This is a genomic window from Pseudomonas viciae (genome assembly GCF_004786035.1).
In the GTDB taxonomy this organism is placed as follows: Bacteria; Pseudomonadota; Gammaproteobacteria; order Pseudomonadales; family Pseudomonadaceae; genus Aquipseudomonas; species Aquipseudomonas viciae.
On the sequence record NZ_CP035088.1, the window covers coordinates 6,007,090 to 6,063,506 of the forward strand.

The following is a 56,417-nucleotide window of genomic DNA, read 5'->3' on the forward strand; positions in this document are numbered from 1 at the left end:
TGCCAATGGCCTGAACGAGAGCGAGGACGACAGTGCCGTAGCGGGTGTACTGGCTGATCTTGCGACGGCCAGCTTCACCTTCCTTCTTCAACTGCTCCAGCTGCGGGCTGACGGCGGTCATCAGTTGCATGATGATCGATGCCGAAATGTACGGCATGATCCCCAGTGCAAAGATGCTCATCCGTTCCAGCGCGCCGCCGGAAAACATGTTGAACAAGCTAAGAATGGTCCCCTCATTCTGTCGAAACAGGTCCGCGAGTCGGTCCGGGTTGATACCTGGAACCGGGATGTGTGCGCCTATTCGGTAGACGATAATCGCCAGGAACAGAAAACGCAGACGAGCCCAGAGTTCAGACATACCGCCTTTGCCGAGCGCAGAGAGAGCACCTTGCTTAGCCATTTATTCCTCGAACTTGCCGCCAGCTGCTTCGATAGCCGCACGCGCACCTTTGGTGGCGCCGATTCCCTTTCCGATGGTGACAGCACGAGCAACTTCGCCCGACAGCATGATTTTCACACGCTGTACGTTCTGGTTGATCACGTTGGCATCCTTCAGGGACTGCACGGTGACGATGTCGCCATCCACTTTAGCCAGCTCGGACAGACGCACTTCTGCGCGATCCATGGCCTTCAGGGAAACGAAACCGAACTTCGGCAGGCGACGATGCAGCGGCTGTTGACCGCCTTCAAAGCCTGGAGCAATGGTGCCACCGGAGCGGGAGGTCTGACCTTTGTGGCCACGGCCACCGGTCTTGCCCAAACCACTACCGATACCACGGCCCGGACGATGCTTTTCGCGACGGGAACCCGGCGCTGGACTCAGATCATTGAGTTTCATCGATTAACCCTCGACACGCAGCATGTAGTAAGCCTTGTTGATCATCCCGCGATTCTCGGGAGTATCCAGGACTTCTACAGTGTGACCGATGCGACGCAGACCCAGACCCTTAACGCACAATTTGTGGTTAGGGATGCGGCCGGTCATGCTTTTGATCAGCGTAACTTTTACGGTAGCCATGATCAGAAGATCTCCTTGACGCTTTTGCCGCGCTTGGCGGCAATGGATTCAGGAGACTGCATTGCTTTCAAACCCTTGAAAGTGGCGTGAACCACGTTTACCGGGTTAGTCGAGCCGTAGCACTTGGCCAGAACGTTCTGAACGCCAGCAACTTCGAGGACAGCACGCATAGCGCCGCCAGCGATGATACCGGTACCTTCAGAAGCAGGCTGCATGTACACCTTCGAAGCGCCATGGGCAGACTTCATTGCGTACTGCAGAGTGGTGCCGTTCAGATCAACCTGGATCATGTTGCGGCGAGCAGCTTCCATTGCCTTCTGGATCGCAGCAGGCACTTCACGCGACTTGCCACGGCCGAAGCCAACACGGCCCTTACCATCACCTACCACGGTCAACGCGGTGAAAGTGAAGATACGGCCGCCTTTAACGGTTTTGGCTACGCGGTTAACTTGAACCAGCTTCTCGATGTAGCCTTCGTCGCGCTTTTGGTCGTTATTTGACATAACTTAGAACTCCAGCCCAGCTTCACGAGCAGCATCAGCCAGCGCCTTGACGCGACCGTGGTACTTGAAGCCAGAGCGGTCGAAAGCCACCTGCGAGACGCCAGCGGCTTTTGCACGCGTAGCGACCAGCTGGCCAACCTTAGTGGCCGCGTCGATGTTGCCAGTGGCGCCATCACGCAGTTCTTTATCCAAAGTCGAGGCACTTGCCAGGACTTTGTTGCCGTCGGCCGAAATGACCTGGGCGTAGATGTGCTGCGACGAGCGGAACACGCAGAGACGCACGACTTCGAGTTCGTGCATTTTCAGGCGTGCTTTGCGAGCGCGACGCAGTCGAGTAACTTTTTTGTCGGTCATTTGCTATGCCCTACTTCTTCTTGGCTTCTTTACGACGGACGACTTCGTCCGCGTAGCGCACACCTTTGCCTTTGTACGGCTCTGGTGGACGGAAGTCGCGGATCTCGGCGGCCACTTGACCTACCAGCTGCTTGTCGATGCCCTTGATCAGGATATCGGTCTGGCTAGGAGTCTCAGCGGTGATGCCTTCCGGCAGTTCATAATCCACTGGGTGCGAGAAGCCAAGAGCCAGGTTCAGCACTGTGCCTTTTGCTTGCGCTTTGTAACCAACACCGACCAGCTGGAGCTTGCGCTCGAAGCCTTGGCTTACGCCTTGGACCATGTTGTTTACCAACGCACGAGTGGTACCAGCCATTGCGCGAGTCTGTTGATCGCCATTGCGAGCAGCGAAACGCAGCTCACCAGCTTCTTCAACGATCTCAACGGACGAATGGATGTTCAGTTGCAGAGTGCCCTTGGCACCCTTCACCGAAAGCTGTTGGCCTGCGAATTTGACTTCGACACCGGCTGGCAGCTTAACGGGGTTCTTAGCGACGCGTGACATGCTTATCCCCCCTTAGAACACAGTGCAAAGAACTTCGCCGCCGACACCGGCAGCGCGCGCAGCACGATCCGTCATCACACCTTTGTTGGTGGAGACGATAGACACACCGAGACCGCCACGAACTTTTGGCAGATCATCGACGGACTTGTACTGACGCAGGCCTGGACGGCTAACGCGCTTCACTTCCTCGATGACCGGACGGCCTTCGAAGTACTTCAGCTCGATGGACAGCAGTGGCTTGATTTCGCTGCTGATCTGATAACCCGCAATGTAACCTTCGTCCTTCAGGACTTTGGCAACAGCTACCTTCAAAGTAGAAGATGGCATGCTTACGACGGACTTTTCAGCCATCTGGGCATTACGGATACGAGTTAGCATGTCCGCTAACGGGTCCTGCATACTCATGGGCTAGACGCTCCTAATACACAAAAAATTAGCCTTTCGGCTACTACGTGTCGCCGAGTACATCCGCGCAATAAAAGCACGGGCTCAGGCGAGCCGGGTATTCTAGACACACCCCACAAATGAATCAAGCCCCAAAAGGGGCTTGATTCAAGTTCAAGGTCACCGGTGGTCAGGATCTTGCGACCCCGGACACCGAGACTTTGACAGTGCTTACCAGCTGGCTTTAACCAGACCTGGAACGTCACCACGCATTGCAGCTTGACGCAGCATGTTACGGCCGAGGCCGAACTTGCGGTACACGCCGTGCGGACGACCAGTCAGGCGGCAGCGGTTACGCATGCGCGAAGCGCTTGCGTCACGTGGCTGCTTCTGCAGTGCTACGGTAGCTTCCCAACGCGCTTCTGGACTTGCGTTCAGATCAACGATGATAGCTTTCAGCGCTGCACGCTTGGTGGCGTACTTGGCAACGGTGAGCTGACGCTTCAGCTCACGGTTTTTCATGCTCTTCTTGGCCATTTTCCTACTCCAATCAGTTGCGGAACGGGAATTTGAAAGCGCGCAGCAGTGCGCGACCTTCGTCATCCGTCCGAGCAGTGGTGGTCAGGGTAATGTCCAGACCGCGGAGAGCATCGATCTTGTCGTAATCGATTTCCGGGAAAATGATCTGCTCTTTAACGCCCATGCTGTAGTTACCACGACCATCGAAGGACTTGGCATTCAGGCCGCGGAAGTCGCGAACCCGAGGCAGGGAGATCGACAGCAGACGATCCAGGAACTCGTACATACGCTCACGGCGCAGGGTCACTTTGACGCCGATCGGCCAACCTTCACGGACTTTAAAGCCAGCGATGGATTTCCGAGCGTAAGTCACAACGACTTTCTGACCGGTGATCTTTTCCAGGTCGGCAACAGCGTGCTCGATGACTTTTTTGTCGCCGATCGCTTCGCCCAGACCCATGTTCAGGGTGATTTTGGTAACGCGCGGAACTTCCATCACGTTCGAAAGCTTAAGTTCTTCCTTAAGTTTCGGTGCGATTTCCTTCCGGTAAATCTCTTTTAGTCGTGCCATGGTCTTCTACCTAGCAGTGTTCAAGCATCAACCGCTTTTTGGGTCGACTTGAAGACACGAATTTTCTTACCGTCTTCTACTTTGAAACCAACGCGGTCAGCCTTGTTGGTTTCGCCGTTGAAAATGGCGACGTTGGAAGCGTGCAGTGGCGCTTCTTTCTCGACGATACCGCCCTGTACGCCCGACATCGGGTTAGGCTTGGTATGACGCTTGACCAGGTTCAGACCACCAACAACCAGACGGTTGTCAGCAAGAACCTTCAGCACCTTACCGCGCTTACCTTTGTCTTTGCCGGCGATCACGATGATCTCGTCGTCACGACGAATCTTTTGCATGTCGGATCTCCTTACAGCACTTCTGGGGCGAGCGAGACGATCTTCATGAACTTCTCAGTACGAAGTTCACGGGTCACTGGCCCAAAGATACGGGTGCCGATCGGCTCTTGCTTGTTGTTCAGAAGAACAGCAGCGTTGCCATCAAAGCGGATAATGGAGCCATCTGCACGGCGAACACCGTGACGAGTGCGGACTACAACAGCAGTCATCACTTGGCCTTTTTTCACCTTACCGCGAGGAATTGCTTCCTTGACGGTAACTTTGATGATGTCACCAATACCAGCGTAACGACGATGGGAGCCACCCAGCACCTTGATGCACATAACGCGGCGAGCGCCGCTGTTATCGGCCACATCGAGCATGGATTGAGTCTGAATCATATAATTTCTCCGACCCCTAGTCCTTAGACTTCCACAGCGCGTTCGAGAACATCAACCAGCGCCCAAGACTTGGTCTTGGCCAAAGGACGAGTTTCACGAATAGTGACTTTGTCGCCGATGTGGCACTGATTGGTTTCGTCGTGCGCGTGCAGCTTAGTCGAACGCTTAACGTATTTACCGTAGATCGGGTGCTTAACGCGACGCTCGATCAGAACGGTGATGGTTTTGTCCATCTTGTCGCTGACAACACGGCCAGTCAGCGTACGGACAGTTTTTTCGGCTTCAGCCATGATTACTTACCTGCCTGCTGGTTGAGCACAGTTTTCACGCGAGCGATGTCACGCTTAACTTGCGAGAGCAGATGAGACTGCCCCAACTGGCCAGTTGCTTTCTGCATACGCAGATTGAACTGGTCGCGCAGCAGGCCGAGCAGTTGCTCGTTCAGCTGCTGTGCTGATTTTTCACGAAGTTCATTCGCTTTCATCACATCACCGTCCGTTTAACAAAGGAGGTGGCGAGCGGCAGCTTTGCAGCAGCCAGGGCGAAAGCCTCACGCGCCAGCTCTTCAGAAACACCCTCGATTTCATACAGGACTTTGCCTGGCTGAATCTGGGCAACCCAGTACTCCACGTTACCCTTACCTTTACCCATCCGAACTTCGAGTGGCTTCTTGGTGACAGGCTTGTCCGGGAATACACGGATCCAGATCTTGCCGCCACGTTTTACGTGACGGGTCAGAGCACGACGCGCTGACTCGATCTGACGAGCGGTGAGACGACCACGAGCAACAGACTTCAGCGCGAACTCGCCGAAGCTGACTTTGCTACCGCGCAATGCCAGGCCACGGTTGTGACCGGTCATCTGCTTGCGGAACTTCGTACGCTTTGGTTGCAACATTTGGCGTACCCCTTACTTAGCAGCTTTTTTACGAGGCGCTGGTGCTTGTGGCTTCAGCTCTTCTTGGCGACCACCAATTACTTCGCCTTTGAAGATCCAAACCTTTACACCGATCACACCATAAGTGGTGTGAGCTTCGTAGTTGGCATAGTCGATGTCGGCACGCAGGGTGTGCAGTGGCACACGACCTTCGCGATACCATTCAGTACGTGCGATTTCAGCACCGCCGAGACGACCGCTCACTTGGATTTTGATGCCTTTGGCACCAATGCGCATTGCGTTCTGTACAGCGCGCTTCATAGCGCGACGGAACATTACGCGACGCTCCAGCTGCTGAGCTACGCTCTGCGCAACCAACATACCGTCGAGCTCCGGCTTGCGGATCTCTTCGATATTGATGTGCACAGGCACACCCATTTGCTTGGTCAGGTCCTGACGCAGTTTCTCAACATCTTCACCTTTCTTCCCGATAACGATACCTGGACGAGCAGTGTGGATGGTGATACGTGCAGTCTGCGCCGGACGATGGATATCGATACGGCTTACGGACGCGCTTTTTAGTTTGTCTTGGAGATACTCACGCACCTTCAGATCAGCGAACAAGTAGTCCGCATAAGTCCGACCGTCTGCGTACCAGACGGAGGTGTGCTCCTTGACGATTCCCAGGCGAATGCCAATGGGATGTACTTTCTGACCCATCTCTTCGACTCCGTTACTTGTCAGCAACCTTGACAGTGATATGGCAAGACCGCTTGACGATGCGATCAGCACGGCCTTTGGCACGTGGCATGATGCGCTTCAGCGAACGCCCTTCGTTGACGAAAACGGTGCTGACCTTCAGGTCATCAACGTCTGCGCCTTCGTTATGCTCGGCGTTGGCTACGGCCGACTCCAGCACTTTCTTCATGATCTCGGCGGCTTTCTTACTGCTGAAAGCCAACAGGTTGAGCGCTTCGCCCACCTTCTTCCCGCGGATCTGGTCGGCGACCAAGCGGGCTTTCTGGGCGGAGATTCGAGCGCCCGACAACTTAGCGGCTACTTCCATTTCCTAACCCCTTAACGCTTGGCTTTCTTGTCAGCCACGTGCCCACGGTATGTGCGGGTACCGGCAAACTCGCCCAGTTTGTGGCCGACCATGTCTTCGTTCACGAGAACTGGGACGTGTTGACGACCGTTGTGTACTGCGATGGTCAGACCGACCATTTGTGGCAGGATCATCGAACGACGCGACCAGGTCTTAACTGGTTTGCGATCGTTCTTTTCCGCCGCCACTTCGATCTTCTTCAGTAGGTGAAGATCAATAAAAGGACCTTTTTTCAGAGAACGTGGCACTGTCGTATCCCTCTATTTACTTGCGACGACGGACGATCATTTTGTCGGTACGCTTATTACCACGAGTCTTCGCGCCCTTAGTCGGGAAGCCCCATGGCGATACCGGATGACGACCACCAGAGGTACGACCTTCACCACCACCATGTGGGTGGTCAACCGGGTTCATGGCAACACCACGAACGGTTGGGCGAACGCCACGCCAGCGCTTGGCACCAGCTTTACCCAACGAACGCAGGCTGTGCTCGGAGTTCGAGACTTCGCCCAGGGTCGCACGGCATTCAGCCAGTACTTTACGCATCTCACCAGAACGCAGACGCAGGGTCACGTAGACACCTTCACGAGCGATCAGCTGAGCCGAAGCACCAGCGGAACGAGCGATTTGCGCGCCTTTACCTGGCTTCAATTCGATGCCGTGTACGGTGCTACCAACTGGAATGTTACGCAGTTGCAGAGCGTTGCCCGGCTTGATCGGTGCCAGGGCACCTGCGATCAGCTGGTCGCCAGCGCTCACGCCTTTAGGGGCGATGATGTAGCGACGCTCGCCATCTGCGTACAGCAGCAGAGCGATGTGAGCAGTACGGTTTGGATCGTATTCGATACGCTCGACGGTGGCAGCGATGCCATCCTTGTCGTTGCGACGGAAGTCGACCAGACGATAATGCTGCTTATGACCACCACCGATGTGACGAGTGGTAATACGGCCATTGTTGTTACGACCACCAGACTTCGATTTTTTCTCGAGCAGCGGTGCGTGAGGAGCGCCTTTATGCAGCTCCTGGTTGACCACCTTGACCACAAAACGGCGGCCAGGGGAAGTCGGTTTGCATTTAACGATTGCCATGATGCACCCCTTCCTTACTCAGCACTGCTGCTGAAATCGAGATCTTGGCCTGGCTGAAGGGAGATAACTGCCTTCTTCCAGTCATTACGCTTGCCCAGACCGCGAGCAGTGCGCTTGCTTTTACCCAGAACATTCAGGGTAGTCACGCGCTCTACTTTCACGCTGAACAGGCTTTCGACGGCCTTCTTGATTTCCAGCTTGGTTGCGTCGGTCGCAACCTTGAAAACGAACTGGCCTTTCTTGTCTGCCAGAACCGTAGCCTTCTCGGAAACGTGCGGGCCAAGCAGAACTTTAAATACGCGTTCCTGGTTCATCCCAGCAGCTCCTCGAATTTCTTCACGGCCGACACGGTGATCAACACCTTGTCGTATGCGATCAGACTGACCGGATCGGAACCTTGCACGTCACGAACATCAACGTGTGGCAGGTTACGAGCAGCCAGGTACAGGTTCTGATCAACAGCGTCAGACACGATCAGGACGTCAGTCAGGCCCATGCCGTTCAGCTTATTCAGCAGATCTTTGGTTTTCGGTGCTTCAACAGCGAAGTCCTGAACCACGACCAGACGATCAGTACGCACCAGCTCAGCAAGGATGGAACGCATTGCTGCGCGGTACATCTTCTTGTTCAGCTTCTGGGAGTGATCCTGAGGACGAGCTGCGAAAGTGGTACCGCCGCCACGCCAGATTGGGCTACGGATAGTACCGGCACGAGCACGGCCAGTACCTTTCTGACGCCATGGGCGCTTACCGCCACCAGAAACGTCGGAACGGGTCTTTTGCTGCTTGCTACCTTGACGGCCGCCGGCCATGTAGGCCACGACTGCTTGGTGAACCAGCGTCTCGTTGAATTCGCCGCCAAATGTCAGTTCGGAAACTTCGATCGCTTGAGCGTCATTTACATTTAATTGCATGTCAGCTTCCCCTTAACCGCGAGCCTTGGCTGCTGGACGTACAACCAAGTTGCCGCCAGTAGCGCCAGGAACAGCGCCCTTGACCAACAACAGATTGCGTTCAGCGTCCACGCGCACTACTTCGAGGGACTGCACGGTCACGCGCTCAGCGCCCATATGACCGGACATTTTTTTGCCCTTGAATACACGACCAGGAGTCTGGCACTGGCCGATAGAGCCTGGAACGCGGTGGGATACGGAGTTACCGTGGGTGTTATCTTGCCCGCGGAAGTTCCAACGCTTGATCGTACCCTGGAAGCCTTTACCCTTGGACTGACCGGTTACATCAACCAGTTGACCAGCAGCGAAGATTTCAGCGTTGATCAGATCGCCGGCCTGGTACTCGCCTTCTTCAAGACGGAATTCCATTACGGTACGACCAGCGGCAACGTTCGCCTTAGCGAAGTGGCCAGCCTGAGCAGCTGTTACACGCGAAGCACGACGCTCGCCGACAGTGACTTGCACTGCACGATAGCCATCGGTCTCTTCAGTTTTGAACTGGGTGACGCGATTCGGCTCGATCTCAATGACCGTGACCGGAATGGAGACACCTTCTTCGGTGAAAATACGGGTCATACCGCATTTACGACCGACTACACCAATAGTCATGTTGTAAACCTCATGAGTGTACGGGGCTTTCACCCGCTATGGCCGCCCATTTCAGAGCGTTACACGACTAAGACCGAGTCTTAGCCGAGGCTGATCTGCACTTCCACACCGGCCGCAAGATCAAGCTTCATAAGAGCATCAACGGTTTTATCCGTTGGCTGGACGATGTCCAGAACGCGCTTATGAGTACGGATCTCGTACTGGTCACGCGCGTCTTTGTTGACGTGCGGGGAGACCAGAACGGTGAACCGCTCTTTACGGGTAGGCAGTGGAATTGGACCACGCACTTGAGCACCAGTACGTTTCGCGGTTTCCACGATTTCCTGGGTGGATTGGTCGATCAGGCGATGGTCAAAAGCCTTCAACCTGATACGGATTTGCTGATTTTGCATTGGATTTCAGACTCCGGCTGCTATTCCCACCGAGCGCAATACGCCCGTTAAAAGGAGGCGCAATTCTATAGACGCCCCATATAGGTGTCAACCCAATAAAAAAGCCCCCGCTAAGCGGGGGCTTTTTCAACTCATCAAAGCTGACTCAAAAAAGAGCTTACTCGATGATTTTGGCTACGACGCCAGCGCCGACGGTACGACCGCCTTCACGGATAGCGAAACGCAGACCGTCTTCCATTGCGATGGTCTTGATCAGGGTGACAACCATTTTGATGTTGTCGCCTGGCATTACCATTTCAACGCCTTCCGGCAGTTCGCAGTTACCGGTCACGTCAGTGGTCCGGAAGTAGAACTGTGGACGGTAGCCTTTGAAGAACGGAGTGTGACGACCGCCTTCTTCTTTGCTCAGAACGTACACTTCAGCTTCGAACTTGGTGTGCGGCTTAACCGAACCTGGCTTGACCAGAACCTGGCCACGCTCAACGTCGTCACGCTTGGTACCACGCAGCAGAACGCCGCAGTTCTCGCCAGCACGACCTTCGTCGAGCAGCTTACGGAACATTTCAACACCGGTGCAGGTGGTGACGGTGGTGTCACGCAGACCAACGATTTCCAGTGGATCCTGAACCTTGACGATACCGCGCTCGATACGGCCAGTTACAACAGTACCGCGACCCGAGATCGAGAATACGTCTTCGATTGGCATCAGGAACGGCTTGTCGATAACACGAACTGGCTCTGGGATGTAGCTGTCCAGAGTTTCTACCAGGCGCTTAACAGCGGTGGTACCCATTTCGTTGTCATCTTGGCCGTTCAGAGCCATCAGAGCCGAACCGATGATGATTGGAGTGTCATCACCTGGGAAGTCGTAAGTGCTCAGCAGGTCGCGCACTTCCATCTCAACCAGTTCCAGCAGCTCAGCGTCGTCAACCATGTCAGCCTTGTTCAGGAAGACAACGATGTACGGAACGCCTACTTGACGGGACAGCAGGATGTGCTCACGAGTTTGCGGCATCGGACCATCAGCGGCCGAGCAAACCAGGATCGCGCCGTCCATCTGGGCAGCACCGGTGATCATGTTCTTCACGTAGTCAGCGTGACCTGGGCAGTCAACGTGAGCGTAGTGACGAATCGAAGAGTTGTACTCAACGTGCGCGGTGTTGATGGTGATACCACGAGCCTTTTCTTCCGGAGCGCTGTCGATTTTATCGAAAGCAACAACGGCCGAACCGAAAACTTCGGAGCAGACGCGAGTCAGAGCAGCAGTCAGAGTGGTTTTACCGTGGTCAACGTGACCAATGGTGCCAACGTTGACGTGCGGTAGGGAACGATCAAATTTTTCTTTAGCCACGACAATTAACTCCTAGCCTAAAGGGGCTGAATCAGCCTTGTTTTTTGGTAACAGTTTCGACGATATGCGACGGAGCTGTATTGTATTTTTTGAATTCCATAGAGTAGCTTGCGCGACCCTGAGACATGGAACGAACGTCGGTTGCGTAACCGAACATTTCACCCAACGGAACCTCAGCACGAATAACCTTGCCGGAAACCGTATCTTCCATACCCAGAATCATGCCACGACGACGGTTAAGGTCGCCCATGACATCACCCATGTAGTCTTCAGGCGTTACGACTTCTACCGCCATGATCGGCTCAAGCAACTCACCACCGCCCTTCTGGGCCAGTTGCTTGGTTGCCATGGAAGCAGCCACCTTGAACGCCATCTCGTTGGAGTCGACGTCGTGGTAAGAACCATCGAACACAGTTGCCTTCAGGCCGATCAGCGGATAGCCGGCAACAACGCCGTTCTTCATCTGCTCTTCGATACCCTTCTGGATCGCCGGGATGTATTCCTTAGGAACCACACCACCTACGACTTCGTTCACGAATTGCAGACCTTCCTGACCTTCGTCAGCCGGTGCAAAACGAATCCAGCAGTGACCGAATTGACCACGGCCGCCGGACTGGCGAACAAACTTACCTTCGATTTCACAGTTCTTCGTGATGCGCTCACGATAGGAAACCTGAGGCTTACCGATGTTGGCTTCGACGTTGAACTCACGGCGCATCCGGTCAACCAGGATGTCCAGGTGCAACTCGCCCATGCCAGAGATGATCGTTTGACCGGTCTCTTCATCAGTCTTGACGCGGAAAGACGGGTCTTCCTGAGCAAGCTTGCCCAGAGCGATACCCATTTTTTCCTGGTCATCCTTGGTTTTTGGCTCAACGGCAACCGAAATAACCGGCTCCGGGAAGTCCATACGAACCAGGATGATTGGCTTGTCAGCGTTGCACAAGGTTTCACCGGTGGTGACGTCCTTCATGCCAATCAAGGCCGCGATGTCGCCAGCGCGCACTTCCTTGATCTCTTCACGGGCGTTTGCGTGCATTTGCACCATACGACCCACACGCTCTTTCTTGCCTTTTACAGAGTTGATCACGCCGTCGCCGGAGTTCAACACGCCCGAGTAAACCCGAACAAAGGTCAAGGTACCCACGAATGGGTCGGTAGCGATCTTGAACGCCAGAGCCGCGAAAGGCTCGTCGTCGCTTGCATGACGCTCCATTTCCTCTTCCTCGTTATCAGGGTTGGAGCCCTTGATAGCAGGAATGTCGGTTGGAGCAGGCAGGAAGTCGATCACAGCATCGAGAACCAGGGGAACACCCTTGTTCTTGAAGGAAGAACCGCAAACAGCCAGGACGATCTCACCAGCGATGGTACGCTGGCGCAGAGCAGCCTTGATTTCCTCGTTGGTGAGCTCTTCACCCTCAAGGTACTTGTTCATCAGCTCTTCGTTGGCTTCGGCCGCAGCCTCAACCATGTTGCCGCGCCACTTCTCGGCTTCTTCCAGCAACTCTGCCGGGATGTCCTTGCGAACAGGAACCATACCCTTGTCAGCATCGTTCCAGTAGACAGCTTGCATGTTGATCAGATCGATCTGACCCTGGAAGTTGTCTTCGGAACCGATAGCCAGCTGGATCGGCACCGGAGTGTGACCCAGACGCTGCTTGATCTGACCGATCACGCGCAGGAAGTTGGCACCAGCACGGTCCATCTTGTTTACGTAAACAAGACGTGGAACACCGTATTTGTTGGCCTGACGCCATACGGTTTCCGACTGAGGCTCAACACCCGAAGTACCGCAGAACACGACGACAGCGCCGTCGAGTACACGCAGGGAACGTTCAACTTCGATGGTGAAGTCTACGTGGCCCGGGGTATCGATAACGTTGAAGCGATGCTCGTGCGGGTACTGCTTCTCGGAACCCTTCCAGAAGGCGGTAATGGCAGCAGAAGTAATGGTAATACCACGCTCCTGCTCCTGCACCATCCAGTCGGTGGTCGCGGCGCCATCATGCACCTCGCCCATCTTGTGACTTTTGCCGGTGTAAAAAAGGACGCGCTCGGTGGTGGTGGTTTTACCAGCATCCACGTGAGCAACGATACCGATGTTACGGTAGCGGTTAATCGGTGTAGTACGAGCCATAAAGCCCTCGCAAATTGAGTGACGCTAAAATTAGAAGCGGTAGTGCGAGAAAGCCTTGTTGGCTTCAGCCATACGGTGCACGTCTTCACGCTTCTTAACTGCAGCACCTTTACCTTCAGCAGCGTCCAACAGTTCGCCAGCCAAACGCAGAGCCATGGACTTCTCACCGCGCTTGCGGGCGAAGTCTACCAACCAGCGCATTGCCAGGGCGTTACGACGGGACGGACGAACTTCGACCGGAACCTGGTAAGTAGCACCGCCTACACGGCGCGACTTCACTTCGACCAGCGGAGCGATGGCGTCGAGAGCTTTCTCGAAGATTTCCAGGGGATCGCTGTTCTTGCGTTCCTTAACTTTGTCCAGTGCGCCATAAACGATACGCTCGGCAACGGCTTTCTTGCCGCTTTCCATTACGTGGTTCATGAACTTGGCGAGAATCTGGCTTCCGTATTTCGGATCGTCCAGAATCTCACGTTTGGCTGCTACGCGACGTCTTGGCATTGATAAGCCCTCAAACGGTCTTCAGGTTAGCCCGGGACAGCTATTGCGTGCCCGACCTTACTCTTATCGACTCAATAAAATGAAAAACTGTAAAACGGCCGATTATTTCGGACGCTTGGTACCGTACTTCGAACGACCCTGGTTACGACCTTTAACGCCGGAAGTATCCAAAGAACCGCGAACGGTGTGGTAACGAACACCTGGCAAGTCTTTTACACGACCGCCGCGGATCAGTACCACGCTGTGCTCCTGCAGGTTGTGGCCTTCACCGCCGATGTACGAGGAAACCTCGAAACCGTTGGTCAGACGCACACGGCATACTTTACGCAGTGCCGAGTTAGGTTTTTTCGGCGTGGTGGTATACACACGGGTGCATACGCCACGACGTTGCGGGCAGTTCTGCAGCGCAGGCACGTCGGATTTCTCGACGATACGCTTACGCGGCTGACGTACCAGCTGGTTGATAGTTGCCATCTACTAGCTCCACTGTTGTCTTGCGACGCTATTGTCTTACAAGAAAAGCAAAATGGCAGGAACGAATTCCCGCCAAATTTAGGGGATCAAGAGTCTAAAGAGGATCTTGCTCCCAGTCAAGGCAAGGCCCCGACCTCCCCGCCCGCCGGATCTCGACAATTTGTCTCGATCCGGCGGGCGGGACGACCAGGGCCAGGCACTCAATTGCTACAGAACTCAGTTACCGCTCGAGTTCAGTGCTTCGGTCAGTGCAGCTTCCACTTCACTGGCGCTTACGCGCAACGGCTTGTCTGCATCACGGCGGCGTTTGCGCTCGCTGTGATAGGCCAAACCGGTACCGGCCGGGATCAGACGACCCACGACCACGTTTTCTTTCAGGCCGCGCAGGTAATCGCGCTTGCCGGTTACCGCCGCTTCGGTCAGTACGCGGGTGGTTTCCTGGAAGGAAGCCGCCGAGATGAACGATTCGGTGGACAACGACGCCTTGGTGATACCCAGCAGCACGCGAGTGAACTTGGATACGAACTTGTCGTCCGCAGCCAGGCGCTCGTTTTCTACCAGTACGTGAGTCAGTTCCATCTGGTCGCCCTTGATGAAACTCGAATCGCCGGATTCAGCGATTTCAACTTTACGCAGCATCTGACGCAGGATGGTCTCGATGTGCTTGTCGTTGATCTTCACGCCTTGCAGACGATAAACGTCCTGGATCTCGTTCACGATGTACTTGGCCAGCGCACTCACACCCAGCAGACGCAGGATGTCGTGTGGATCGCTCGGACCGTCGGAGATAACTTCGCCGCGGTTTACCTGTTCGCCTTCGAAGACGTTCAGGTGACGCCACTTCGGAATCAGCTCTTCGTACGGATCGCTACCGTCGTTCGGCGTGATGACCAGACGGCGCTTGCCTTTGGTCTCTTTACCGAACGCGATGGTGCCGCTGACTTCAGCCAGAATCGAGGCTTCTTTCGGACGACGGGCTTCGAACAAGTCGGCAACACGCGGCAGACCACCGGTGATGTCGCGGGTTTTCGAAGTTTCCTGCGGGATACGAGCGATAACATCACCGATCGCGATCCGCGCACCATCCGCAACACCGACCAGGGCGTTGGCTGGCAGGAAGTACTGAGCGATTACGTCAGTGCCTGGCAGCAACAGATCCTTGCCGTTGTCGTCGACCATCTTCACGGCCGGACGGATGTCCTTGCCAGCAGCTGGACGATCTTTCGCGTCAAGTACTTCAATGTTGGTCATACCGGTCAATTCGTCAGTCTGACGCTTGATCGTGATGCCTTCTTCCATGCCCACGTAGGTCACGGTACCTTTCATTTCGGTCACGATCGGGTGGGTGTGCGGATCCCACTTGGCCACGATAGCACCAGCGTCGACCTTGTCACCTTCCTTGACCGAAATCACAGCACCGTACGGCAGCTTGTAGCGCTCGCGCTCGCGACCGAAGTCGTCAGCGATCGCCAGCTCACCGGAACGGGATACAGCCACCAGGTGACCGTCCACGCGCTCTACGTGCTTGAGGTTGTGCAGACGGACAGTACCGCCATTCTTCACCTGAACGCTATCAGCTGCGGAGGTCCGGCTTGCCGCACCACCGATGTGGAACGTACGCATCGTCAGCTGGGTACCCGGCTCACCGATGGACTGGGCAGCGATAACGCCGACCGCTTCACCGATGTTCACCTGGTGACCACGAGCCAGGTCGCGACCGTAGCACTTGGCGCAGATGCCGTAGCGGGTTTCGCAGCTGATCGGCGAACGTACGATCACTTCGTCGATGCTGTTGAGCTCGATGAACTCGACCCACTTCTCGTCAACCAAGGTGCCGGCAGGAACGATTACGTCCTCGGTACCCGGCTTGAATACGTCACGGGCGATGACACGACCCAATACGCGTTCACCCAGCGGCTCTACAACGTCACCGCCTTCAATGTGCGGAGTCATTACCAAGCCGTGTTCGGTGCCGCAATCGATCTCGGTCACGACCAGATCCTGCGCAACGTCTACCAGACGACGAGTCAGGTAACCGGAGTTCGCCGTTTTCAACGCGGTATCCGCAAGACCCTTACGAGCACCGTGAGTGGAGATGAAGTACTGGAGTACGCTCAAACCTTCACGGAAGTTCGCGGTGATCGGGGTCTCGATGATGGAGCCGTCCGGCTTGGCCATCAGGCCACGCATACCGGCGAGCTGACGGATCTGCGCAGCAGAACCCCGTGCGCCCGAGTCGGCCATCATGTACATCGAGTTGAACGATTCCTGGTCGACTTCGTTGCCATGACGGTCGATGACTTTCTCTTTCGAGAGGTTGGCCATCATCGCCTTGGATACTTCGTCGTTCGCCTTGGACCAGAGGTCGATGACCTTGTTGTACTTCTCGCCCTGGGTTACCAGGCCGGAGGCGTACTGGCTTTCGATCTCTTTCACTTCTTCGGTAGCAGCACCGATGATGCGGGCTTTTTCGTCCGGGATAACGAAGTCGTTAACACCGATGGAAACGCCGGAAATGGTCGAATAGGCAAAACCGGTGTACATCAACTGGTCAGCGAAGATCACGGTCTCTTTCAGACCAACCACGCGGTAGCATTGGTTGATCAGCTTGGAGATCGCCTTTTTCTTCATCGGCAGGTTGACGACGTCGAAGGACAAGCCTTTTGGCACAACCTGGAACAACAGCGCACGGCCGACGGTGGTGTCGACGATACGGGTGTTGGTCACGCTGCCGCCATCACGATCGTTCACGGTTTCGTTGATCCGCACTTTGACCTTGGCGTGCAGTGCGGCTTCGCCGGCACGGAACACACGGTCAACTTCCTGCAGATCCGCGAACACACGACCTTCGCCCTTGGCGTTGATCGCTTCACGAGTCATGTAGTACAGACCCAATACAACGTCCTGCGACGGAACGATGATTGGCTCACCGTTGGCTGGCGACAGGATGTTGTTGGTCGACATCATCAGCGCACGCGCTTCGAGCTGGGCTTCCAGCGTCAGCGGTACGTGCACGGCCATTTGGTCGCCGTCGAAGTCGGCGTTGTACGCAGCACAGACCAGAGGGTGCAGCTGGATGGCCTTACCTTCGATCAGTACCGGTTCAAACGCCTGGATACCCAGACGGTGAAGGGTCGGTGCACGGTTGAGCAGCACTGGGTGTTCGCGAATCACTTCGGCGAGAACGTCCCAAACCTCTGGCAGCTCGCGCTCGACCATCTTCTTGGCGGCTTTGATGGTGGTCGCGAGACCACGCATTTCCAGCTTGCCGAAAATGAACGGTTTGAACAGCTCCAGAGCCATTTTCTTAGGCAGACCGCACTGGTGCAGACGCAGGGTCGGGCCTACGGTAATTACCGAACGACCGGAGTAGTCAACACGCTTACCGAGCAAGTTCTGACGGAAACGACCCTGCTTACCCTTGATCATGTCAGCCAGGGATTTCAGAGGACGCTTGTTGGAACCGGTGATAGCACGGCCACGACGACCGTTGTCGAGCAGCGCGTCGACAGCTTCCTGCAACATACGCTTTTCGTTGCGCACGATGATGTCCGGAGCGGACAGATCAAGCAGGCGCTTCAAGCGGTTGTTACGGTTGATCACTCGACGATACAGATCGTTGAGGTCGGAAGTCGCGAAACGACCGCCATCGAGCGGAACCAGTGGACGCAGGTCTGGCGGCAGAACCGGCAGAACGGTCAGCACCATCCACTCTGGCAGGTTGCCGGAACCCTGGAAGGCTTCCATCAACTTCAGACGCTTGGACAGCTTCTTGATCTTGGTTTCGGAGTTGGTTTGCGGAATTTCTTCGCGCAGGCGGCCAATCTCGTGCTCCAGGTCGATAGCGTGCAGCAGTTCGCGGACAGCTTCGGCACCCATGCGGGCATCGAAATCGTCGCCGAACTCTTCCAGCGCTTCGAAGTACTGCTCGTCGTTGAGCAGCTGACCTTTTTCAAGGGTGGTCATGCCCGGGTCGATAACGACATAGCTCTCGAAGTAGAGAACGCGCTCGATATCACGCAGGGTCATGTCCATCAGCAGGCCGATACGGGACGGCAGCGATTTCAGGAACCAGATGTGGGCAACCGGCGAGGCCAGTTCGATGTGTGCCATGCGCTCACGACGAACTTTTGCCAGCGCAACTTCAACGCCGCACTTCTCGCAGATCACACCACGGTGCTTCAAGCGCTTGTACTTACCGCACAGGCACTCGTAATCCTTCACCGGGCCAAAGATCTTGGCGCAGAACAGGCCGTCACGCTCAGGTTTGAACGTACGGTAGTTGATGGTTTCCGGCTTTTTAACTTCACCGAACGACCACGAACGGATCATCTCAGGCGAGGCCAATCCAATACGGATGGCGTCGAACTCTTCGACTTGACCCTGGTTTTTCAGCAAATTCAGTAGGTCTTTCAAGGCCTTTCCTCCTGGCGGAGCAGAGAGCGGGCAAAACAGCCCCGCTCTCGATTCGCGTCACGTGTTATTCGGTTTCCAGATCGATATCGATGCCGAGGGAACGAATTTCCTTGATCAACACGTTGAAAGACTCGGGCATGCCCGGCTCCATACGGTGATCGCCGTCCACGATGTTTTTGTACATCTTGGTCCGGCCGTTCACATCGTCCGACTTCACTGTGAGCATTTCTTGCAGAGTGTATGCAGCACCGTACGCTTCCAGTGCCCAGACCTCCATCTCCCCGAAACGCTGACCACCGAACTGCGCCTTACCACCCAGCGGCTGCTGGGTAACCAGGCTGTAAGAACCGGTAGAACGAGCGTGCATCTTGTCGTCCACCAAGTGGTTCAGCTTCAGCATGTACATGTAGCCAACGGTAACCGGGCGCTCGAACTTGTTGCCGGTACGGCCGTCGAACAGCTGCATCTGGCCACTTTCTGGCAGGTCTGCCAGTTTCAGCATGGCCTTGATTTCGCTTTCCTTGGCACCGTCGAACACCGGAGTAGCCATTGGAACGCCGCCGCGCAGGTTCTTCGCCAAGTCCAGGATTTCCTGGTCGGTGAAGGTGTCCAGCTCTTCGTTGCGCCCGCCGATCTCGTTGTAGATCTCGTGCAGGAACTTACGCAGGTCAGCGACCTTGCGCTGCTCTTCGATCATACGGTTGATCTTCTCGCCCAGACCTTTGGCCGCGAGGCCCAGGTGGGTTTCAAGGATCTGACCAACGTTCATACGCGAAGGTACGCCCAACGGGTTGAGGACCACATCGACCGGGGTGCCATTGGCATCGTGCGGCATGTCTTCAACCGGCATGATCACGGAGACCACACCCTTGTTACCGTGACGACCGGCCATCTTGTCGCCCGGCTGGATGCGACGACGGATTGCCAGGTAAACCTTGACGATTTTCAGCACGCCCGGAGCCAGGTCATCGCCCTGCTGCAGCTTGCGCTTCTTGTCTTCGAACTTGTCGTCCAGCAGACGGCGGCGATCAACGATATAGGCCTGGGCCTTCTCGAGCTGCTCGTTCAGAGCATCTTCAGCCATGCGCAGTTTGAACCACTGGCCGTGCTCAAGACCGTCGAGAACTTCGTCGGTGATTTCCTGACCTTTCTTCAGGCCGGCGCCGCCTTCGGCTTTGTGGCCGACCAGAGCGGAGCGCAGACGCTCGAAAGTTGCGCCTTCAACGATACGGAACTCTTCGTTCAGGTCCTTGCGGATCTCGTCGAGTTGAGTCTTCTCGATGGACAGTGCACGAGCATCACGCTCAACGCCGTCACGGGTGAAGACCTGTACGTCGATGACGGTACCCTTGGTGCCGGTAGGCACGCGCAGGGAGGTGTCTTTAACGTCGCTGGCTTTTTCACCGAAGATGGCACGCAGCAGTTTCTCTTCCGGAGTCAGCTGGGTCTCGCCTTTCGGAGTGACCTTACCGACCAGGATGTCGCCTGCGCCTACTTCAGCACCTACGTAAACGATACCGGCTTCGTCCAGCTTGTTCAGTGCAGCCTCACCCACGTTCGGGATGTCTGCAGTGATTTCCTCTGGGCCAAGCTTGGTGTCACGAGCCACACAGGTCAGTTCCTGGATGTGGATCGTGGTGAAGCGATCTTCCTGAACAACACGCTCGGACAGGCAGATGGAGTCTTCGAAGTTGAAGCCGTTCCATGCCATGAACGCGATGCGCATGTTCTGACCCAGTGCCAGCTCACCCATATCGGTGGACGGACCATCGGCCATGATGTCGCTACGCTGAACCCGATCACCCTTGCTCACCAGCGGACGCTGGTTGATGCAGGTGTTCTGGTTGGAGCGGGTGTATTTGGTAAGGTTGTAGATGTCGACACCGGCTTCGCCCGTTTCAACTTCGTCATCGGCAACACGAACCACGATACGGCTGGCATCAACGGAGTCGATCACGCCACCACGACGAGCCACGACGCAAACGCCGGAGTCACGGGCTACGTTTCGCTCCATGCCGGTACCTACCAGCGGCTTGTCGGCGCGCAGGGTTGGTACAGCTTGACGCTGCATGTTCGAACCCATCAACGCACGGTTGGCGTCGTCATGCTCGAGGAACGGGATCAGCGACGCTGCAACCGAAACGACCTGCTTCGGCGACACGTCCATCAAGGTGACGTCTTCCGGCGCCTTGACGGTGAACTCGTTCAGGTGACGAACAGCTACCAGCTCGTCGATCAGGACTTTCTTGTCGTTCATCGTGGCCGAAGCCTGAGCGATCACGTGATCGGCTTCTTCGATGGCGGACAGGAATACGATCTCGTCAGTGACCAGGGCGTCTTTCACCACACGGTATGGGCTCTCGAGGAAGCCATACTGGTTGGTGCGCGCATAGGCGGCCAAGGAGTTGATCAGACCGATGTTAGGACCTTCCGGCGTTTCAATCGGGCATACACGACCGTAGTGAGTCGGGTGTACGTCACGAACTTCGAAGCCTGCGCGCTCACGGGTCAAACCACCCGGGCCGAGTGCAGAGACACGACGCTTGTGGGTGATCTCGGACAGCGGGTTGTTCTGGTCCATGAACTGAGACAGCTGGCTCGAACCGAAGAACTCCTTCACCGCCGCAGCCACTGGCTTGGCGTTGATCAAGTCTTGCGGCATCAGGCCTTCGCTTTCAGCCATCGACAGACGTTCCTTGACCGCGCGCTCTACACGCACCAGGCCAACACGGAACTGGTTCTCGGCCATTTCGCCTACACAGCGAACACGACGGTTACCCAGGTGGTCGATGTCATCGACGATGCCTTTGCCGTTACGGATGTCGACCAGAGTCTTGAGCACCGCAACGATGTCGTCTTTATTCAACACGCCCGAACCTTCGATCTCGGTACGACCGATACGACGGTTGAACTTCATCCGGCCGACCGCAGACAGGTCGTAGCGCTCAGGGCTGAAGAACAGGTTGTTGAACAGAGTCTCGGCTGCATCCTTGGTTGGCGGCTCGCCAGGACGCATCATGCGATAGATCTCGACCAAGGCTTCCAGTTGGTTGCCAGTGGAGTCGATCTTCAGCGTGTCGGAGATAAACGGACCGCAGTCGATATCGTTGGTGTACAGAGTCTCGATGCGAACAACCTGGGCCTTGGCGATTTTTGCCAGGATCTCGGTGTTCAGCTCGGTGTTGCACTCTGCCAGGATTTCGCCGGTGGCCGGATGCACGATGACCTTGGCGGTGGTGCGACCCAGGACGTAGTCCAGAGGCACCTGCAGCTCTTTGATCCCGGCTTTTTCCAGCTGGTTGATGTGGCGAGCGGTAATACGACGACCCTGCTCGACAATAACCTTGCCCTTGTCATCCTGGATATCGAGGACAGCGATTTCACCGCGCAGACGCTGAGGCACCAGCTCCAGGCTGAGGTTTTCACCCTGCACGTGGAAAACGTTGGTGGTGTAGAACGCGTCCAATACTTCTTCAGTGGTATAACCGAGCGCGCGCAGCAGTACCGATGCAGGCAGCTTGCGACGACGGTCGATACGCACGAATACGCAGTCTTTCGGATCGAACTCGAAGTCCAACCACGAACCGCGGTAAGGAATGATGCGCGCGGAGTAAAGCAGTTTGCCGGAGCTGTGCGTTTTGCCACGGTCGTGGTCGAAGAACACGCCCGGAGAACGGTGCAGCTGGGAAACGATTACACGCTCGGTACCGTTGATTACGAAGGTACCGTTCTCAGTCATCAGGGGGATTTCACCCATGTAGACTTCTTGCTCTTTGATGTCCTTGATCGCTTTGTTCGACGATTCTTTGTCGAAAATGATCAGGCGCACTTTTACCCGCAAAGGTACGGCGTAAGTTACACCGCGCAATACGCATTCTTTGACATCAAATGCCGGCTCGCCCAGGCGATAACCGACGTACTCCAGCGCAGCATTGCCGGAGTAGCTGATGATCGGGAAAACGGATTTGAAGGCCGCATGCAGGCCCACGTCGCGGAACTGATCTTTAGTCGCTCCCGCTTGCAAGAATTCACGATACGAATCCAGCTGGATGGCCAGGAGGTACGGCACATCCATGACGTCCGGCAACTTGCTAAAGTCCTTGCGGATACGTTTTTTCTCAGTATATGAGTAAGCCATCAGCGTTCCCCAGCTTGGTCACCTGCTTGTTTGGCCCCTCCCGACGGGAGCAGCCAGAAAATCGTGCAAACCCCATGGTTTGCGCCACCACATCGGGTGGTTACAGCCCGCTATCAGCACCGACCCAGTCGGCTGCCAGTAACGGAAAAAGGCCGGTGGCAAGAGCCACCAGCCATCAGCCTGTCGCTTAACGCTCGGGCTGGAGACGCAAAGTCGATGCTTACTTCAGCTCGACTTTAGCGCCTGCTTCTTCCAGAGTTGCTTTGGCTTTGTCAGCTGCGTCTTTCGAAACAGCTTCCAGAACCATGGCAGGAGCGCCGTCAACTACAGCCTTGGCTTCTTTCAGGCCCAGACCGGTCAGTTCACGTACTGCCTTGATCACGTTAACTTTCTTCTCGCCAGCTTCGGTCAGCATGACGTTGAATTCGGTTTGCTCTTCAACAACGGCGGCAGCAGCAGCTGGACCAGCGGAAGCAGCGGCAGCAGAAACACCGAATTTTTCTTCGAAAGCTTTGATCAGCTCAACAACCTGCAGAACGGACATTTCAGCTACGGCGTTGAGGATATCGTCTTGAGAGATAGACATGACTCTAATTCCTAAATTGGGGGACGGCCTACGCGGCCATCGAAATAAACAAAAAAGCGCGAGAGAAAATGCTCAGCCTTAGGCTGCGGCAGCTTCTTTTTGCTCGCGAACTGCAGCCAGAATACGAGCCAGCTTGCTGGTAGCGCCTTGAATCACGCTCATCAGCTGCGAAATGGCTTCGTCGCGGGTCGGCAGTGTTGCCAGTACATCGATCTGATTAGCTGCGAGGAACTTGCCCTCGAACGCAGCTGCCTTGATCTCGAACTTGTCCTGACCCTTGGCGAATTCCTTGAACAAACGGGCAGCAGCGCCTGGATGATCCTTGGAGAACGCGATCAGGGTCGGGCCGGTGAACACGTCGTTGAGAACACTGTATTCAGTGCCAGCAACGGCGCGCTTGAGCAGGGTGTTACGTACGACACGTACATAAACGCCAGCTTCACGAGCCTCTTTACGGAGTCCGGTCATTGCGCCTACTGTTACGCCACGGGCATCAGCCACGACAGCGGACAGAGCGACTTTGGCAGCCTCGTTGACTTCAGCGACGATGGCCTTCTTGTCTTCGAGATTAATTGCCACGGGTTTAACTCCTGCTTGTTACCGTTTCATCCGGTCGAAACCGAATGTCGTTTTGGTGTCTGATTCGGTAAGGAACCGGGAGCACCATCTGCGTAGGCTTGTGGTTTAAGACTTGCGTCGCCTACGGTCTTGGACAGCCCCCGCCAGGCAGGGACCCCAATTTTTCGATTGGCGCAATCGCTTGCGCCAACCTGAGTCTTACGCGTCGAGCGAGCTCTGGTCGATAACCAGACCTGGGCCCATGGTGGTGCTCAGGGTAACGCGCTTGACGTAGATGCCTTTCGAAGAAGCTGGCTTGATACGCTTCAGATCAGCGATCAGGGCTTCAACGTTTTCCTTCAGCTTGACGGCGTCGAAGCCAATCTTGCCAACGGAGGTGTGAATGATGCCGTTTTTGTCGGTGCGATAACGAACCTGACCTGCCTTGGCGTTTTTAACCGCGGTGGCTACGTCTGGCGTTACGGTGCCGACTTTAGGGTTAGGCATCAGACCACGTGGACCGAGGATCTGACCCAACTGACCTACAACGCGCATGGCATCAGGAGATGCGATCACTACGTCATAGTTCAGGTCGCCGCCTTTCATTTCAGCAGCCAGATCGTCCATGCCTACGCGATCAGCGCCCGCAGCCAGAGCAGCTTCAGCTGCTGGGCCCTGGGTGAAAACAGCAACACGAACGGTCTTGCCAGTGCCGTGTGGCAGCACAGTAGCGCTACGAACGACCTGGTCGGATTTACGCGGGTCAACGCCCAGGTTCACAGCAACGTCGAACGACTCGCTGAACTTGACAGTCGACAGCTCAGCCAGCAGAGCGGCGGCGTCTACAAAGTTGTAGGCCTTGCCTGCTTCGATTTTGCCGGCGATAGCCTTTTGACGCTTGGTCAGCTTAGCCATTACACACCCTCCACGTTAAGGCCCATGCTACGAGCAGAACCGGCGATAGTACGCACGGCTGCATCCATATCAGCTGCAGTCAGATCCGCGTTTTTGGTTTTCGCGATTTCTTCCAGCTGAGCACGGGTAACGGTGCCAACCTTAACGGTGTTTGGACGAGCGGAACCGCTGGTCAAACCTGCAGCCTTCTTCAGCAGAACCGAAGCAGGGGTGCTTTTTGTTTCGAAAGTGAAGCTACGGTCGCTGTAGACAGTGATGATCACTGGAGTCGGCAGACCTGGCTCAAGACCCTGGGTACGGGCGTTGAAGGCCTTGCAGAATTCCATGATGTTCACGCCGTGCTGACCCAGAGCAGGACCAACAGGTGGACTTGGGTTAGCCTGAGCGGCCTTCACTTGCAGCTTGATGTAAGCGGTAATTTTCTTGGCCATGAGGCACTCCAATTACGGGTTCGAACGCCTCGAAAGGCTCCCCGGTTACTTGCGCGTTTATCCCAGTGACGACAAAACCCCACAGCCTAGGGCTGCGGGGTTGGGATGCCTGTTCAATCAGACCTTTTCGACCTGGCTGAACTCTAGCTCTACCGGAGTAGAGCGACCGAAAATGAGCACTGCCACTTGGATCCGGCTCTTTTCGTAGTTAACTTCTTCAACCGTGCCATTAAAGTCGGCGAATGGACCATCAGTGACGCGTACAACCTCACCTGGTTCAAACAACGTCTTCGGCTTAGGCTTGTCGCTACCATCAGCGACCCGACGCAGAATCGCTTCCGCCTCTTTATCTGTAATCGGTGCTGGCTTATCAGCGGTTCCGCCAATGAAGCCCATCACCCGAGGGGTATCCTTGACCAAGTGCCAAGTCCCTTCGTTCATATCCATCTGTACCAGCACATAGCCTGGAAAGAACTTGCGTTCACTTTTGCGCTTCTGGCCATTACGCATCTCAACCACTTCTTCAGTGGGGACCAGAATCTCGCCAAAGCCATCTTCCATGCCAGCCAGCTTGACGCGCTCTACCAGCGAGCGCATAACATGCTTCTCGTAACCCGAGTAAGCATGCACAACGTACCAACGCTTAGCCACGGGACACCCTTAGCCAACAATCAAGGAAACAAGCCAGCCGAGCAGGGAATCAAGCCCCCACAACAGCAACGCCATTACCAGAACAACAGCCACAACGATCAACGTGGTCTGCGTGGTTTCTTGGCGAGTCGGCCATACGACTTTACGAATCTCGGTGCGAGCTTCCTTAGCGAGTACAAAGAAAGACTTACCCTTGGCTGTTTGCAGACCTACGAAGGCAGCAACAGCAGCAATGGCGAGCAATGCAAGTACGCGGTACAGGATCGGCGAAGCAGAGTAATACTGATTGCCAACAACGCCAACAACCACCAAAGCGACTACCACTAGCCACTTGAGCAGATCGAAGCGAGAGCCTTGAGCTTCAGCTTTAGGAGTCATCTATGAAGATCCTGTGAAAAGAAAGCCAGACACACCGAGTGAATCTGGCAGGTCAGGAGGGAATCGAACCCCCAACCTACGGTTTTGGAGACCGTCGCTCTGCCAATTGAGCTACTGACCTAAAACAAAATCAGGCCGACCATTATGCCGGCCTGAAAAAGACATTACAACTGTTTACTCGATGACTTTGGCTACGACACCAGCGCCGACGGTACGACCGCCTTCACGAATAGCGAAACGCAGGCCATCTTCCATCGCAATGGTCTTGATCAAAGTGACAGTCATCTGAATGTTGTCACCCGGCATTACCATTTCAACACCTTCTGGCAACTCGCAGTTACCGGTCACGTCAGTGGTCCGGAAGTAGAACTGTGGACGATAGCCCTTGAAGAACGGCGTATGACGACCACCTTCCTCCTTGCTCAGAACATAAACCTCTGCAGTGAACTTGGTGTGCGGCTTGACAGTACCTGGCTTGACCAGAACCTGGCCACGCTCAACATCGTCACGCTTGGTGCCGCGCAGTAACACACCGCAGTTCTCACCTGCACGACCTTCGTCGAGCAGCTTGCGGAACATTTCAACGCCGGTACAGGTAGTTTTCTGAGTGTCGCGCAAACCGACGATCTCAACTTCTTCCTGGATACGGACAATGCCACGCTCAACACGACCAGTCACAACAGTACCGCGACCGGAGATCGAGAATACGTCTTCGATTGGCATCAGGAACGGCTTGTCGATAGCACGCTCAGGCTCTGGAATGTAGCTATCCAGAGTTTCCACCAGCTTCTTGACAGCAGTGGTACCCATCTCATTGTCATCTTGGCCATTCAAAGCCATCAAAGCCGAACCGATGATGATTGGAGTGTCATCACCTGGGAAATCGTAAGTGCTCAGCAGATCGCGCACTTCCATCTCAACCAGCTCCAGCAGCTCAGCGTCGTCAACCATGTCAGCCTTGTTCAGGAAGACAACGATGTACGGAACACCTACCTGACGGGACAGCAGGATGTGCTCACGAGTTTGCGGCATCGGACCATCAGCAGCCGAGCAAACCAGGATCGCGCCGTCCATCTGGGCAGCACCGGTGATCATGTTCTTCACATAGTCAGCGTGACCTGGGCAATCAACGTGCGCGTAGTGACGCACAGCCGAATCGTATTCAACGTGAGCAGTATTGATGGTGATACCGCGTGCTTTCTCTTCCGGGGCGCTGTCGATCTTGTCGAAGTCAACCTTGGCCGAACCGAATACCTCGGAGCAGACGCGGGTCAGAGCTGCAGTCAGCGTAGTTTTACCGTGATCGACGTGACCAATGGTACCAACGTTGACGTGCGGCTTATTACGTTCGAACTTTTCCTTAGCCATCGAAATCACCCTCAGGAGAAGAATTTAGCAAGTCACACAAGCCATTAAAACAAAGGCAGATATTTTCATATCTGCCTTGTTATATGGAGCTCTTGAGCGGATTTGAACCGCTGACCTCACCCTTACCAAGGGTGTGCTCTACCAACTGAGCTACAAGAGCGAAACACTTTGCACAATCTGCAAACTTGGAGCGGGTAGCGGGAATCGAACCCGCATCATCAGCTTGGAAGGCTGAGGTTCTACCACTAAACTATACCCGCGGAGCTTGCAGCTCACACTAAAAATGGTGGAGGGGGAAGGATTCGAACCTTCGAAGTCGTAGACGTCAGATTTACAGTCTGATCCCTTTGGCCGCTCGGGAACCCCTCCTAAGCGAGCCGGCATTCTATATTATGCCAGCCTTCTGTCAAGCATTTTCTCATTAAAAACCTGAGGTTAGCTGCGTTGACGGCGCCTCGCATCGTTAACCGCTAAAAGGTCTTCGCTGCGAAGCGGGCGCCATTCTATGCAAACTACTCTGCGGGTGCAACCCCCTCGCAAGGCATTATTTTATGTTTTAACTCATTGAATTCTTTAGAAAGGTTTTGAAGCATCGCTTCATTCACTTTCCCCGCACTATCCCGGGAAACCTGAACCCAAAAACCTCCCGCCTCAAGCGAGTTCGACGCCCCCAACGCAACGGGGCGCACCACAACACCCAAGTTCGCCAGTCGCTGCTCCAGCTGCTTCGCCATTTCCGACCGAGCAAAGCCTCCCAGATAGACACAGGTCTTTTGCACCTCACCGGATTTACCCAAATCGCGCCTCACAAGCGCATCCGCAGTCTCACTCAAGAGATGGATATCCTGTTGCGAGCCACGGTACAAACTTAGCGGCGTAACATCTTTTGCGCGAAGCGGGGCCTCCTGCTGATGCCAGACGTAATAGAAGACATTCAAAACCAGCAATAACAGGAACAGCCACCGCATAGAAACCTCAGGACAAAGGACAGGCCATCGCTAAACCAACAAAAACCAAGTCAGGCACCACCCTGGCACCAGGAACAACCCCGGAAACCAAATCGGCATCTCCCCCAGTGAGAAATACCACGAAATCCTTTCCCCAATATTCCCGGGCCAACTCAAGCTGAGTCAGGACAAATCCCCTGAGCATCAGCATGCAACCACGCTCGACCGCTTCGACGGTCGTGCGGCCAGGAGCCAGGCTCTCATGGGCACGCTCAGCTGCCGTATCGTCATAACGAATTCGTCGAGTATGAGTACGCAACTGATTGCGCATCAGGGGCATACCCGGGCAAATAAATCCCCCGAGATGCCCACCATCAGCACCCACGAAATCCGCAGTGATAGCTGTACCAAAATCGAGCACCAGACATGCCCCCGAAGCGAGATGGAACCCGCCTAGCAGGGCTAACCAGCGATCGAGCCCCAATCGCTCGTAATCCTCATAGCCGTTTCTAACTCCCGCCATTTCCCGAGCAGGCACGGCACGCACCACGGACACTCCAAATACGCTAACCAGCGATGCGACCAACGAATCAGTCTCTGCCTGAGTTCTCACACTAACCAGACGACATTTCTTGAGCTGGAATTTCTCGGCACAACCCAGGCTCGCCAACAGGTCGCCGTCAGAACCGACCACCCCCCCCTCGACCGCCGTAAGACCATCAGACTGAAGGACACGCCACTTGATAAAGCTATTGCCGCAGTCGAGCTCAAGAATCATCACGCAACCTCAAACTGAGCTCACCGCCGCTAAAGATCTTTTCCACGCCATCCACCTTCAAACGAAGTGCACCCTGACGATCAACTCCCATCACAACACCGTCAATTTGATTGACGCCTGCAATCAATGATACAGCCCGCCCCTGCCATAGATGGTATTGCTCCCACTCCAACTGAATCGCGGTAAACCCTGATGCATGATGGAGCCTCAGATACTGCTGAAGCTTTGCCCCCAATCGCACCACCAGCTCATTCCGATCGAAATCCCTGCGCGCCTCGAGACACATGGACGTCCATTGCTGATCAACCTCGTCGGTCGATTGCATATTCACGTTGACTCCCACACCCAGGACAACGTGGCAGACGTCCGCCGGATCCCCTACCAACTCAAGTAAAATGCCAGCGATTTTTTTCTCACCAACCAGGACATCGTTAGGCCATTTCAGACCCGCCTTCGAGACCCCCATATCACGCAAGGCATGCATGACAGCAAGTCCGACAACCAGACTGAGCCCTTCGATCTGTCGCATGCCACCCTCAATGCGCAATACCACGCTGCAATAGAGGTTATCGGCAAACGGACTGACCCACTTGCGACCACGACGACCACGGCCGGCTATCTGTCGCTCGGCCAGCACCATGAATGGGGCCTCCACTCCGCGCTCTATAGAGCGCAGCGCTTCTGCATTAGTGGAGTCGATGGAATCAAATATGTGAACAGGCCACTCACAAAGCCCGCCTGCGCTGATCTCAGCCGCATCTAAAAGCAGCAGAGGCTTAGCCAACTGGTATCCCCTGCCTCGAACCTTATGAACAGACAGCCCCAATTCTGCCTCCAGATGCTGCAGCTGCTTCCATACGGCACTGCGGCTGATACCCAGCGCAACGCCCAGCGCCTGGCCCGAATGAAAGCGACCATCCTTTAGAAGTTTTAGCAACGTGAGCATGCGAACTGCGCCCTGACAATGAGGCCCGCATGATAGCTATGCGTAAGACAGTTGCATAGAAACACAAAATGTCTTTCTCGCGGGCAAAACAAAACCCCTACCTGCATCAGCAGATAGGGGTTTCGGAATTTAATCTTGACGATGACCTACTCTCACATGGGGAAACCCCACACTACCATCGGCGATGCATCGTTTCACTACTGAGTTCGGGATGGGATCAGGTGGTTCCAATGCTCTATGGTCGTCAAGAAATTCGGTAGCCGGTGCGTGCCTTGCGGTCACGTGCCAGCGAATGGGTATGCGATAGTTTGTGTGTTTGCTGCGAACTTTCGGTTCATATCGTCTTCACACACCGCAATCTGGTGCCCTTTCAGGTCAGCAAATTGCTTGGGTGTTATATGGTCAAGCCTCACGGGCAATTAGTACAGGTTAGCTCAACGCCTCACAGCGCTTACACACCCTGCCTATCAACGTCGTAGTCTTCGACGGCCCTTCAGGGGACTCAAGGTCCCAGTGAGATCTCATCTTGAGGCAAGTTTCCCGCTTAGATGCTTTCAGCGGTTATCTTTCCCGAACATAGCTACCCGGCAATGCCACTGGCGTGACAACCGGAACACCAGAGGTTCGTCCACTCCGGTCCTCTCGTACTAGGAGCAGCCCCTCTCAAATCTCAAACGTCCACGGCAGATAGGGACCGAACTGTCTCACGACGTTCTAAACCCAGCTCGCGTACCACTTTAAATGGCGAACAGCCATACCCTTGGGACCGGCTTCAGCCCCAGGATGTGATGAGCCGACATCGAGGTGCCAAACACCGCCGTCGATATGAACTCTTGGGCGGTATCAGCCTGTTATCCCCGGAGTACCTTTTATCCGTTGAGCGATGGCCCTTCCATACAGAACCACCGGATCACTAAGACCTACTTTCGTACCTGCTCGACGTGTCTGTCTCGCAGTCAAGCGCGCTTTTGCCTTTATACTCTACGACCGATTTCCGACCGGTCTGAGCGCACCTTCGTACTCCTCCGTTACTCTTTAGGAGGAGACCGCCCCAGTCAAACTACCCACCATACACTGTCCTCGATCCGGATAACGGACCTGAGTTAGAACCTCAAAGTTGCCAGGGTGGTATTTCAAGGATGGCTCCACGCGAACTGGCGTCCACGCTTCAAAGCCTCCCACCTATCCTACACAAGCAAATTCAAAGTCCAGTGCAAAGCTATAGTAAAGGTTCACGGGGTCTTTCCGTCTAGCCGCGGATACACTGCATCTTCACAGCGATTTCAATTTCACTGAGTCTCGGGTGGAGACAGCGCCGCCATCGTTACGCCATTCGTGCAGGTCGGAACTTACCCGACAAGGAATTTCGCTACCTTAGGACCGTTATAGTTACGGCCGCCGTTTACCGGGGCTTCGATCAAGAGCTTCGCGTTAGCTAACCCCATCAATTAACCTTCCGGCACCGGGCAGGCGTCACACCCTATACGTCCACTTTCGTGTTTGCAGAGTGCTGTGTTTTTAATAAACAGTCGCAGCGGCCTGGTATCTTCGACCGGCGTGGGCTTACGCAGCAAGTGCTTCACCCTCACCGGCGCACCTTCTCCCGAAGTTACGGTGCCATTTTGCCTAGTTCCTTCACCCGAGTTCTCTCAAGCGCCTTGGTATTCTCTACCCAACCACCTGTGTCGGTTTGGGGTACGGTTCCTGGTTACCTGAAGCTTAGAAGCTTTTCTTGGAAGCATGGCATCAACCACTTCGTCACCCAAAGGGTAACTCGTCATCAGCTCTCGGCCTTAAGATCCCGGATTTACCTAAGATCTCAGCCTACCACCTTAAACTTGGACAACCAACGCCAAGCTGGCCTAGCCTTCTCCGTCCCTCCATCGCAATAACCAGAAGTACAGGAATATTAACCTGTTTTCCATCGACTACGCTTTTCAGCCTCGCCTTAGGGACCGACTAACCCTGCGTCGATTAACGTTGCGCAGGAAACCTTGGTCTTTCGGCGTGGGTGTTTTTCACACCCATTGTCGTTACTCATGTCAGCATTCGCACTTCTGATACCTCCAGCAAGCTTCTCAACTCACCTTCACAGGCTTACAGAACGCTCCTCTACCGCATCACTTACGTGATACCCGTAGCTTCGGTGTATGGTTTGAGCCCCGTTACATCTTCCGCGCAGGCCGACTCGACTAGTGAGCTATTACGCTTTCTTTAAAGGGTGGCTGCTTCTAAGCCAACCTCCTAGCTGTCTAAGCCTTCCCACATCGTTTCCCACTTAACCATAACTTTGGGACCTTAGCTGACGGTCTGGGTTGTTTCCCTTTTCACGACGGACGTTAGCACCCGCCGTGTGTCTCCCATGCTCGGCACTTGTAGGTATTCGGAGTTTGCATCGGTTTGGTAAGTCGGGATGACCCCCTAGCCGAAACAGTGCTCTACCCCCTACAGTGATACATGAGGCGCTACCTAAATAGCTTTCGAGGAGAACCAGCTATCTCCGAGCTTGATTAGCCTTTCACTCCGATCCACAGGTCATCCGCTAACTTTTCAACGGTAGTCGGTTCGGTCCTCCAGTTAGTGTTACCCAACCTTCAACCTGCCCATGGATAGATCGCCCGGTTTCGGGTCTATTCCCAGCGACTAGACGCCCTATTAAGACTCGCTTTCGCTACGCCTCCCCTATTCGGTTAAGCTCGCCACTGAAAATAAGTCGCTGACCCATTATACAAAAGGTACGCAGTCACCCAACAAAGTGGGCTCCCACTGCTTGTACGCATACGGTTTCAGGATCTATTTCACTCCCCTCTCCGGGGTTCTTTTCGCCTTTCCCTCACGGTACTAGTTCACTATCGGTCAGTCAGTAGTATTTAGCCTTGGAGGATGGTCCCCCATATTCAGACAAAGTTTCTCGTGCTCCGTCCTACTCGATTTCACTTCTAAGATCCTTTCGCGTACAGGGCTATCACCCACTATGGCCGCACTTTCCAGAGCGTTCCGCTAAAATCAAAGAAGCTTAAGGGCTAGTCCCCGTTCGCTCGCCACTACTAAGGGAATCTCGGTTGATTTCTTTTCCTCAGGGTACTTAGATGTTTCAGTTCCCCTGGTTCGCCTCTTGCACCTATGTATTCAGTACAAGATAACCATCTTATGATGGCTGGGTTCCCCCATTCAGACATCTCCGGATCAAAGTCTGTTTGCCGACTCCCCGAAGCTTTTCGCAGGCTACCACGTCTTTCATCGCCTCTGACTGCCAAGGCATCCACCGTATGCGCTTCTTCACTTGACCATATAACCCCAAGCAATCTGGTTATACTGTGAAGACGACATTCGCCGAAAATTCGCATGCTCAAAGAGCAACTCACAAATTTTACCTTAGCCTGATCCGTTACCAGTGAAAGTAACGTCCAGTCTATCTTTCTATCACATACCCAAATTTTTAAAGAACGAACTAGTCAAAGACTAGAAATCAACATTCACCATCGAACCGATGGAATGCTCATTTCTAAGCTTTATACAATCGAAGCAGTAGTGGTGGAGCCAAGCGGGATCGAACCGCTGACCTCCTGCGTGCAAGGCAGGCGCTCTCCCAGCTGAGCTATGGCCCCGTATTTCTACAGGCGTTTCCCACACAAAATTGGTGGGTCTGGGCAGATTCGAACTGCCGACCTCACCCTTATCAGGGGTGCGCTCTAACCAACTGAGCTACAGACCCAATTTCGGGCTGCTTCTTTCGTCTTCTTCAATGAATCAAGCAATTCGTGTGGGAGCTCATGGAGCAGCTGCGGTCGTCGATTAAGGAGGTGATCCAGCCGCAGGTTCCCCTACGGCTACCTTGTTACGACTTCACCCCAGTCATGAATCACACCGTGGTAACCGTCCCCCCGAAGGTTAGACTAGCTACTTCTGGTGCAACCCACTCCCATGGTGTGACGGGCGGTGTGTACAAGGCCCGGGAACGTATTCACCGCGACATTCTGATTCGCGATTACTAGCGATTCCGACTTCACGCAGTCGAGTTGCAGACTGCGATCCGGACTACGATCGGTTTTGTGGGATTAGCTCCACCTCGCGGCTTGGCAACCCTCTGTACCGACCATTGTAGCACGTGTGTAGCCCAGGCCGTAAGGGCCATGATGACTTGACGTCATCCCCACCTTCCTCCGGTTTGTCACCGGCAGTCTCCTTAGAGTGCCCACCATTACGTGCTGGTAACTAAGGACAAGGGTTGCGCTCGTTACGGGACTTAACCCAACATCTCACGACACGAGCTGACGACAGCCATGCAGCACCTGTCTCAATGTTCCCGAAGGCACCAATCCATCTCTGGAAAGTTCATTGGATGTCAAGGCCTGGTAAGGTTCTTCGCGTTGCTTCGAATTAAACCACATGCTCCACCGCTTGTGCGGGCCCCCGTCAATTCATTTGAGTTTTAACCTTGCGGCCGTACTCCCCAGGCGGTCAACTTAATGCGTTAGCTGCGCCACTAAGAGCTCAAGGCTCCCAACGGCTAGTTGACATCGTTTACGGCGTGGACTACCAGGGTATCTAATCCTGTTTGCTCCCCACGCTTTCGCACCTCAGTGTCAGTATCAGTCCAGGTGGTCGCCTTCGCCACTGGTGTTCCTTCCTATATCTACGCATTTCACCGCTACACAGGAAATTCCACCACCCTCTACCATACTCTAGCTCGACAGTTTTGAATGCAGTTCCCAGGTTGAGCCCGGGGATTTCACATCCAACTTAACGAACCACCTACGCGCGCTTTACGCCCAGTAATTCCGATTAACGCTTGCACCCTCTGTATTACCGCGGCTGCTGGCACAGAGTTAGCCGGTGCTTATTCTGTCGGTAACGTCAAGACAGTCACGTATTAAGTAACTGCCCTTCCTCCCAACTTAAAGTGCTTTACAATCCGAAGACCTTCTTCACACACGCGGCATGGCTGGATCAGGCTTTCGCCCATTGTCCAATATTCCCCACTGCTGCCTCCCGTAGGAGTCTGGACCGTGTCTCAGTTCCAGTGTGACTGATCATCCTCTCAGACCAGTTACGGATCGTCGCCTTGGTGAGCCATTACCCCACCAACTAGCTAATCCGACCTAGGCTCATCTGATAGCGCAAGGCCCGAAGGTCCCCTGCTTTCTCCCGTAGGACGTATGCGGTATTAGCGTCCGTTTCCGAGCGTTATCCCCCACTACCAGGCAGATTCCTAGGCATTACTCACCCGTCCGCCGCTCTCAAGAGGTGCAAGCACCTCTCTACCGCTCGACTTGCATGTGTTAGGCCTGCCGCCAGCGTTCAATCTGAGCCATGATCAAACTCTTCAGTTCAAACATCTTTGGGTTTTGAGAAAACCCTAAACTTGGCTCAGCAATCGTTGGTTACATCTTTGATTTCTCGCGGAGTAACTTGTGATGCTGATAATCTGTTGACTAGCAGTCTGACTCCACAAGCACCCACACGAATTGCTTGATTCAGTTGTTAAAGAGCGGTTGGTTAAGATCTTTCGTCTCAACCGAGGCGCGCATTCTACAGCGCCCCGTGTATCTGTCAAGCGGTTATTTTAAGAAGTTTTCAAAGTTTCCTTTGCAACTTCAACCACTTGCGCTTCCGATCTCTCGTTAGCGGGAGGCGAATTCTACAGCGTTACTCGCTGCTGTCAACACCTCTTTTTCTCCGCTTTCGACCGAGACGATCGAACCGCTGACAAGGCCAAACAACACTGCCTTATCAACTCCTTCCTGGCTTCGATGAACTGAAGCCCGACACCTTCAAAACAATGGTAACTCATTGAAACTCAAGGAGTTTTCCGTTTCGACTGCGCCGGAAGTGGGGCGAATTATAGACGTCCAGAATTTGCCGTCAACACCTATTTTCAGCTTTATTCGGATTTCAGCGTAATCCGCGCGAAAGCCTTCTTGCCGGCCTGACATACATGAGTGGAACCCAGCTCATACATATAGGTGCGATCCACAACCTCACCATCTATACGCACACCGCCCGACCCAAGGAGATCTCGCGCCACTGCCGAATTCTTGACCAGACCTGCTTTATTAAGGACTGCCGCGATCGGCATATCCTCGACAGCAGTCAGCTCGATCTCCGGCAGATCATCCGGCAGCTCGCCATCCTTCATACGATTGCCCGCCGCACGGTGAGCGTTGGCCGCAGCCTCCTCACCATGGAAACGAGCAACGATTTCTTCGGCCAGCTTGATCTTGATGTCCCGCGGATTAGCCCCCGCCTCGACATCAGCGCGGAACGCATTGATCTCGTCCATGGAGCGGAAGCTCAACAACTCGAAGTAACGCCACATCAGCACATCCGGAATGGAGACCAGCTTGCTGTACATGACGCCTGGCGCTTCCTGGATGCCGACGTAGTTGCCCAACGACTTGGACATCTTCTTCACGCCATCCAGACCTTCCAGCAATGGCATGGTCAGGATGCACTGAGCCTCCTGACCATATCCGCGCTGCAACTCACGCCCCATTAACAGGTTGAACTTCTGGTCCGTACCACCGAGCTCAACGTCCGCTCGCAACGCGACGGAGTCGTAACCCTGTACAAGCGGATAGAGGAATTCATGAATGGCGATTGGCTGATTGGTTTTATAGCGCTTATCGAAGTCGTCGCGCTCGAGCATACGAGCTACGGTGTACTGGGAAGTCAGGCGAATGAAATCCGCCGGCCCCATCTGATCCATCCAAGTGGAGTTGAAAGCCACCTCGGTCTTGGCCGGATCAAGAATCTTGAAGACCTGAGTCTTGTAGGTCTCGGCGTTATCGAGAACCTGCTCGCGAGTCAGCGGAGGGCGCGTAGCACTCTTTCCACTCGGATCACCGATCATCCCGGTGAAGTCACCTATAAGGAAGATGACCTGGTGCCCCAGATCCTGGAACTGACGCAGCTTATTAATAAGCACGGTATGACCCAGGTGCAGATCAGGCGCCGTCGGATCGAAACCAGCCTTGATACGCAGCGGCTGCCCGCGCTTGAGCTTCTCGATCAGCTCGGACTCGACCAATAGTTCTTCCGCACCACGTTTGATCAGCGCTAGCTGCTCTTCAACCGACTTCATAACAGACCCGCAAGGCTCAGATTCAAAGGGCCCCAACCATACAAGATCGCGTACCAAATACAAGGTTTGCCCGGCACACGGACGCCAATCCACAGACAGAGCGTCTGCGGGCTTGCTTCGCAGGGGATTTGGTTATATTTTATACAGTTATTTCATCTTCATCATGTCATTCATCTTTTCCAATTCATCTTTTCAAAAGTCAAATTACTTATGACCACAGAACCGTCTAAAGCGCCGCCGCTTTACCCAAAGACCCACCTGCTTGCCGCAAGTGGCATCGCAGCTCTCCTTAGCCTGGCGCTCCTGGTGTTTCCTTCCAGCGATGTTGAAGCCAAAAAGACGACTCTGAGTCTTGAACTGGAAAGCCCTGCTGAACAACTGACACAAGATCAAGACGCTGCCGAAGCCGTCCAAGCCACAAACGAGCCGGCCGTGCCCCCCTTCGCGCAGATTGAAAACACCCCCGAAGACACCACCGAGGCCGCTCAGGCAGAGCCACCAGTTGTTGTAGAAGAAAAGAAAGGCCCGGACCACCGCGAAGTCATTGTCGCCAAGGGCGATACGCTCTCCACCCTCTTCGAAAAGGTTGGCCTGCCTTCGACTTCAGTTCACGAAATCCTGGCCAGCGACAAGCAAGCCAAACAGTTCACCCAACTGCAGCGCGGCCAGAAACTCGAATTCGAACTCACTCCAGACGGACAGCTGACCAATCTGCACACCAAGCTGAGCGACCTGGAAAGCATCACCCTGACCAAAAATGACAAGGGTTATGTATTCAACCGCGTTACCGCCAAGCCCACTGTGCGCTCGGCTTACGTCCATGGCGTCATCAACAGCTCACTGTCGCAGTCGGCCGCTCGCGCAGGCCTTTCCCATAGCCTGACGATGGACATGGCCAGCGTGTTTGGCTACGACATCGACTTCGCCCAGGATATTCGTCAGGGCGACGAATTCGATGTCATCTATGAGCAGAAAGTGGTCAATGGGAAGAGCGTCGGCAACGGTCCGATCCTTTCCGCGCGCTTCACCAACCGCGGCAAAACCTACACCGCAGTGCGCTACACCAACAAACAAGGCAACAGCAGCTATTACACCGCCGATGGCAACAGCATGCGCAAGGCATTCATCCGTACGCCGGTTGATTTTGCCCGCATCAGCTCAAGATTCTCCGCAGGCCGCAAACACCCGATCCTGAACAAGATCCGGGCGCACAAAGGCGTCGACTATGCAGCCCCCCGCGGCACGCCAATCAAGGCTGCCGGCGACGGCAAAGTATTGCTGGCCGGACGCCGTGGTGGCTATGGCAATACCGTGATCATCCAGCACGGCAACACCTACCGCACGCTGTACGGCCACATGCAGGGCTTCGCCAAAGGCGTGAAGACCGGTGGCAGCGTCAAGCAAGGCCAGGTTATCGGGTATATCGGCACTACCGGCCTGTCCACAGGACCGCACCTGCACTATGAGTTCCAGGTCAACGGCGTTCACGTCGATCCGCTTGGCCAGAAACTGCCGATGGCCGATCCGATTGCCAAAGCCGAGCGCGCTCGATTCCTGGCCCAAAGCCAACCATTGATGGCTCGCATGGATCAAGAGAAGGCCACGATGCTGGCTTCGAGCAAGCGCTAAGCCATGACGTTCTATATCGGTGTGATGTCCGGGACCAGCCTGGATGGCTTGGATATCGCACTGATCGAACTGACCCCGGCGATCAAACTGATCGCCACGCACTACATCCCCATGCCCGCCTCCCTGCGCACCGAATTGCTCGGCTTGTGCAGCAGTGGGCCCGATGAAATTGCCCGCTCCGCCATTGCCCAACAGAATTGGGTAACGCTGGCCGCCCAGGGCATCCACACCCTCCTCAATGAACAGAAGCTCAAGCCTGAAAACGTAGCGGCGATTGGCAGCCATGGCCAGACCATTCGTCACGAACCGGCCCGGGGCTTTACCGTGCAGATCGGCAATCCCGCACTGCTGAGCGAATTGACCGGCATCACCATCGTCAGCGACTTCCGCAGTCGTGACATAGCGGCGGGCGGGCAAGGTGCTCCTCTGGTTCCGGCGTTCCATGAGGCACTGTTCGAAGAACGAGCCGGCAATCGCGCCGTGCTGAATGTCGGCGGTTTCAGCAATCTGAGCCTGATAGAACCCGGAAAACCCGTGGCGGGTTTCGATTGTGGTCCCGGCAATGTACTGCTCGATGCCTGGATACACCAACAACAGGGCGAGCACTTCGATCGCGACGGCCAATGGGCTGCCAGCGGGCAAGTCGAACCGGCTTTGCTCAAGGAACTGCTCAGCGACCCCTTCTTTGTCACCAAGGGTCCGAAAAGTACCGGGCGCGAAGTATTCAACCTGCCTTGGCTGACCCAGCACTTGTCCCACCTGCCAGCTTTTGCCCCCGAAAACGTACAGGCAACGCTGCTCGAACTGACAGCGCTGACCATCGTCGAGTCGCTGCAGCATGCCCAGCCCGATACTCAGGAGTTGTTGGTTTGCGGTGGCGGCGCGCACAACCAGACACTGATGAGGCGTCTAGCCGAGTTGCTGCCAAACGCCAAAGTCAGCAGCACTGCGGTGTACGGCGTAGACCCGGACTGGGTTGAAGCCATGGCTTTCGCCTGGCTGGCCCACTGCTGCCTCGCCGGTATTCCAGCGAATCGCCCAAGTGTCACTGGCGCCCGGGGCTTGCGTGTACTCGGCGCCATCTATCCCGCCTGAATCAATAATCCCGGACAGCAAAACGCCGCAGAGCCGTAAGGCACTGCGGCGTTTTTTATTGAGGCTGTCAGATCGAGAAAGAAGAACCGCAGCCGCAGGTTGTGGTGGCATTCGGGTTCTTGATCACGAAACGCGACCCTTCCAAACCTTCCTGATAATCCACCTCGGCACCCGCCAGGTACTGGAAACTCATCGGATCGACTACCAGGCTGACCCCTTCGCGCTCGACGATGGTGTCATCTTCGGCCACTTCCTCATCGAAAGTGAAGCCGTATTGAAAACCCGAACAACCACCGCCCGTCACGAATACGCGCAGCTTCAAACGATCATTGCCCTCTTCATCGACCAGGCTCTTCACCTTGTGCGCGGCACCGTGGGTGAATTGCAAAGCCATGGGGGTGAAGGTTTCGACGCTCATGCTGAATATCTCCCGGCGCTAACGCCGCCATAATGCGTAATGGCGGGCATTATCCGCTTCTCCTACAAAATCGGTCAACTATTTAGAAGACCAGCGCCAAGCTCCACGCTTGAAGCTCCGGACTTGAAGCCGGTGGCTGCTGTTAAGGCAACATCCCCGCATGGGACAGGCCCAGACGCTCATCCAGCCCGAACAGGATGTTCAGGTTCTGCACCGCCTGGCCCGACGCGCCCTTGACCAGATTATCGATGACCGACAGCACCACTACCAGGTCACCATCCTGCGGACGATGCACCGCAATCCGGCAAACGTTCGCTCCGCGCACGCTACGGGTTTCCGGATGGCTGCCGGCCGGCATCACGTCGACGAACGGTTCGTTGGCATAACGCTTTTCAAACAACGCCTGCAGGTCCACCGAGCGATCGACAACCGTTGCGTAAAGAGTGGAGTGGATGCCACGAATCATCGGCGTCAGGTGCGGCACGAACGTCAGGCCGACGTCCTTGCCCGCTGCCCGACGCAACCCCTGGCGAATTTCCGGCAGGTGACGGTGCCCCTTGACCGCGTAGGCCTTCATGCTTTCCGAGGTCTCGGAGTACAGCGAACCGACACTGGCGCCACGTCCAGCACCACTGACACCGGATTTGCAGTCAGCGATCAGGCGCGAAGTATCGGCGAGGCCGGCCTCGAGCAGCGGCAGGAAACCCAACTGCGTTGCAGTCGGATAGCAACCAGGTACGGCGATCAGTCGGGCCTGCTTGATTTTCTCGCGGTTGACTTCCGGCAAGCCATAGACCGCCTCGTCCAGCAGCTCCGGTGCGCCGTGGGGCTGGCCGTACCATTTGGCCCATTCGTCTGCGTCCTGCAGGCGGAAGTCTGCCGACAGGTCGATGACCTTGGTCCCGGCGGCCAGCAGTTCACCCGCCAGGGCATGGGCGACACCGTGAGGCGTGGCGAAGAACACCACATCGCAAGCGCCGAGGGTCTTGACGTCCGGAACGCTGAACGCCAGGCCATCGTAATGACCGCGCAGGTTCGGATACATGTCGGCGACGGCCAGGCCGGCCTCGGATCGGGAGGTAATGACCACCACCTCAGCTTGCGGATGCTGTGCCAACAGACGCAGCAGTTCGACACCGGTGTAACCCGTGCCGCCGACGATACCGACCTTGACCATAAACCTGCCCTCAACGAACCCACTGGAAAGCCGTCGATAATAGGGGGACCACGGCGCGGCGACAACCGCCAAGGTGACGTGCGGCCGCTCTAACCTCTACTATCGGGCTACCGTGAATCTGGGAATAACTAAAAATGCTCTATCTGTGGCTCAAAGCACTTCACATTGTCAGCATGGTCTGCTGGTTCGCCGGGCTGTTCTACCTGCCCCGCCTGTTTGTCTATCACGCCCAAAGCGAAGACAGCGTCAGCAAGGAGCGCTTCAGCGTCATGGAGCGCAAGTTGTATCGCGGCATCATGGGCCCGGCGATGATCGCCACCCTGGTGTTCGGCATCTGGCTGCTCAGCCTCAACGCCGGCGCATACTTCACCCAAGGCGGCTGGATGCACGCCAAGCTGACCCTGGTGGTGCTACTGATCGGCTATCACCATATGTGCGGCGCCCAGGTGAAGCGCTTCGCCCGTGGCGAAAACACCCGCAGCCATGTCTTTTATCGCTGGTTCAATGAAGTTCCGGTTCTGATATTGCTGGCTATCGTAATTCTGGTTGTGGTTCGGCCGTTCTAACTTCCAATCGGCACTATTTATCCGGGGTACTTCCCATGTCGCTGCCCGCTCTGCTTGAACAACGTTTGCGCCTGCCCGTCGTGGCAGCGCCGATGTTCCTGATTTCCAACCCGCAACTGGTCCTGGCCTGCTGCCGCAACGGCATCGTCGGCAGCTTCCCGGCGTTGAACCAACGCGAAAGCAGTGGTTTCAAGGCTTGGCTTGAGGAAATCGAAGCAGGTCTGGCGGCACTGGAAAATCCGGCACCCTACGCCGTAAACCTGATTGTTCATCACAGCAATCCGCGGCTTCAGGCTGACCTGGCGATCTGCATCGAACATAAGGTGCCGATTGTCATCACCAGCCTGGGTGCGGTGAAAGAGCTGGTAGACGCTGTTCACAGCTATGGCGGCCTGGTGTTCCACGACGTAACCACGCGGCGTCATGCCGAGAAGGCCGCCGAGGCCGGTGTCGATGGTCTGATCGCCGTTGCCGCCGGCGCAGGGGGGCACGCCGGGACCTGGAGCCCGTTCTCGCTGGTTGCCGAGATCCGGCAGTTCTTCGACAAAACCGTGCTGCTTGCAGGATGCCTGAACCACGGCCATCAGATTCTTGCCGCACAGTTACTCGGCGCGGATTTGGCCTACTTCGGGACCCGCTTTATCGGTACGAGCGAAAGCCATGCGCCTGACGCTTATAAAGAGATGTTGCTCACATCCCAAGCCGCAGACATCGTGCATACTCCAGCTGTCTCCGGGGTACCGGCCAGTTTCATGCGCCAGAGCCTGGAAAACGCCGGTTTCGATCTGGCCGCCTTGCAGAACAAAGGCGAGGTGGATTTTGGCTCGAAACTCAAACCGCTTAACGATGAAGCCAAGGCCTGGAAAACCGTGTGGTCCGCAGGCCAGGGCGTGGGTGAAATCCACGATTTACCCAGCGTCGATCAATTGGTCGCACGCCTGGATGAAGAATACCGCCAGGCACAGGCGCGGGCGGTAGAGCTTGGCGGCCAATGGCCTCGCTGAACTAACCCAATAAATTTAACTTTCAGAGACAAGGATGCCGGGCATGAGTGAAACCCGTTTCAATATCGTATTCGACGGAGCCCTGATGCCGGGCGTCGATACCACCACCGCCAAACTCAACCTCGCCGAGCTGTTCAAAAGCGATATCAGCGCCATTGAACGACTGTTCAGTGGCCGCAAGGTGGCGCTTAAAAGCAACCTGTCCCAGAGTGAAGCGCAGAAGTACCTGGAAGCACTCAACAAGAGCGGGATTGATGCACGCATCGAAGCCGAACCCTCCTTGCAGCTGAACCTCGGTGAGGTCCAGGAATCCCCACTGCACCACTCGAACTCGATCGTCGACCCCGTATCACCCTATGCGCCTCCCCGGGCACAGGTCGGTGAAGCGCTTGCCGAGTACAGCACCCTCAAGCCTTTCAGCTTTGAGGGGCGAATCGGGCGCCTGCGATACCTGGCCTGGACCATGGTTTTGACACTGGCCATGATGCCTGTCATCGGCATAGCCTTCTGGTTCAGCCTGACATGGATCCTCGCCTCGAACTCACTGGCGGCAATGATCATCGGCGGACTGCTGGGGGTAGCCATCGCATTGGGCTTTGCCTTTGTGAGCATCCAGTTCAGCGTCCAGCGCCTGCATGACGTCGGCTGGTCCGGGTGGCTGTGGTTGCTCAACCTGGTGCCGTTCGTGGGCAGCATCTTTCCGCTCGTGCTCATATGCACGCCCGGCAATACCGGTGCGAATCGCTATGGTCCTCCACCGCCGCCCAACAGCACTGCGGTCAAGGTTCTTTCGTGGCTGTGGGTCGTCTTGATCGCACTGGTTCTGGTCGGTGCAGTGGCCGGTGCTTTCAGCGGCATCGGAGAAGAGTTGGGCAGCAGCTCCCTGAGTAGCTATGAAAGCAGCTATGAAAGCAGCGAGTCCACCGAAGATACTGCCGAAGAACCCGCCGTAGAGGCAGCCGAGCCCGCTCCGCCTTCTGTAGACTATGAAGAAGAAGAGGAACAATAAGCGCGCTTCATGCCGGTGACAGCCCAGTCCACTGGCGGCGGGCTGTTGCGATGGAGAACTGCATGACCCGTTACGCTCTGATCACTGGCGCCTCCAGCGGCATTGGCCTGGCCATGGCTGAGGCGCTGGCCCGGCGCGGTCGCAACCTGCTACTGGTGGCTCGACAGCGTGATCGGCTGGAAAGTATTGCAATCGAATTGACTCAGCGGTTTGGCGTGGAGGTGTTGTTCCGGGCTTGCGACCTGGGAGAACCGCTGAGACTTTCGGGCTTTCTTCTGGAACTGGAGGAAGGTGAGCGGCAGATCGATCTACTGGTCAATTGCGCCGGTATCGGTACCAGCGGCCCGTTCCTGGGCCAGGACTGGATGACCGAACAGGACCTGATCGAAGTCAACATCCTCGCCCTGACACGTCTTTGTCACGCGGTAGGCAATAGCATGGCACTGCATGGCGGTGGCCAGATCCTCAACGTTGCGTCGATCGCCGCATTCCAGCCTGGGCCCTGGATGAGCACCTATTACGCCAGCAAGGCTTATGTGCTGCACTTCTCCGAAGCCTTGCGGGTCGAACTGAAGAAGTGCGCGATCAAGGTATCGGTACTTTGCCCAGGCCCGACCCGGACAGGCTTTTTCGCCAAGGCACGATTGGATGAGCAAAAAATCAACGACAACAAGTCGACGATGAGTCCGGAGGAAGTTGCCCTATATGCTGTGCGCGCGCTGGACCGCAACCGCGCCATCATCATTCCCGGACGCCGCAATCGCTGGCTGGCCGCGCTACCGCGACTGGGATCGCGAGGACTGGTCCGGACCATCGCCGGCATGGTGAACAAGGCCCACTGCCCTCGCTGATACGCTGGTAGCTGAAAAACCAGGCTCGCCAATCGAACCTTCAGTACACTCGACCTCGACTAACCCAATGGAGAAACAGCTGTGGATACTCTGTTTACCAAGATCATCAACCGGGAGATTCCGGCGAAGATCATTTACGAGGATGACCAGGTCCTGGCCTTCCACGACATTGCCCCGCAAGCCCCCGTGCATTTTCTGGTCATTCCAAAGAAACCGATCCGCACCCTCAATGACCTGACCGAAGAAGACAAAGGTCTGACCGGACACATCCTGTTCACCGCCCAGCGCCTGGCACTCGAGCTGGGGTGCGAGGAAGGGTTTCGCGTGGTGATGAACTGCAATGAACTCGGCGGGCAGACCGTCTATCACATTCATATGCATGTGCTGGGGCAGCGCCAGATGAACTGGCCGCCGGGTTGATAGCCCTGACCCAACGCAAATCTTCAGCGGCCGACTGGGTTAAACTGGCCGCCGTGATTTTTCCCGGAGGTAAGCATGACTACTCAACGTCACTACTCGCCAATTGACCGCCTGCTGCTGCAAGCCGATACCGCGATGCGCACGCTGTTGCCTTTCAGTGGCCAGCCGTTTCGCCCATCACCGGCTATCGTGCAGCCGGACGTGCAACTCAGTGACGAGCAGAGCCGCCACGTCGCAGGCCTGATGCGCATCAACCACACCGGCGAAGTCTGTGCCCAGGCGCTGTATCAGGGCCAGGCGCTGACCGCCAAGCTGCCGAAGGTGCGTGAGGCGATGGAGCATGCCGCCGAGGAAGAAATCGACCATCTGGTCTGGTGCGAGCAGCGCATTCGCCAGCTGGGCAGTCATACCAGCGTCCTGAACCCGTTGTTCTATGGGATGTCATTCGGAATCGGCGCAGTGGCCGGATTGATCAGCGACAAAGTCAGCCTCGGCTTCGTTGCAGCGACCGAGCATCAGGTGTGCAAGCACTTGAATGAACATCTGGAACAACTGCCAGCCGAGGATGAGAAATCCCGGGCGATTCTGGAGCAGATGCGCGAGGACGAGGAACACCATGCCGAGAGTGCCCTTGAGGCCGGTGGTTTTCGTTTTCCGGCACCGGTGAAGTTCGGTATGAGCCTGTTGGCCAAGGTCATGACCAAGAGCACTTATCGGATCTGATCACGAAAGTGGAGTTAAACACCACGGGATCAAAGGCAATTTGGCATCCAAAAAAAAGGCGACTACCCACTGGGTAGTCGCCTTTTTTATGCTCGAAACTTCAGCGCGGCATGTTACGTGCGTAGAAGATTTCCAGCATTTCGTGTTTCACACGCTCTTCCACCTGGTCGCGCTGTTCAGTGGACAGGTTGCTGGTGGCATCGCCGAACAGATAGTTATCCAGTTCGAAGTCTTTGAGCAGCATTTTGGTGTGGAACAGGTTTTCCTGATACACGTTCACGTCGGTCATCTGGTACGCATCGCGCGTATCTTCAGACAGGTAGTTCTGGATCGAATTGATCTCGTGATCAATAAAATGCTTGTGGCCTTCAACGTCGCGGGTAAACCCACGCACGCGGTAATCCACAGTCACGATGTCCGACTCGAATTGGTGAATCAGGAAGTTGAGCGCCTTGAGCGGTGAAATAACACCACAGGTCGACACATCGATGTCCACACGGAACGTCGCAATGCCATCTACCGGGTGTATTTCCGGGTAGGTATGTACCGTGATGTGGCTCTTGTCGAGGTGGGCCAGGATGATTTCGGGCAACGGGCCCGGGGACTCTTCGATCTGGCTGTCGGTCGGCGTCACCGGCTCTTCCGAGATCAGAATGGTCACGCTGGCACCTTGGGGTTCATAGTCCTGACTGGCGATGTTCAGGATGTTGGCACCAATGATATCGACAACTTCCGTGAGGATCTGCGTGAGGCGCTTGGCGTTGTACTCTTTATTGATGTACTCGACGTAGGCCTGCTGGTCTTGCGGAGTCTCCGCATAGCAGATGTCATAGATGTTGAAGCTCAAGGTCTTTGTCAGGTTATTGAACCCATGGAGCTTGAGTTTGCTTTTCACCGTTTGAAAACTCTCTATGTATTGCGGCCTGGCCGCGTGATCAAGCATGCCCGTCAGATGCGAACGACGCACCTGCGTAGGACGGTTAACACCTCTTCGCGATGGCGATTTTGGTTGTCTGTCCAGACAAGGACCGGTCAAACGACCGATCTCTGCCCTGAAAAAAGTGGCGCATTATGCAGACGTCGGCTTCTGATCGCCAGAGCTTGCACTGCTTTTATGATGGTTGGATGTCGATTCAACCCAATTCGATGATTTCATAATCGTGGGTGATTTCAACGCCGGCAGCGCCGAGCATGATGGACGCCGAGCAATATTTTTCGGCGGACAGCTCAATGGCGCGCTTGACCTGGGCTTCCTTCAGCGCTCGTCCCTTCACCACGAAGTGCATGTGAATCTTGGTGAACACTTTCGGGTCTTCGGTGGCGCGCTCCGCCTCCAGGAAGGCTTCGCAGCTTTCGACGGCCTGGCGGGACTTCTTGAGAATGCTGACCACGTCGAAGTTACTGCAACCGCCCACGCCCAGCAGAAGCATTTCCATTGGCCGAACACCCAGGTTGCGACCACCGGCTTCCGGCGGACCGTCCATGACCACCACATGACCGCTGCCTGATTCACCGAGGAACATGGCTTCGCCAGCCCATTGGATGCGTGCCTTCATCGCCAAGACTCCACTGTTAAAAAGGGGGCGCCAGCTTAGCACAGCCCTCGTCGTGTCAGCCTCTGCAGTAGGGCCTCTGCAGTAGGACAGCCAGACACATGCATGTAGGTAAATTCTCAAATCAATTGGGGATGCCTCTGTTAAGCTGGCCCAGCTCGCTGGCGTATGGCCAGCTATTGCGATTGTCATCGCGCCCATAAGAAAACCAAACCACCACACCGCGCAGTCTTTCGGGATACAACCATGGTTGCCATTACTCCCACGCTCAAGATCAAGAATCTCGACAAGCTCCTGATGCATTGTCAGCGTCGTCGCTATCCCGCCAAGCACAATATCATTTGCGCAGGCGATCGCTCAGACGCGCTGTTCTTCATCATCAAGGGATCGGTCACTATCCTGATCGAGGATGACGATGGGCGGGAAATGATCATCGCCTATCTCAATTCGGGGGATTTTTTTGGCGAACTGGGGTTGTTCGAGCAGGCCGGCAAAGAGCAAGTACGCAGTGCCTGGGTACGCGCCAAGATCGAATGTGAGGTAGCGGAAATCAGCTACAGCAAATTCCGGGAACTGTCTGTGCAAGACCCGGACATTCTTTACGTCCTCAGCGGACAAATCGCACAGCGCCTGCGCAACACCACACGCAAGGTGGGCGACCTGGCCTTCTTCGACGTGACCGGTCGCGTCGCCCGCTGCCTGCTGGAACTGTGCAAGCAACCCGATGCCATGACCCACCCGGACGGCATGCAAATCAAAGTGACCCGCCAGGAAATCGGCCGGATTGTCGGTTGCTCTCGGGAAATGGTCGGTCGGGTGCTCAAGGACCTGGAGGAGCGCAACCTGGTCAGCGTCAAAGGCAAGACCATGGTGGTGTTCGGAACGCGTTAGGCCCCAGGTAACGTGGTCAGCAATTGCCGGTACAACGTCTCGAGCCGCACCAGCGCGTGCGGGGCCGGGAATTTTTCATGCAAGGCGATGTGGCTCTCGGCCCGCACGCGCTGCTCCAGACCACAGGCCTCATTGAAACGATTGACCGCAGCCACCATGGATTCGCGCTCGTTCTCCAGTAACAGCGCGCCATGTACCAGGCCCACCGGGCGTTGACCGCCCTTGCTCTGGCGCCAGCGCTGGGCGGTACCGACCATTTTCCGGCCGTCGAGATTGACGTTGAACCGCCCGTCGCAAAACGCGCCCTCCACCTCCCCCAACGAAGCGACTCCGCCCAACTCATCCAGCAACTGACAGATGGGATCACACAACCGGCGATACGCGGTTTCAATCCGTCCATGATCGCCTTCGCTGCGCGGTGGTGCGTAGACCAGGGCGATATTGACCGTGGCGGCGGACTGCGGCACCGGTTCGCCGCCTGTTTCGCGCAGCAGCACCGGCCAGCCATTGGCGGCCGAGACCTCACAGGCGTATTCGAACCCCGGCAAGCGACTTAAGCGGCGTGGCATGACCAGCGCACGGTCATTGGGCTGCCAGAACAACAAGCCGAATTCAGCCTCACCCGCACAGATGCTAGCCAGCAGATCCTGTTCGGCTTGCAGGCCGGCTTCGACGGTCAGGGCAATCACGGGCGGCATTTAATCAGTCCAGTGTCGAACCGCTTACCGGGAGGCCACGTTCAGGAAAGAACAATCGTTGCAGTTCCGTGCCCGGGCTTTCGGCTCGCATGAACGCTTCGCCCACCAGGAATGAGTACACGTCGCTGACTTCCATCAGCTCGACATCGGCCCGGTTGAGGATGCCACTTTCGGTGATGACCAGGCGATCACGTGGGATCCGCGGCAGCAGGTCCAGGGTGGTTTCCAGGTTGACTTCGAAGGTGTGCAGATTGCGGTTGTTCACACCGACCAGTGGGGTATCCAGGGTTTTCAAGGCCCGCTCCAACTCGTCGCCGTCATGGACTTCCACCAATACGTCCAGGCCCACGCCTTTGGCGACTGCCGCCAGCTCGGCCATTTTCACGTCGTCGAGGGCGGAAACGATCAACAACACGCAATCGGCACCGAGGGCGCGGGCCTCAATGATCTGATACGGGTCGATCATGAAATCCTTGCGGATCACCGGCAGCTTGCACGCCGCCCGCGCCTGCTTGAGGTAGTCGTCGGCGCCTTGGAAAAAGTCAATGTCGGTCAGCACCGAGAGGCAGGTCGCCCCACCCTTCTCGTAGCTTTTGGCGATGTCGGCCGGCACGAAGTGCTCACGAATCACACCTTTGCTGGGGGAGGCCTTTTTGATTTCGGCAATCACGGCCGGCTGTTTTTTCTTCGCCTGATCGATCAGCGCCTTGGCAAAGCCGCGGGGCGCATCCGCTGAACGCACGAGGTTTTCCAGCTCCGTCAGACTGACTCGAGCGCTGCGCTCGGCCACTTCCTCAGCCTTGCGAGCCAGAATTTTTTCCAGGACCGTTGGCACGCTCATCCTTCGTTCTCCACTTTGAATACGGCGGTAAATGCACCCAACTCTTCGAGTTTTTCCCTGGCCAAGCCAGTGTGCAACGCATCATGGGCCAGTTCCACGCCTTGCTTGAGGCTGCTGGCGTGGTCGGCGGCGTACAACGCAGCGCCGGCATTGAGCACGATCATCTCAGCGGCTTTCTGGCCATTCTCGGTCTTGCGGCGACCCAAGGCATCGCGAATCAGTTCCAGCGACTGGGCCGGACTGTCAACCGCCAGGCCGTGCAGGCTCTGGCTTTTCATGCCCAGGTCTTCTGGTTCGACCCAATACTCGCTGATCTGATCATTTTTTAATTCAGCCACGAATGTGGGTGCCGCCAGACTGAACTCATCCAAGCCGTCCTTCGAGTGGACCACCAGCACGTGCTTGCTGCCCAGACGTTGCAGGACTTCTGCCAACGGCCGGCACAGCGCCTGGCTGAACACGCCCACCACCTGATGTTTCACGCCAGCCGGATTCGTAAGCGGGCCGAGCATGTTGAACATCGTACGCAGGCCCAACTCACGACGCGGTGCCGCAGCGTGCTTCATGGCACTGTGATGGGTCTGGGCAAACATGAACCCGATGCCGACATTATCAATGCAGCGTGCTACCTGGACCGGGGTCAGGTTCAAGTAGATGCCGGCCGCCTCCAGCAAGTCGGCACTGCCACTCTTGCCCGAAACTGCGCGATTGCCGTGTTTGGCAACAGTGCAGCCGGCCGCCGCGACCACGAACGCCGACGCGGTGGAAACGTTGAAAATATTGGCGCCATCACCGCCGGTCCCGACCACATCCACCACGCCGTCCAGGGTCTTGAGCTCGACCTTGTCCGCCAGCTCGCGCATCGCCGAAACCGCACCGACGATTTCATCGATGCTCTCGCTCTTCATGCGCATGGCCATCATGAAAGCGCCAATCTGCGCATCCGTGCATTGTCCGGTCATGATTTCGCGCATCACGTCGCGCATCTCGTCAGTGCTCAGGTCGAGATGGCCGACGATACGGCTCAGGGCTGTCTTGATATCCATAAAAAGTCCTTAGCGCGTGCCGCCGGTTTGTTTGAGGAAGTTGGCGAACAGTTCGTGGCCCTGCTCGGTGAGAATAGACTCGGGATGGAATTGCACACCCTCGATATTCAGCGTCTTGTGGCGCAACCCCATGATCTCATCCACCGAACCGTCTTCAAGCTGAGTCCAGGCGGTTATCTCCAGGCAGTCGGGCAGGGTTTCGCGCTTGACGATCAAGGAGTGGTAGCGGGTGACGGTCAGCGGAAGATTCAGCCCTTCGAACACGCCCTTGTCCTCGTGGAACACCGGGCTGGTTTTACCGTGCATGACTTGACGGGCACGCACCACATCGCCACCAAACGCTTGGCCAATCGACTGATGCCCCAGGCAAACGCCCAGAATTGGCAGTTTACCGGCGAAATATTTGATGGCTTCGATGGAGATGCCCGCTTCGGTCGGCGTGCAAGGCCCCGGCGAGACGACGATGCGCTCAGGCTTGAGGGCTTCAATTTCAGCGATGGTCAGTTCGTCGTTGCGCACGACTTTGACCTCGGAGCCCAACTCCCCGAGGTATTGCACAACGTTGTAGGTAAAAGAGTCGTAGTTATCGATCATCAGCAACATGGCGTAGCAACCTTTGGATTCACTGACTTTAAATACGGCCTTCGGAGCAAAACAGCCCCTGGCCACAGGTTGTTGTGGAGGACTTCAGTCGCCTGAAGTCTGCTCCGCCAACGCCACGGCGCGGAACATCGCCCGACGCTTGTTCAGGGTTTCTTCCCATTCCAACGCTGGCACCGAGTCGGCGACGATGCCGCCGCCGGCCTGGACGTGCAGTTCACCGTTCTTGATCACCGCGGTACGGATGGCAATGGCGGTGTCCATGTTGCCGTTCCAGGCGAAGTAACCCACGGCCCCGCCGTACACCCCACGCTTGACCGGTTCCAGTTCGTCGATGATCTCCATCGCGCGGATTTTCGGCGCGCCGGACAAGGTGCCCGCCGGCAGGATCGCCCGCAAGGCGTCCATCGCCGTCAGCCCGGCTTTCAACTGGCCGGTGACATTGGAGACGATGTGCATCACGTTGGAATAGCGCTCAATGACCATCTTCTCGGTGAGCTTTACCGAACCGACTTCCGAGACGCGCCCGGTGTCGTTGCGCCCCAGGTCGATCAGCATCAGGTGCTCGGCGATTTCCTTGTCGTCAGACAGCAGGTCCTCTTCCAGCGCCCGGTCAGCCTCCTCCGTGGCGCCACGGGGACGAGTACCAGCAATCGGGCGCACGGTGATCAGGTTGTCTTCGACCCGTACCAGTACTTCCGGCGAGCTGCCCACGACGTGGAAGTCGCCAAAGTTGAAGAAGTACATATAAGGCGTCGGGTTGAAGCAGCGCAGTGCCCGGTACAGGTCAATGGGCGCCGCCTTGAAGTCGATGGACATCCGTTGCGACGGCACTACCTGCATGCAGTCGCCAGCCAGGATGTATTCCTTGATGGTATCGACGGCTCTTTCGTAATCGTCCTGGGTGAAACTGGAGCGGAACACCGGGTCGGCTGCCGACTGTTTGCTGAAATCCAGGCCGGGGCGTGGCGTGATCGGCTGACGGAGTTTTTCCAACAGTGCCTGCAGGCTTTGTTGGCCTTGCTCGTAGGCGTCCTCCTGGGACGGGTCAGCCAGGACAATGGCGTGCATCTTTCCCGCGAGGTTGTCGAAGACGACAACGGCGTCGGACACCATCAGCAAAATGTCCGGAACGCCCAGTGGATCGGGGTTCGGACAGGTGCCCAGGCGTTTTTCCACGTAGCGCACGCAGTCGTAGCCGAAATACCCCACCAGGCCACCGTTGAAACGTGGCAGGCCAGGGATGGTCGGCACGTTGTAACGGGCCTTGAAGGTTTCGACGAACGCCAGCGGGTCTTCAACGTCCAGGCTTTCGATCTCGACGCCGTCGTGGGTCACGCTGATGCGATGGTCATGAACCCGTAGCACGGTACGGCACGGCAGGCCGATGATGGAGTAACGGCCCCATTTCTCGCCGCCCTGTACCGATTCGAGCAGGTAGGAGTTGGGCTGGTCGGCCAGTTTCAAGTAGATCGACAGTGGCGTGTCGAAGTCGGCCAGGGTTTCGCAGGCAAGCGGGATGCGGTTGTAGCCGGCAGCGGCTAGACGCAGGAATTCTTCACGGATCATGGGGTGCCTCGTGGCAAGAGAAGCTGACAGTCAGGTATGCAAACGCGCCGGATAACCGGCCAGGATCACGTCAGGCGCGCCAACGCCAGCGGGCCAGGGCCTTGATGACTTTCATCCAGAGTTTGCGAGTGACCACCACGATGGCGTTTCCAGAAGAGGATTGAACAGCGTCGGGCAACGTTATCTCAGCGGCCGGGTCCAGGCAACCGGGAATTAACAGACGCAAATCGTCGATCACCAGCGTGGGAAACTCTTCGGCGATCGGCCGACCATGGTTATAGCCGTAACTCAGCGCCACACATTTGACCCCAGCCGCTTTCGCCGCCAGCACATCACTGCGCGAGTCGCCGACGAACAACGATTGGGAGGCCGGGATGTTCGCCATTTTCATCACGAAGAACAGTGCGGCCGGGTCAGGCTTTTTCTGCGGCAAGGTGTCGCCGCCGATGATCCAGCGGAAATAACGGCCGATTTTCATCTGATCCAGCAACGGCGCGACGAAGCGCTCCGGCTTGTTGGTGATCAGCGCCATTTCCACGCCCTGCTTTTTCAGCCATTTGAGGGTCGAGCGCACGCCGGGGTAGACCACCGTCAGTTCGTGATTGCCCTCGTAAGCTTCGTTGAACAGCTCCAGCGCCCGCTCGGCCTCGGCCTCATCGACACCCTGGGCATCGATGTGGTTGGCCAGGGCCCGGCGCACCAGCATGGGCGCGCCATTGCCGACCCATTGACGCACAGCGTCGAGGCCGGCGGGCGGGCGGTCGAGCTTGAGCAGCATGTGGTCCACGGCGACAGCGAGGTCTGGAACCGAATCGACCAGAGTGCCATCGAGGTCGAACATCACCAGACGCGGCAGACTGCCGGGGAACAACTGCTCGAAACCGCTCATGGACGGGCCAGAGCCAATTCGGCGCGCATCTTTTCAATGACCTCTTTGTAGTCCGGTGCATTGAAGATCGCCGAGCCGGCAACGAAAGTGTCGGCACCCGCGGCGGCGATTTCGCGGATGTTGTTCACATTCACGCCACCGTCGATTTCCAGGCGGATGTCACGGCCCGACGCATCGATCAGCGCGCGGGCCTTGCGCAGCTTATCGAGGGTGCCAGGAATGAATTTCTGCCCACCGAAACCCGGGTTGACACTCATCAGCAGGATCATGTCGACCTTGTCCATCACGTACTCGAGCACGTCCAACGGTGTCGCCGGGTTGAACACCAGGCCGGACTTGCAACCGCCTTCGCGGATCAACTGCAAGGAGCGGTCGACGTGCAGCGTGGCTTCAGGGTGGAAGGTGATATAGGTGGCACCGGCCTCGATGAAGTCACCAACGATGCGGTCCACCGGGCTGACCATCAGGTGCGCGTCGATCGGCGCGGTGACGCCGTACTTGCGCAACGCCGCGCAGACCATCGGGCCGATGGTCAGGTTGGGTACATAGTGGTTGTCCATGACATCGAAGTGCACGAAGTCGGCGCCGGCGGCCAGAACGTTGTCCACTTCCTCGCCCAGGCGGGCGAAATCGGCGGAGAGAATCGACGGAGCAATAACGAAGGGCTGCATGACGCACCTGTTTTGAGCGAAATCACGATGGCGCGCATTGTATACCTCAAGATTTGGCGCGCCCACCGTGACAGTCGATCAATACGCCGCGCGGTAGATCTCCTCGATATCACCGGCGCTCAGTTGGCGCGGATTATTGCGCATCAGCCGCTCTATTCCCGCTGCTTCTACCGCCATCGAGGGAATCACGTCCTCGGTCACGCCCAGACCGCTCAGGCCCTTGGGTATTTCCACGGCAGCACACAGCGCGGTCATCGCCTCCACGGCTTCGTCGGCAGCCTCCAGGTCACTCAGGTGCGCGGTCTTGATACCCATGGCTTCGGCAATATCGCGCATGCGCTCGACGCAGGCCATCTTGTTCCACGCCATGACATACGGCAGCAACAAGGCGTTGGCGACGCCATGGGAGACGTGAAAACGCCCGCCCAAGGGATAGGCCAGCGCATGCACTGCCCCGACCCCGGCGTTACCAAACGCCATGCCGGCCATCAGGCTGGCGGTGGCCATATCCTCGCGGGCTTGCAGGTGAGCGGGGTTGGCGTAGGCCTTGGGCAAGGCGCGAGTGATCAGCTTGATTGCGCCGATGGCCAGGGCATCGGTGATCGGCGAAGCATTGAGCGACAGGTAGGCCTCGATGGCGTGCACCAACGCATCGACGCCACTGGCCGCCGTTACGCTGCGCGGGCAAGTGAGGGTCATCTGCGGACTGACCAGCGCCACATCCGGCAGCAGAAAATCGCTGACGATGCCTTTCTTCAACTGCGCGGCCTTGTCGGAGAGGATCGCCACATTGGTGACTTCCGAGCCGGTCCCGGCTGTGGTGGGGATGGCGATCATGGGGGCGCCTTTGCGCGGTACCTGGTCGACCCCGAACATATCCTGCAACTCGCCGTGGTAACCGGCGTAGACCCCCACGCATTTGGCGATGTCGATGGCACTGCCGCCACCCAGGCCGATCAGGCCATCATGGCCGCCGTCTCGGTAGGCCTGCATGCAGTCTTCGACGATGGCGATTTCCGGGTCCGGCATGACCCGGTCGAAAATTTCGTAGTCGCGCCCGCCCAGGTGTTGCAAGGCCAGCTCCACGGTACCGGACTTGACCAGCGCGGCGTCAGTCACGATCAGCGGGTTGTCGACGTCCAGCCGCGTCAGCTCGGCCGCCAGTTGCTCGATGGCAGCGGCACCGGTGATCAGTTTGTGGGCGATCTTGAATGAGGAAAGACTCATGTGCGCGGCCTCTTATTCGAGTATGGGCTGGCACAAGGATAGCTCGGTATTGCGGGTTGTCTGCTATTCAGCTCATGAATCCATCGCAAATCCACTGTAGGAGCGGGCTTGCTCGCGAATGCGGCGCAACATTCAATAGATATGTCGACTGATACACCGCTTTCGCGAGCAAGCCCGCTCCCACAATGGTTTTACATTGGGCCTCAGACTTGAGTAGTACGCAGTTTCTCGCTGCGCCCACGCAACCACT

The 56,417-nt window shown here is 56.2% G+C and carries 61 protein-coding genes, 6 tRNA genes and 3 rRNA genes (2 of these 70 only partly in view); 9 read left to right on the forward strand and 61 right to left on the reverse strand.

All coding sequences use genetic code 11. The annotated features are described in order from the left end of the window. The 48 genes from secY to tyrS form a co-directional block, all read right to left on the reverse strand. Window positions 1-400 carry the 5' portion of a preprotein translocase subunit SecY gene (secY, locus tag EPZ47_RS26680; RefSeq protein WP_015097035.1) on the reverse strand. Its footprint begins 929 nt before the window's first position, so only the first 400 of its 1,329 coding nucleotides appear in the window; its start codon is at window positions 398-400; the stop codon falls past the left edge of the window. Continuing rightward, window positions 401-838, reverse strand: a complete 438-nt coding sequence (rplO, locus tag EPZ47_RS26685; RefSeq protein WP_003186032.1) for a 50S ribosomal protein L15 — start codon at window positions 836-838, stop codon at window positions 401-403. A 3-nt stretch (window positions 839-841) separates the two neighbouring features. Beyond that, on the reverse strand, window positions 842-1,018 hold the full coding sequence (rpmD, locus tag EPZ47_RS26690; protein ID WP_003186033.1) for a 50S ribosomal protein L30: 177 nt from the start codon (window positions 1,016-1,018) through the stop codon (window positions 842-844). A gap of 2 nt (window positions 1,019-1,020) precedes the next feature. After that, window positions 1,021-1,521, reverse strand: a complete 501-nt coding sequence (gene rpsE, locus EPZ47_RS26695; RefSeq protein WP_003186035.1) for a 30S ribosomal protein S5 — start codon at window positions 1,519-1,521, stop codon at window positions 1,021-1,023. 3 nt (window positions 1,522-1,524) lie between these two features. After that, a complete protein-coding gene (rplR, locus tag EPZ47_RS26700) occupies window positions 1,525-1,875 on the reverse strand; it encodes a 50S ribosomal protein L18 (protein ID WP_003186037.1) in 351 nt (116 codons plus the stop codon). 10 nt (window positions 1,876-1,885) lie between these two features. Further along, the gene (gene rplF / locus EPZ47_RS26705) at window positions 1,886-2,419 is read right to left on the reverse strand and encodes a 50S ribosomal protein L6 (protein WP_003186039.1); all 534 of its coding nucleotides are present in this window, start codon (window positions 2,417-2,419) and stop codon (window positions 1,886-1,888) included. A gap of 12 nt (window positions 2,420-2,431) precedes the next feature. Beyond that, window positions 2,432-2,824, reverse strand: a complete 393-nt coding sequence (rpsH, locus tag EPZ47_RS26710; RefSeq protein WP_003186040.1) for a 30S ribosomal protein S8 — start codon at window positions 2,822-2,824, stop codon at window positions 2,432-2,434. 210 nt (window positions 2,825-3,034) lie between these two features. Beyond that, window positions 3,035-3,340 carry a 30S ribosomal protein S14 gene (rpsN, locus tag EPZ47_RS26715; protein WP_003186042.1) on the reverse strand — a complete coding sequence of 102 codons (306 nt, stop codon included), beginning with the start codon at window positions 3,338-3,340 and terminating at the stop codon, window positions 3,035-3,037. Between the two features lie 13 nt (window positions 3,341-3,353). Then, on the reverse strand, window positions 3,354-3,893 hold the full coding sequence (rplE, locus tag EPZ47_RS26720) for a 50S ribosomal protein L5 (RefSeq protein ID WP_003186044.1): 540 nt from the start codon (window positions 3,891-3,893) through the stop codon (window positions 3,354-3,356). Between the two features lie 20 nt (window positions 3,894-3,913). Then, window positions 3,914-4,228: a 50S ribosomal protein L24 gene (gene rplX, locus EPZ47_RS26725; protein ID WP_003186046.1), complete on the reverse strand. Its 315-nt coding sequence runs from the start codon at window positions 4,226-4,228 to the stop codon at window positions 3,914-3,916. Between the two features lie 11 nt (window positions 4,229-4,239). Then, the gene (rplN, locus tag EPZ47_RS26730; RefSeq protein ID WP_002555479.1) at window positions 4,240-4,608 is read right to left on the reverse strand and encodes a 50S ribosomal protein L14; all 369 of its coding nucleotides are present in this window, start codon (window positions 4,606-4,608) and stop codon (window positions 4,240-4,242) included. 23 nt (window positions 4,609-4,631) lie between these two features. Next, on the reverse strand, window positions 4,632-4,898 hold the full coding sequence (rpsQ, locus tag EPZ47_RS26735) for a 30S ribosomal protein S17 (protein ID WP_003176419.1): 267 nt from the start codon (window positions 4,896-4,898) through the stop codon (window positions 4,632-4,634). A gap of 2 nt (window positions 4,899-4,900) precedes the next feature. After that, window positions 4,901-5,092: a 50S ribosomal protein L29 gene (gene rpmC, locus EPZ47_RS26740; RefSeq protein ID WP_002555481.1), complete on the reverse strand. Its 192-nt coding sequence runs from the start codon at window positions 5,090-5,092 to the stop codon at window positions 4,901-4,903. Further along, complete coding sequence (rplP, locus tag EPZ47_RS26745; protein ID WP_003186052.1) at window positions 5,092-5,505, reverse strand: 50S ribosomal protein L16; 414 nt, start codon at window positions 5,503-5,505, stop codon at window positions 5,092-5,094. Before rplP ends, rpmC begins: the two co-directional genes overlap by 1 nt. A gap of 12 nt (window positions 5,506-5,517) precedes the next feature. Beyond that, complete coding sequence (gene rpsC / locus EPZ47_RS26750; RefSeq protein WP_003176422.1) at window positions 5,518-6,204, reverse strand: 30S ribosomal protein S3; 687 nt, start codon at window positions 6,202-6,204, stop codon at window positions 5,518-5,520. 13 nt (window positions 6,205-6,217) lie between these two features. Beyond that, complete coding sequence (gene rplV, locus EPZ47_RS26755) at window positions 6,218-6,550, reverse strand: 50S ribosomal protein L22 (RefSeq protein WP_003103908.1); 333 nt, start codon at window positions 6,548-6,550, stop codon at window positions 6,218-6,220. An 11-nt stretch (window positions 6,551-6,561) separates the two neighbouring features. Then, window positions 6,562-6,837 (reverse strand): 30S ribosomal protein S19, encoded by a 276-nt coding sequence (gene rpsS / locus EPZ47_RS26760; protein WP_002555486.1) that lies wholly within the window; start codon window positions 6,835-6,837, stop codon window positions 6,562-6,564. A gap of 16 nt (window positions 6,838-6,853) precedes the next feature. Further along, the gene (rplB, locus tag EPZ47_RS26765) at window positions 6,854-7,678 is read right to left on the reverse strand and encodes a 50S ribosomal protein L2 (RefSeq protein WP_003186055.1); all 825 of its coding nucleotides are present in this window, start codon (window positions 7,676-7,678) and stop codon (window positions 6,854-6,856) included. A 14-nt stretch (window positions 7,679-7,692) separates the two neighbouring features. Further along, window positions 7,693-7,992, reverse strand: coding sequence for a 50S ribosomal protein L23 (rplW, locus tag EPZ47_RS26770; protein WP_002555488.1), 300 nt, complete (start codon window positions 7,990-7,992; stop codon window positions 7,693-7,695). Continuing rightward, on the reverse strand, window positions 7,989-8,591 hold the full coding sequence (rplD, locus tag EPZ47_RS26775) for a 50S ribosomal protein L4 (protein ID WP_003186057.1): 603 nt from the start codon (window positions 8,589-8,591) through the stop codon (window positions 7,989-7,991). The genes rplW and rplD overlap by 4 nt, the downstream gene beginning before the upstream one ends. 12 nt (window positions 8,592-8,603) lie before the next feature. Then, window positions 8,604-9,239 (reverse strand): 50S ribosomal protein L3, encoded by a 636-nt coding sequence (rplC, locus tag EPZ47_RS26780; protein WP_003186059.1) that lies wholly within the window; start codon window positions 9,237-9,239, stop codon window positions 8,604-8,606. An 80-nt stretch (window positions 9,240-9,319) separates the two neighbouring features. Continuing rightward, complete coding sequence (gene rpsJ, locus EPZ47_RS26785) at window positions 9,320-9,631, reverse strand: 30S ribosomal protein S10 (RefSeq protein ID WP_003186070.1); 312 nt, start codon at window positions 9,629-9,631, stop codon at window positions 9,320-9,322. Between the two features lie 157 nt (window positions 9,632-9,788). Next, on the reverse strand, window positions 9,789-10,982 hold the full coding sequence (tuf, locus tag EPZ47_RS26790) for an elongation factor Tu (RefSeq protein ID WP_003186071.1): 1,194 nt from the start codon (window positions 10,980-10,982) through the stop codon (window positions 9,789-9,791). A 31-nt stretch (window positions 10,983-11,013) separates the two neighbouring features. After that, a complete protein-coding gene (gene fusA / locus EPZ47_RS26795) occupies window positions 11,014-13,119 on the reverse strand; it encodes an elongation factor G (RefSeq protein ID WP_135847430.1) in 2,106 nt (701 codons plus the stop codon). Between the two features lie 30 nt (window positions 13,120-13,149). After that, entirely contained in the window at window positions 13,150-13,620 is a 471-nt protein-coding gene (gene rpsG, locus EPZ47_RS26800) for a 30S ribosomal protein S7 (RefSeq protein ID WP_003186074.1), read from the reverse strand. A 102-nt stretch (window positions 13,621-13,722) separates the two neighbouring features. Continuing rightward, window positions 13,723-14,094 (reverse strand): 30S ribosomal protein S12, encoded by a 372-nt coding sequence (gene rpsL, locus EPZ47_RS26805; RefSeq protein ID WP_003186084.1) that lies wholly within the window; start codon window positions 14,092-14,094, stop codon window positions 13,723-13,725. A gap of 216 nt (window positions 14,095-14,310) precedes the next feature. After that, complete coding sequence (gene rpoC, locus EPZ47_RS26810) at window positions 14,311-18,510, reverse strand: DNA-directed RNA polymerase subunit beta' (protein WP_123415185.1); 4,200 nt, start codon at window positions 18,508-18,510, stop codon at window positions 14,311-14,313. Window positions 18,511-18,574: 64 nt separating this feature from the next. Continuing rightward, window positions 18,575-22,648 carry a DNA-directed RNA polymerase subunit beta gene (gene rpoB, locus EPZ47_RS26815; protein WP_024619109.1) on the reverse strand — a complete coding sequence of 1,358 codons (4,074 nt, stop codon included), beginning with the start codon at window positions 22,646-22,648 and terminating at the stop codon, window positions 18,575-18,577. A gap of 220 nt (window positions 22,649-22,868) precedes the next feature. Beyond that, window positions 22,869-23,234, reverse strand: a complete 366-nt coding sequence (rplL, locus tag EPZ47_RS26820) for a 50S ribosomal protein L7/L12 (protein ID WP_025215758.1) — start codon at window positions 23,232-23,234, stop codon at window positions 22,869-22,871. A 78-nt stretch (window positions 23,235-23,312) separates the two neighbouring features. Then, window positions 23,313-23,813 carry a 50S ribosomal protein L10 gene (gene rplJ / locus EPZ47_RS26825; RefSeq protein WP_135847431.1) on the reverse strand — a complete coding sequence of 167 codons (501 nt, stop codon included), beginning with the start codon at window positions 23,811-23,813 and terminating at the stop codon, window positions 23,313-23,315. 198 nt (window positions 23,814-24,011) lie between these two features. Further along, window positions 24,012-24,707, reverse strand: a complete 696-nt coding sequence (gene rplA / locus EPZ47_RS26830) for a 50S ribosomal protein L1 (protein WP_003186095.1) — start codon at window positions 24,705-24,707, stop codon at window positions 24,012-24,014. Beyond that, a complete protein-coding gene (gene rplK, locus EPZ47_RS26835) occupies window positions 24,707-25,138 on the reverse strand; it encodes a 50S ribosomal protein L11 (protein WP_003176435.1) in 432 nt (143 codons plus the stop codon). The genes rplA and rplK overlap by 1 nt, the downstream gene beginning before the upstream one ends. A 117-nt stretch (window positions 25,139-25,255) precedes the next feature. Then, entirely contained in the window at window positions 25,256-25,789 is a 534-nt protein-coding gene (gene nusG, locus EPZ47_RS26840) for a transcription termination/antitermination protein NusG (protein WP_003186097.1), read from the reverse strand. Between the two features lie 9 nt (window positions 25,790-25,798). Continuing rightward, entirely contained in the window at window positions 25,799-26,167 is a 369-nt protein-coding gene (gene secE, locus EPZ47_RS26845) for a preprotein translocase subunit SecE (RefSeq protein ID WP_003186101.1), read from the reverse strand. Window positions 26,168-26,212: 45 nt separating this feature from the next. Further along, a tRNA-Trp gene (locus tag EPZ47_RS26850) sits at window positions 26,213-26,288 on the reverse strand. A 53-nt stretch (window positions 26,289-26,341) separates the two neighbouring features. After that, the gene (gene tuf / locus EPZ47_RS26855) at window positions 26,342-27,535 is read right to left on the reverse strand and encodes an elongation factor Tu (RefSeq protein WP_003186103.1); all 1,194 of its coding nucleotides are present in this window, start codon (window positions 27,533-27,535) and stop codon (window positions 26,342-26,344) included. Between the two features lie 84 nt (window positions 27,536-27,619). Next, a tRNA-Thr gene (locus EPZ47_RS26860) sits at window positions 27,620-27,695 on the reverse strand. Window positions 27,696-27,721: 26 nt separating this feature from the next. Continuing rightward, a tRNA-Gly gene (locus tag EPZ47_RS26865) sits at window positions 27,722-27,795 on the reverse strand. 24 nt (window positions 27,796-27,819) lie between these two features. Continuing rightward, window positions 27,820-27,904 (reverse strand) — tRNA-Tyr (locus EPZ47_RS26870). Between the two features lie 143 nt (window positions 27,905-28,047). Continuing rightward, complete coding sequence (locus EPZ47_RS26875) at window positions 28,048-28,503, reverse strand: hypothetical protein (RefSeq protein ID WP_135847432.1); 456 nt, start codon at window positions 28,501-28,503, stop codon at window positions 28,048-28,050. 7 nt (window positions 28,504-28,510) lie between these two features. Beyond that, window positions 28,511-29,260, reverse strand: coding sequence for a pantothenate kinase (locus EPZ47_RS26880; RefSeq protein WP_135847433.1), 750 nt, complete (start codon window positions 29,258-29,260; stop codon window positions 28,511-28,513). Then, entirely contained in the window at window positions 29,250-30,206 is a 957-nt protein-coding gene (birA, locus tag EPZ47_RS26885; RefSeq protein ID WP_135847434.1) for a bifunctional biotin--[acetyl-CoA-carboxylase] ligase/biotin operon repressor BirA, read from the reverse strand. The genes EPZ47_RS26880 and birA overlap by 11 nt, the downstream gene beginning before the upstream one ends. A 133-nt stretch (window positions 30,207-30,339) precedes the next feature. Next, window positions 30,340-30,455, reverse strand: a 5S ribosomal RNA gene (gene rrf, locus EPZ47_RS26890). A 149-nt stretch (window positions 30,456-30,604) separates the two neighbouring features. Further along, window positions 30,605-33,495: ribosomal RNA gene (locus EPZ47_RS26895) — 23S ribosomal RNA — on the reverse strand. Window positions 33,496-33,738: 243 nt separating this feature from the next. Further along, window positions 33,739-33,814, reverse strand: a tRNA-Ala gene (locus EPZ47_RS26900). Between the two features lie 30 nt (window positions 33,815-33,844). Beyond that, a tRNA-Ile gene (locus tag EPZ47_RS26905) sits at window positions 33,845-33,921 on the reverse strand. Window positions 33,922-34,002: 81 nt separating this feature from the next. After that, window positions 34,003-35,539: ribosomal RNA gene (locus EPZ47_RS26910) — 16S ribosomal RNA — on the reverse strand. The 16S, 23S and 5S rRNA genes sit together here with 2 tRNA genes alongside, the layout of an rRNA operon. 551 nt (window positions 35,540-36,090) lie before the next feature. After that, a complete protein-coding gene (gene tyrS / locus EPZ47_RS26920; RefSeq protein WP_135847435.1) occupies window positions 36,091-37,290 on the reverse strand; it encodes a tyrosine--tRNA ligase in 1,200 nt (399 codons plus the stop codon). Window positions 37,291-37,500: 210 nt separating this feature from the next. Here tyrS and EPZ47_RS26930 point away from each other — a divergent pair, with 210 nt between their 5' ends. Together EPZ47_RS26930 and EPZ47_RS26935 are read left to right on the forward strand one after the other, a co-directional pair. Further along, window positions 37,501-38,919 (forward strand): peptidoglycan DD-metalloendopeptidase family protein, encoded by a 1,419-nt coding sequence (locus EPZ47_RS26930; protein WP_135847436.1) that lies wholly within the window; start codon window positions 37,501-37,503, stop codon window positions 38,917-38,919. 3 nt (window positions 38,920-38,922) lie between these two features. Next, complete coding sequence (locus tag EPZ47_RS26935; protein WP_135847437.1) at window positions 38,923-40,014, forward strand: anhydro-N-acetylmuramic acid kinase; 1,092 nt, start codon at window positions 38,923-38,925, stop codon at window positions 40,012-40,014. 67 nt (window positions 40,015-40,081) lie between these two features. Here the strand turns inward: EPZ47_RS26935 and erpA are convergent, their stop codons facing one another. Both erpA and argC read right to left on the reverse strand, forming a co-directional pair. Then, on the reverse strand, window positions 40,082-40,432 hold the full coding sequence (gene erpA / locus EPZ47_RS26940; protein WP_025215766.1) for an iron-sulfur cluster insertion protein ErpA: 351 nt from the start codon (window positions 40,430-40,432) through the stop codon (window positions 40,082-40,084). A gap of 142 nt (window positions 40,433-40,574) precedes the next feature. Continuing rightward, entirely contained in the window at window positions 40,575-41,609 is a 1,035-nt protein-coding gene (gene argC, locus EPZ47_RS26945) for an N-acetyl-gamma-glutamyl-phosphate reductase (RefSeq protein WP_135847438.1), read from the reverse strand. Window positions 41,610-41,743: 134 nt separating this feature from the next. Here argC and hemJ point away from each other — a divergent pair, with 134 nt between their 5' ends. The 6 genes from hemJ (at window position 41,744) to coq7 (ending at window position 46,182) form a co-directional block, all read left to right on the forward strand. Continuing rightward, on the forward strand, window positions 41,744-42,175 hold the full coding sequence (hemJ, locus tag EPZ47_RS26950) for a protoporphyrinogen oxidase HemJ (protein WP_003206117.1): 432 nt from the start codon (window positions 41,744-41,746) through the stop codon (window positions 42,173-42,175). A gap of 35 nt (window positions 42,176-42,210) precedes the next feature. Next, the gene (locus EPZ47_RS26955; RefSeq protein ID WP_135847439.1) at window positions 42,211-43,179 is read left to right on the forward strand and encodes an NAD(P)H-dependent flavin oxidoreductase; all 969 of its coding nucleotides are present in this window, start codon (window positions 42,211-42,213) and stop codon (window positions 43,177-43,179) included. A gap of 43 nt (window positions 43,180-43,222) precedes the next feature. Further along, on the forward strand, window positions 43,223-44,188 hold the full coding sequence (locus EPZ47_RS26960) for a DUF805 domain-containing protein (protein ID WP_135847440.1): 966 nt from the start codon (window positions 43,223-43,225) through the stop codon (window positions 44,186-44,188). Window positions 44,189-44,250: 62 nt separating this feature from the next. Next, entirely contained in the window at window positions 44,251-45,039 is a 789-nt protein-coding gene (locus EPZ47_RS26965) for an SDR family NAD(P)-dependent oxidoreductase (RefSeq protein WP_135847441.1), read from the forward strand. 81 nt (window positions 45,040-45,120) lie between these two features. Further along, on the forward strand, window positions 45,121-45,459 hold the full coding sequence (locus tag EPZ47_RS26970) for a histidine triad nucleotide-binding protein (protein ID WP_092455626.1): 339 nt from the start codon (window positions 45,121-45,123) through the stop codon (window positions 45,457-45,459). Window positions 45,460-45,534: 75 nt separating this feature from the next. Further along, a complete protein-coding gene (gene coq7, locus EPZ47_RS26975) occupies window positions 45,535-46,182 on the forward strand; it encodes a 2-polyprenyl-3-methyl-6-methoxy-1,4-benzoquinone monooxygenase (protein ID WP_135847442.1) in 648 nt (215 codons plus the stop codon). A 100-nt stretch (window positions 46,183-46,282) separates the two neighbouring features. Here coq7 and speD read toward each other — a convergent pair whose 3' ends face one another. Beyond that, window positions 46,283-47,077 (reverse strand): adenosylmethionine decarboxylase, encoded by a 795-nt coding sequence (gene speD / locus EPZ47_RS26980; protein WP_135847443.1) that lies wholly within the window; start codon window positions 47,075-47,077, stop codon window positions 46,283-46,285. A gap of 238 nt (window positions 47,078-47,315) precedes the next feature. Next, window positions 47,316-47,738, reverse strand: coding sequence for an OsmC family protein (locus EPZ47_RS26985; protein WP_003206127.1), 423 nt, complete (start codon window positions 47,736-47,738; stop codon window positions 47,316-47,318). 243 nt (window positions 47,739-47,981) lie between these two features. On the opposite strand from EPZ47_RS26985, the gene crp reads away from it, so the two are divergent. Continuing rightward, complete coding sequence (gene crp / locus EPZ47_RS26990; protein ID WP_135847444.1) at window positions 47,982-48,626, forward strand: cAMP-activated global transcriptional regulator CRP; 645 nt, start codon at window positions 47,982-47,984, stop codon at window positions 48,624-48,626. On the opposite strand, the gene EPZ47_RS26995 is transcribed toward crp, so the two are convergent. From EPZ47_RS26995 to EPZ47_RS27040, 9 genes are all read right to left on the reverse strand, one after another. Then, window positions 48,623-49,324: a lipoate--protein ligase family protein gene (locus tag EPZ47_RS26995; RefSeq protein WP_135847445.1), complete on the reverse strand. Its 702-nt coding sequence runs from the start codon at window positions 49,322-49,324 to the stop codon at window positions 48,623-48,625. The genes crp and EPZ47_RS26995 overlap by 4 nt on opposite strands. Before the next feature lie 4 nt (window positions 49,325-49,328). Then, on the reverse strand, window positions 49,329-50,165 hold the full coding sequence (gene trpC / locus EPZ47_RS27000) for an indole-3-glycerol phosphate synthase TrpC (RefSeq protein WP_135847446.1): 837 nt from the start codon (window positions 50,163-50,165) through the stop codon (window positions 49,329-49,331). Further along, window positions 50,162-51,211 (reverse strand): anthranilate phosphoribosyltransferase, encoded by a 1,050-nt coding sequence (gene trpD, locus EPZ47_RS27005; protein ID WP_135847447.1) that lies wholly within the window; start codon window positions 51,209-51,211, stop codon window positions 50,162-50,164. Before trpD ends, trpC begins: the two co-directional genes overlap by 4 nt. Before the next feature lie 9 nt (window positions 51,212-51,220). Continuing rightward, entirely contained in the window at window positions 51,221-51,814 is a 594-nt protein-coding gene (locus EPZ47_RS27010; protein ID WP_135847448.1) for an aminodeoxychorismate/anthranilate synthase component II, read from the reverse strand. Window positions 51,815-51,898: 84 nt separating this feature from the next. Beyond that, window positions 51,899-53,380, reverse strand: coding sequence for an anthranilate synthase component I (gene trpE, locus EPZ47_RS27015; RefSeq protein ID WP_135847449.1), 1,482 nt, complete (start codon window positions 53,378-53,380; stop codon window positions 51,899-51,901). A gap of 70 nt (window positions 53,381-53,450) precedes the next feature. Next, window positions 53,451-54,269 carry a phosphoglycolate phosphatase gene (locus EPZ47_RS27020; protein WP_135847450.1) on the reverse strand — a complete coding sequence of 273 codons (819 nt, stop codon included), beginning with the start codon at window positions 54,267-54,269 and terminating at the stop codon, window positions 53,451-53,453. After that, window positions 54,266-54,940, reverse strand: coding sequence for a ribulose-phosphate 3-epimerase (gene rpe / locus EPZ47_RS27025; RefSeq protein WP_135847451.1), 675 nt, complete (start codon window positions 54,938-54,940; stop codon window positions 54,266-54,268). The genes EPZ47_RS27020 and rpe overlap by 4 nt, the downstream gene beginning before the upstream one ends. 78 nt (window positions 54,941-55,018) lie before the next feature. Further along, entirely contained in the window at window positions 55,019-56,167 is a 1,149-nt protein-coding gene (locus tag EPZ47_RS27030; RefSeq protein ID WP_135847452.1) for an iron-containing alcohol dehydrogenase, read from the reverse strand. A gap of 203 nt (window positions 56,168-56,370) precedes the next feature. Next, a protein-coding gene (locus EPZ47_RS27040; RefSeq protein WP_135847453.1) for an ABC transporter permease crosses the window boundary here: on the reverse strand, window positions 56,371-56,417 show its final stretch. Its footprint extends 778 nt past the window's final position; the window shows 47 of its 825 coding nt (coding positions 779-825); its start codon lies off the right edge, out of view — the gene reads right to left on this strand; it ends in the stop codon at window positions 56,371-56,373.

Coding starts and splice junctions, on each gene's coding strand:
- trpC (WP_135847446.1), bottom strand. CDS start 50,165: ATGAGCGTGCCAACGGTCCTGGAAAAAATTCTGGCTCGCAAGGCTGAG.
- EPZ47_RS26875 (WP_135847432.1), bottom strand. CDS start 28,503: ATGCGGTGGCTGTTCCTGTTATTGCTGGTTTTGAATGTCTTCTATTAC.
- rplD (WP_003186057.1), bottom strand. CDS start 8,591: ATGCAATTAAATGTAAATGACGCTCAAGCGATCGAAGTTTCCGAACTG.
- rpsE (WP_003186035.1), bottom strand. CDS start 1,521: ATGTCAAATAACGACCAAAAGCGCGACGAAGGCTACATCGAGAAGCTG.
- rpsQ (WP_003176419.1), bottom strand. CDS start 4,898: ATGGCTGAAGCCGAAAAAACTGTCCGTACGCTGACTGGCCGTGTTGTC.
- rplO (WP_003186032.1), bottom strand. CDS start 838: ATGAAACTCAATGATCTGAGTCCAGCGCCGGGTTCCCGTCGCGAAAAG.
- rplN (WP_002555479.1), bottom strand. CDS start 4,608: ATGATTCAGACTCAATCCATGCTCGATGTGGCCGATAACAGCGGCGCT.
- trpD (WP_135847447.1), bottom strand. CDS start 51,211: ATGGATATCAAGACAGCCCTGAGCCGTATCGTCGGCCATCTCGACCTG.
- EPZ47_RS26930 (WP_135847436.1), top strand. CDS start 37,501: ATGACCACAGAACCGTCTAAAGCGCCGCCGCTTTACCCAAAGACCCAC.
- argC (WP_135847438.1), bottom strand. CDS start 41,609: ATGGTCAAGGTCGGTATCGTCGGCGGCACGGGTTACACCGGTGTCGAA.
- rplF (WP_003186039.1), bottom strand. CDS start 2,419: ATGTCACGCGTCGCTAAGAACCCCGTTAAGCTGCCAGCCGGTGTCGAA.
- crp (WP_135847444.1), top strand. CDS start 47,982: ATGGTTGCCATTACTCCCACGCTCAAGATCAAGAATCTCGACAAGCTC.
- EPZ47_RS26985 (WP_003206127.1), bottom strand. CDS start 47,738: ATGAAGGCACGCATCCAATGGGCTGGCGAAGCCATGTTCCTCGGTGAA.
- tuf (WP_003186103.1), bottom strand. CDS start 27,535: ATGGCTAAGGAAAAGTTCGAACGTAATAAGCCGCACGTCAACGTTGGT.
- EPZ47_RS26995 (WP_135847445.1), bottom strand. CDS start 49,324: ATGCCGCCCGTGATTGCCCTGACCGTCGAAGCCGGCCTGCAAGCCGAA.
- rplW (WP_002555488.1), bottom strand. CDS start 7,992: ATGAACCAGGAACGCGTATTTAAAGTTCTGCTTGGCCCGCACGTTTCC.
- rplC (WP_003186059.1), bottom strand. CDS start 9,239: ATGACTATTGGTGTAGTCGGTCGTAAATGCGGTATGACCCGTATTTTC.
- coq7 (WP_135847442.1), top strand. CDS start 45,535: ATGACTACTCAACGTCACTACTCGCCAATTGACCGCCTGCTGCTGCAA.
- birA (WP_135847434.1), bottom strand. CDS start 30,206: ATGCTCACGTTGCTAAAACTTCTAAAGGATGGTCGCTTTCATTCGGGC.
- EPZ47_RS27030 (WP_135847452.1), bottom strand. CDS start 56,167: ATGAGTCTTTCCTCATTCAAGATCGCCCACAAACTGATCACCGGTGCC.
- rplE (WP_003186044.1), bottom strand. CDS start 3,893: ATGGCACGACTAAAAGAGATTTACCGGAAGGAAATCGCACCGAAACTT.
- EPZ47_RS26960 (WP_135847440.1), top strand. CDS start 43,223: ATGAGTGAAACCCGTTTCAATATCGTATTCGACGGAGCCCTGATGCCG.
- secE (WP_003186101.1), bottom strand. CDS start 26,167: ATGACTCCTAAAGCTGAAGCTCAAGGCTCTCGCTTCGATCTGCTCAAG.
- rplV (WP_003103908.1), bottom strand. CDS start 6,550: ATGGAAGTAGCCGCTAAGTTGTCGGGCGCTCGAATCTCCGCCCAGAAA.
- rplL (WP_025215758.1), bottom strand. CDS start 23,234: ATGTCTATCTCTCAAGACGATATCCTCAACGCCGTAGCTGAAATGTCC.
- rpsH (WP_003186040.1), bottom strand. CDS start 2,824: ATGAGTATGCAGGACCCGTTAGCGGACATGCTAACTCGTATCCGTAAT.
- tyrS (WP_135847435.1), bottom strand. CDS start 37,290: ATGAAGTCGGTTGAAGAGCAGCTAGCGCTGATCAAACGTGGTGCGGAA.
- EPZ47_RS27020 (WP_135847450.1), bottom strand. CDS start 54,269: ATGAGCGGTTTCGAGCAGTTGTTCCCCGGCAGTCTGCCGCGTCTGGTG.
- rplX (WP_003186046.1), bottom strand. CDS start 4,228: ATGCAAAAGATTCGTCGTGACGACGAGATCATCGTGATCGCCGGCAAA.
- EPZ47_RS26935 (WP_135847437.1), top strand. CDS start 38,923: ATGACGTTCTATATCGGTGTGATGTCCGGGACCAGCCTGGATGGCTTG.
- rpoB (WP_024619109.1), bottom strand. CDS start 22,648: ATGGCTTACTCATATACTGAGAAAAAACGTATCCGCAAGGACTTTAGC.
- rpsG (WP_003186074.1), bottom strand. CDS start 13,620: ATGCCAAGACGTCGCGTAGCAGCCAAACGTGAGATTCTGGACGATCCG.
- rplP (WP_003186052.1), bottom strand. CDS start 5,505: ATGTTGCAACCAAAGCGTACGAAGTTCCGCAAGCAGATGACCGGTCAC.
- rplK (WP_003176435.1), bottom strand. CDS start 25,138: ATGGCCAAGAAAATTACCGCTTACATCAAGCTGCAAGTGAAGGCCGCT.
- rpmC (WP_002555481.1), bottom strand. CDS start 5,092: ATGAAAGCGAATGAACTTCGTGAAAAATCAGCACAGCAGCTGAACGAG.
- rpsL (WP_003186084.1), bottom strand. CDS start 14,094: ATGGCAACTATCAACCAGCTGGTACGTCAGCCGCGTAAGCGTATCGTC.
- EPZ47_RS27010 (WP_135847448.1), bottom strand. CDS start 51,814: ATGTTGCTGATGATCGATAACTACGACTCTTTTACCTACAACGTTGTG.
- rplA (WP_003186095.1), bottom strand. CDS start 24,707: ATGGCTAAGCTGACCAAGCGTCAAAAGGCTATCGCCGGCAAAATCGAA.
- EPZ47_RS26880 (WP_135847433.1), bottom strand. CDS start 29,260: ATGATTCTTGAGCTCGACTGCGGCAATAGCTTTATCAAGTGGCGTGTC.
- EPZ47_RS26955 (WP_135847439.1), top strand. CDS start 42,211: ATGTCGCTGCCCGCTCTGCTTGAACAACGTTTGCGCCTGCCCGTCGTG.
- erpA (WP_025215766.1), bottom strand. CDS start 40,432: ATGAGCGTCGAAACCTTCACCCCCATGGCTTTGCAATTCACCCACGGT.
- rpsN (WP_003186042.1), bottom strand. CDS start 3,340: ATGGCCAAGAAGAGCATGAAAAACCGTGAGCTGAAGCGTCAGCTCACC.
- trpE (WP_135847449.1), bottom strand. CDS start 53,380: ATGATCCGTGAAGAATTCCTGCGTCTAGCCGCTGCCGGCTACAACCGC.
- hemJ (WP_003206117.1), top strand. CDS start 41,744: ATGCTCTATCTGTGGCTCAAAGCACTTCACATTGTCAGCATGGTCTGC.
- EPZ47_RS26965 (WP_135847441.1), top strand. CDS start 44,251: ATGACCCGTTACGCTCTGATCACTGGCGCCTCCAGCGGCATTGGCCTG.
- rpsJ (WP_003186070.1), bottom strand. CDS start 9,631: ATGCAAAATCAGCAAATCCGTATCAGGTTGAAGGCTTTTGACCATCGC.
- rplR (WP_003186037.1), bottom strand. CDS start 1,875: ATGACCGACAAAAAAGTTACTCGACTGCGTCGCGCTCGCAAAGCACGC.
- rpsC (WP_003176422.1), bottom strand. CDS start 6,204: ATGGGTCAGAAAGTACATCCCATTGGCATTCGCCTGGGAATCGTCAAG.
- rplB (WP_003186055.1), bottom strand. CDS start 7,678: ATGGCAATCGTTAAATGCAAACCGACTTCCCCTGGCCGCCGTTTTGTG.
- rpe (WP_135847451.1), bottom strand. CDS start 54,940: ATGCAGCCCTTCGTTATTGCTCCGTCGATTCTCTCCGCCGATTTCGCC.
- rpmD (WP_003186033.1), bottom strand. CDS start 1,018: ATGGCTACCGTAAAAGTTACGCTGATCAAAAGCATGACCGGCCGCATC.
- fusA (WP_135847430.1), bottom strand. CDS start 13,119: ATGGCTCGTACTACACCGATTAACCGCTACCGTAACATCGGTATCGTT.